53 protein-coding genes, 2 tRNA genes and 2 pseudogenes (2 of these 57 cut by a window edge) are annotated in these 56647 nt (G+C 64.5%); 20 read left to right on the top strand and 37 right to left on the bottom strand.

Translation table 11 applies throughout. The features are described from left to right. A protein-coding gene (locus GGD62_RS25295) for a sodium:proton antiporter (RefSeq protein WP_312014180.1) crosses the window boundary here: on the top strand, positions 1 to 651 show its 3' end. Its footprint begins 894 nt before the window's first position; the window shows 651 of its 1545 coding nt (coding positions 895-1545); the start codon falls outside the window, past its left edge; its stop codon occupies positions 649 to 651. Between the two features lie 112 nt (positions 652 to 763). Beyond that, the gene (locus GGD62_RS25290) at positions 764 to 1534 is read left to right on the top strand and encodes a hypothetical protein (protein WP_183710771.1); all 771 of its coding nucleotides are present in this window, start codon (positions 764 to 766) and stop codon (positions 1532 to 1534) included. 58 nt (positions 1535 to 1592) lie between these two features. Here GGD62_RS25290 and GGD62_RS25285 read toward each other — a convergent pair whose 3' ends face one another. From GGD62_RS25285 to GGD62_RS25265, 5 genes are all read right to left on the bottom strand, one after another. After that, positions 1593 to 2399: an SDR family NAD(P)-dependent oxidoreductase gene (locus GGD62_RS25285; protein ID WP_104464937.1), complete on the bottom strand. Its 807-nt coding sequence runs from the start codon at positions 2397 to 2399 to the stop codon at positions 1593 to 1595. A gap of 95 nt (positions 2400 to 2494) precedes the next feature. Then, positions 2495 to 2908 (bottom strand): DUF1850 domain-containing protein, encoded by a 414-nt coding sequence (locus GGD62_RS25280; RefSeq protein WP_183710769.1) that lies wholly within the window; start codon positions 2906 to 2908, stop codon positions 2495 to 2497. Further along, a complete protein-coding gene (locus tag GGD62_RS25275) occupies positions 2869 to 4983 on the bottom strand; it encodes a TRAP transporter permease (RefSeq protein ID WP_183710767.1) in 2115 nt (704 codons plus the stop codon). The genes GGD62_RS25280 and GGD62_RS25275 overlap by 40 nt, the downstream gene beginning before the upstream one ends. A gap of 159 nt (positions 4984 to 5142) precedes the next feature. Beyond that, entirely contained in the window at positions 5143 to 6090 is a 948-nt protein-coding gene (locus GGD62_RS25270) for a TAXI family TRAP transporter solute-binding subunit (RefSeq protein ID WP_183710765.1), read from the bottom strand. A 178-nt stretch (positions 6091 to 6268) separates the two neighbouring features. Beyond that, positions 6269 to 6748 carry a hypothetical protein gene (locus GGD62_RS25265; protein ID WP_177237020.1) on the bottom strand — a complete coding sequence of 160 codons (480 nt, stop codon included), beginning with the start codon at positions 6746 to 6748 and terminating at the stop codon, positions 6269 to 6271. A gap of 194 nt (positions 6749 to 6942) precedes the next feature. Between GGD62_RS25265 and GGD62_RS25260 the strand changes: the two genes are divergently transcribed. Beyond that, positions 6943 to 7260, top strand: a complete 318-nt coding sequence (locus GGD62_RS25260; protein ID WP_183710798.1) for a hypothetical protein — start codon at positions 6943 to 6945, stop codon at positions 7258 to 7260. A 159-nt stretch (positions 7261 to 7419) separates the two neighbouring features. Here the strand turns inward: GGD62_RS25260 and GGD62_RS25255 are convergent, their stop codons facing one another. Both GGD62_RS25255 and GGD62_RS25250 read right to left on the bottom strand, forming a co-directional pair. Further along, positions 7420 to 8649 carry a hypothetical protein gene (locus tag GGD62_RS25255; RefSeq protein ID WP_018321297.1) on the bottom strand — a complete coding sequence of 410 codons (1230 nt, stop codon included), beginning with the start codon at positions 8647 to 8649 and terminating at the stop codon, positions 7420 to 7422. A gap of 56 nt (positions 8650 to 8705) precedes the next feature. After that, positions 8706 to 9332 (bottom strand): NUDIX hydrolase, encoded by a 627-nt coding sequence (locus GGD62_RS25250; protein ID WP_409333965.1) that lies wholly within the window; start codon positions 9330 to 9332, stop codon positions 8706 to 8708. 68 nt (positions 9333 to 9400) lie between these two features. On the opposite strand from GGD62_RS25250, the gene GGD62_RS25245 reads away from it, so the two are divergent. The 5 genes from GGD62_RS25245 (at position 9401) to GGD62_RS25225 (ending at position 15256) form a co-directional block, all read left to right on the top strand. Next, on the top strand, positions 9401 to 9826 hold the full coding sequence (locus GGD62_RS25245; protein WP_063986737.1) for a PaaI family thioesterase: 426 nt from the start codon (positions 9401 to 9403) through the stop codon (positions 9824 to 9826). Positions 9827 to 10136: 310 nt separating this feature from the next. Further along, entirely contained in the window at positions 10137 to 11147 is a 1011-nt protein-coding gene (locus GGD62_RS25240) for an aldo/keto reductase (protein WP_183710763.1), read from the top strand. Between the two features lie 15 nt (positions 11148 to 11162). Then, complete coding sequence (locus GGD62_RS25235) at positions 11163 to 12476, top strand: tetratricopeptide repeat protein (RefSeq protein ID WP_183710761.1); 1314 nt, start codon at positions 11163 to 11165, stop codon at positions 12474 to 12476. 196 nt (positions 12477 to 12672) lie between these two features. Then, positions 12673 to 13257 carry a hypothetical protein gene (locus GGD62_RS25230; RefSeq protein WP_183710759.1) on the top strand — a complete coding sequence of 195 codons (585 nt, stop codon included), beginning with the start codon at positions 12673 to 12675 and terminating at the stop codon, positions 13255 to 13257. Between the two features lie 142 nt (positions 13258 to 13399). Next, entirely contained in the window at positions 13400 to 15256 is a 1857-nt protein-coding gene (locus tag GGD62_RS25225) for an ATP-binding protein (protein ID WP_183710757.1), read from the top strand. A 35-nt stretch (positions 15257 to 15291) separates the two neighbouring features. Here the strand turns inward: GGD62_RS25225 and GGD62_RS25220 are convergent. Together GGD62_RS25220 and GGD62_RS25215 are read right to left on the bottom strand one after the other, a co-directional pair. Continuing rightward, positions 15292 to 16881, bottom strand: a pseudogene (locus GGD62_RS25220) (oleate hydratase); the annotation flags it as partial. Positions 16882 to 16945: 64 nt separating this feature from the next. Next, entirely contained in the window at positions 16946 to 18772 is a 1827-nt protein-coding gene (locus tag GGD62_RS25215; protein WP_183710753.1) for a long-chain fatty acid--CoA ligase, read from the bottom strand. A gap of 247 nt (positions 18773 to 19019) precedes the next feature. On the opposite strand from GGD62_RS25215, the gene GGD62_RS25210 reads away from it, so the two are divergent. Further along, positions 19020 to 19589, top strand: coding sequence for a cysteine hydrolase family protein (locus GGD62_RS25210; protein ID WP_183710751.1), 570 nt, complete (start codon positions 19020 to 19022; stop codon positions 19587 to 19589). A 167-nt stretch (positions 19590 to 19756) separates the two neighbouring features. Next, positions 19757 to 20080: a hypothetical protein gene (locus GGD62_RS25205; protein ID WP_018321286.1), complete on the top strand. Its 324-nt coding sequence runs from the start codon at positions 19757 to 19759 to the stop codon at positions 20078 to 20080. A gap of 30 nt (positions 20081 to 20110) precedes the next feature. On the opposite strand, the gene GGD62_RS25200 is transcribed toward GGD62_RS25205, so the two are convergent. From GGD62_RS25200 to GGD62_RS25180, 5 genes are all read right to left on the bottom strand, one after another. Continuing rightward, positions 20111 to 21382 (bottom strand): NAD(P)/FAD-dependent oxidoreductase, encoded by a 1272-nt coding sequence (locus GGD62_RS25200; RefSeq protein WP_183710749.1) that lies wholly within the window; start codon positions 21380 to 21382, stop codon positions 20111 to 20113. A 9-nt stretch (positions 21383 to 21391) separates the two neighbouring features. After that, complete coding sequence (locus tag GGD62_RS25195) at positions 21392 to 22102, bottom strand: dihydrofolate reductase family protein (protein ID WP_183710748.1); 711 nt, start codon at positions 22100 to 22102, stop codon at positions 21392 to 21394. 21 nt (positions 22103 to 22123) lie between these two features. Next, the gene (locus tag GGD62_RS25190; protein ID WP_183710747.1) at positions 22124 to 22798 is read right to left on the bottom strand and encodes an FABP family protein; all 675 of its coding nucleotides are present in this window, start codon (positions 22796 to 22798) and stop codon (positions 22124 to 22126) included. Between the two features lie 173 nt (positions 22799 to 22971). Continuing rightward, entirely contained in the window at positions 22972 to 23151 is a 180-nt protein-coding gene (locus GGD62_RS25185) for a hypothetical protein (protein ID WP_018321282.1), read from the bottom strand. A 381-nt stretch (positions 23152 to 23532) separates the two neighbouring features. Next, the gene (locus GGD62_RS25180) at positions 23533 to 24036 is read right to left on the bottom strand and encodes a TetR/AcrR family transcriptional regulator (RefSeq protein WP_018321281.1); all 504 of its coding nucleotides are present in this window, start codon (positions 24034 to 24036) and stop codon (positions 23533 to 23535) included. A gap of 143 nt (positions 24037 to 24179) precedes the next feature. Here GGD62_RS25180 and GGD62_RS25175 point away from each other — a divergent pair, with 143 nt between their 5' ends. The 4 genes and pseudogenes from GGD62_RS25175 (at position 24180) to GGD62_RS25160 (ending at position 27497) form a co-directional block, all read left to right on the top strand. Next, a complete protein-coding gene (locus GGD62_RS25175; protein WP_018321280.1) occupies positions 24180 to 24878 on the top strand; it encodes a type 1 glutamine amidotransferase domain-containing protein in 699 nt (232 codons plus the stop codon). Positions 24879 to 24965: 87 nt separating this feature from the next. Then, positions 24966 to 26084, top strand: coding sequence for an FAD-dependent oxidoreductase (locus tag GGD62_RS25170; protein WP_183710797.1), 1119 nt, complete (start codon positions 24966 to 24968; stop codon positions 26082 to 26084). Then, entirely contained in the window at positions 26078 to 26821 is a 744-nt protein-coding gene (locus tag GGD62_RS25165; protein ID WP_092254092.1) for an SDR family oxidoreductase, read from the top strand. The genes GGD62_RS25170 and GGD62_RS25165 overlap by 7 nt, the downstream gene beginning before the upstream one ends. Positions 26822 to 26823: 2 nt before the next feature. Further along, positions 26824 to 27497 (top strand): annotated as a pseudogene (locus GGD62_RS25160) (cupin domain-containing protein). A gap of 233 nt (positions 27498 to 27730) precedes the next feature. On the opposite strand, the gene GGD62_RS25155 reads toward GGD62_RS25160, so the two are convergent. From GGD62_RS25155 to GGD62_RS25140, 4 genes are all read right to left on the bottom strand, one after another. After that, the gene (locus GGD62_RS25155) at positions 27731 to 27979 is read right to left on the bottom strand and encodes a hypothetical protein (RefSeq protein WP_026202521.1); all 249 of its coding nucleotides are present in this window, start codon (positions 27977 to 27979) and stop codon (positions 27731 to 27733) included. Between the two features lie 265 nt (positions 27980 to 28244). Further along, positions 28245 to 30800 (bottom strand): EAL domain-containing protein, encoded by a 2556-nt coding sequence (locus GGD62_RS25150; protein WP_183235549.1) that lies wholly within the window; start codon positions 30798 to 30800, stop codon positions 28245 to 28247. A gap of 356 nt (positions 30801 to 31156) precedes the next feature. Then, positions 31157 to 31936, bottom strand: a complete 780-nt coding sequence (locus tag GGD62_RS25145) for a DUF2182 domain-containing protein (RefSeq protein ID WP_246800281.1) — start codon at positions 31934 to 31936, stop codon at positions 31157 to 31159. A gap of 60 nt (positions 31937 to 31996) precedes the next feature. Continuing rightward, the gene (locus GGD62_RS25140; RefSeq protein ID WP_092254084.1) at positions 31997 to 32629 is read right to left on the bottom strand and encodes a DUF1326 domain-containing protein; all 633 of its coding nucleotides are present in this window, start codon (positions 32627 to 32629) and stop codon (positions 31997 to 31999) included. A gap of 491 nt (positions 32630 to 33120) precedes the next feature. Between GGD62_RS25140 and GGD62_RS25135 the strand changes: the two genes are divergently transcribed. Beyond that, the gene (locus tag GGD62_RS25135) at positions 33121 to 37950 is read left to right on the top strand and encodes an NAD-glutamate dehydrogenase (RefSeq protein ID WP_183710745.1); all 4830 of its coding nucleotides are present in this window, start codon (positions 33121 to 33123) and stop codon (positions 37948 to 37950) included. Between the two features lie 109 nt (positions 37951 to 38059). Here the strand turns inward: GGD62_RS25135 and GGD62_RS25130 are convergent, their stop codons facing one another. The 10 genes from GGD62_RS25130 to GGD62_RS25085 form a co-directional block, all read right to left on the bottom strand. After that, complete coding sequence (locus GGD62_RS25130; RefSeq protein ID WP_246800280.1) at positions 38060 to 38752, bottom strand: hypothetical protein; 693 nt, start codon at positions 38750 to 38752, stop codon at positions 38060 to 38062. Between the two features lie 184 nt (positions 38753 to 38936). Beyond that, positions 38937 to 39012 (bottom strand) — tRNA-Phe (locus GGD62_RS25125). Between the two features lie 175 nt (positions 39013 to 39187). Then, positions 39188 to 39370 (bottom strand): DNA gyrase inhibitor YacG, encoded by a 183-nt coding sequence (yacG, locus tag GGD62_RS25120; protein WP_183710796.1) that lies wholly within the window; start codon positions 39368 to 39370, stop codon positions 39188 to 39190. A gap of 145 nt (positions 39371 to 39515) precedes the next feature. Continuing rightward, positions 39516 to 40145, bottom strand: coding sequence for a Maf-like protein (locus GGD62_RS25115; protein ID WP_018321268.1), 630 nt, complete (start codon positions 40143 to 40145; stop codon positions 39516 to 39518). A gap of 153 nt (positions 40146 to 40298) precedes the next feature. Further along, complete coding sequence (locus tag GGD62_RS25110) at positions 40299 to 40766, bottom strand: low molecular weight phosphatase family protein (protein WP_018321267.1); 468 nt, start codon at positions 40764 to 40766, stop codon at positions 40299 to 40301. A 5-nt stretch (positions 40767 to 40771) separates the two neighbouring features. Then, a complete protein-coding gene (locus GGD62_RS25105; RefSeq protein WP_018321266.1) occupies positions 40772 to 41269 on the bottom strand; it encodes a UPF0262 family protein in 498 nt (165 codons plus the stop codon). Continuing rightward, positions 41266 to 42561, bottom strand: coding sequence for a histidinol dehydrogenase (hisD, locus tag GGD62_RS25100; RefSeq protein WP_183710744.1), 1296 nt, complete (start codon positions 42559 to 42561; stop codon positions 41266 to 41268). Before hisD ends, GGD62_RS25105 begins: the two co-directional genes overlap by 4 nt. A gap of 145 nt (positions 42562 to 42706) precedes the next feature. Further along, positions 42707 to 43156 carry a DUF2948 family protein gene (locus tag GGD62_RS25095; RefSeq protein ID WP_104463564.1) on the bottom strand — a complete coding sequence of 150 codons (450 nt, stop codon included), beginning with the start codon at positions 43154 to 43156 and terminating at the stop codon, positions 42707 to 42709. 82 nt (positions 43157 to 43238) lie between these two features. Then, the gene (locus tag GGD62_RS25090) at positions 43239 to 43898 is read right to left on the bottom strand and encodes an epimerase (RefSeq protein WP_026202519.1); all 660 of its coding nucleotides are present in this window, start codon (positions 43896 to 43898) and stop codon (positions 43239 to 43241) included. Positions 43899 to 43924: 26 nt separating this feature from the next. After that, positions 43925 to 44863: an SDR family oxidoreductase gene (locus GGD62_RS25085; RefSeq protein WP_183235555.1), complete on the bottom strand. Its 939-nt coding sequence runs from the start codon at positions 44861 to 44863 to the stop codon at positions 43925 to 43927. Between the two features lie 84 nt (positions 44864 to 44947). On the opposite strand from GGD62_RS25085, the gene GGD62_RS25080 reads away from it, so the two are divergent. Beyond that, entirely contained in the window at positions 44948 to 45589 is a 642-nt protein-coding gene (locus tag GGD62_RS25080; protein WP_183710743.1) for a TetR/AcrR family transcriptional regulator, read from the top strand. Positions 45590 to 45805: 216 nt separating this feature from the next. Here the strand turns inward: GGD62_RS25080 and GGD62_RS25075 are convergent, their stop codons facing one another. From GGD62_RS25075 to GGD62_RS25055, 5 genes are all read right to left on the bottom strand, one after another. Then, a complete protein-coding gene (locus GGD62_RS25075; protein ID WP_183710741.1) occupies positions 45806 to 46630 on the bottom strand; it encodes an alpha/beta fold hydrolase in 825 nt (274 codons plus the stop codon). Positions 46631 to 46760: 130 nt separating this feature from the next. Beyond that, positions 46761 to 47270: a hypothetical protein gene (locus tag GGD62_RS25070; RefSeq protein WP_179738358.1), complete on the bottom strand. Its 510-nt coding sequence runs from the start codon at positions 47268 to 47270 to the stop codon at positions 46761 to 46763. 306 nt (positions 47271 to 47576) lie between these two features. Further along, positions 47577 to 47885, bottom strand: a complete 309-nt coding sequence (locus GGD62_RS25065; protein WP_026202518.1) for an EthD family reductase — start codon at positions 47883 to 47885, stop codon at positions 47577 to 47579. Between the two features lie 127 nt (positions 47886 to 48012). Beyond that, the gene (locus GGD62_RS25060) at positions 48013 to 49725 is read right to left on the bottom strand and encodes a cyclic nucleotide-binding domain-containing thioredoxin-disulfide reductase (RefSeq protein WP_183710739.1); all 1713 of its coding nucleotides are present in this window, start codon (positions 49723 to 49725) and stop codon (positions 48013 to 48015) included. Positions 49726 to 49744: 19 nt separating this feature from the next. Continuing rightward, positions 49745 to 49933 carry a hypothetical protein gene (locus GGD62_RS25055; protein WP_183710736.1) on the bottom strand — a complete coding sequence of 63 codons (189 nt, stop codon included), beginning with the start codon at positions 49931 to 49933 and terminating at the stop codon, positions 49745 to 49747. Between the two features lie 316 nt (positions 49934 to 50249). On the opposite strand from GGD62_RS25055, the gene GGD62_RS25050 reads away from it, so the two are divergent. The 3 genes from GGD62_RS25050 to GGD62_RS25040 all read left to right on the top strand — a co-directional run bounded on the left by GGD62_RS25050 (position 50250) and on the right by GGD62_RS25040 (position 52019). After that, positions 50250 to 50324, top strand: a tRNA-Thr gene (locus GGD62_RS25050). A 77-nt stretch (positions 50325 to 50401) separates the two neighbouring features. After that, a complete protein-coding gene (locus GGD62_RS25045; RefSeq protein ID WP_183710734.1) occupies positions 50402 to 50752 on the top strand; it encodes a RidA family protein in 351 nt (116 codons plus the stop codon). Positions 50753 to 51551: 799 nt separating this feature from the next. Further along, positions 51552 to 52019 (top strand): DUF4440 domain-containing protein, encoded by a 468-nt coding sequence (locus tag GGD62_RS25040; protein ID WP_183710732.1) that lies wholly within the window; start codon positions 51552 to 51554, stop codon positions 52017 to 52019. An 846-nt stretch (positions 52020 to 52865) separates the two neighbouring features. Here the strand turns inward: GGD62_RS25040 and GGD62_RS25035 are convergent. The 3 genes from GGD62_RS25035 to GGD62_RS25025 all read right to left on the bottom strand — a co-directional run bounded on the left by GGD62_RS25035 (position 52866) and on the right by GGD62_RS25025 (position 54567). Beyond that, positions 52866 to 53342: a cyclic nucleotide-binding domain-containing protein gene (locus GGD62_RS25035; protein ID WP_018321249.1), complete on the bottom strand. Its 477-nt coding sequence runs from the start codon at positions 53340 to 53342 to the stop codon at positions 52866 to 52868. Between the two features lie 61 nt (positions 53343 to 53403). Next, a complete protein-coding gene (locus tag GGD62_RS25030) occupies positions 53404 to 54066 on the bottom strand; it encodes a ferric reductase-like transmembrane domain-containing protein (protein ID WP_183710730.1) in 663 nt (220 codons plus the stop codon). Positions 54067 to 54078: 12 nt separating this feature from the next. Next, on the bottom strand, positions 54079 to 54567 hold the full coding sequence (locus tag GGD62_RS25025; protein WP_018321247.1) for a twin-arginine translocation pathway signal: 489 nt from the start codon (positions 54565 to 54567) through the stop codon (positions 54079 to 54081). Between the two features lie 423 nt (positions 54568 to 54990). Here GGD62_RS25025 and GGD62_RS25020 point away from each other — a divergent pair, with 423 nt between their 5' ends. Further along, positions 54991 to 55998: an LLM class flavin-dependent oxidoreductase gene (locus tag GGD62_RS25020; RefSeq protein ID WP_183710728.1), complete on the top strand. Its 1008-nt coding sequence runs from the start codon at positions 54991 to 54993 to the stop codon at positions 55996 to 55998. A gap of 29 nt (positions 55999 to 56027) precedes the next feature. Here GGD62_RS25020 and GGD62_RS25015 read toward each other — a convergent pair whose 3' ends face one another. Beyond that, positions 56028 to 56647: the end of a tannase/feruloyl esterase family alpha/beta hydrolase gene (locus GGD62_RS25015; RefSeq protein ID WP_246800279.1), read on the bottom strand. It continues 904 nt past the right edge of the window; 620 of the gene's 1524 nt are visible here — the last part of the coding sequence; the start codon falls outside the window, past its right edge; its stop codon occupies positions 56028 to 56030.

The following is a 56647-nucleotide window of genomic DNA, read 5'->3' as shown; positions in this document are numbered from 1 at the left end:
GAATATTGCGTGGCCGCGGCCTGGATCCTGCTGACGGTGATCCTGGTGCGCCTCGCCTGGGTGACGTTCTATCGCACGACCCTGCGAGTGCTGGTCGCGCAGGGGATCTATCATCCGAACGACCCCAGGGCCGTCGCTTCGCCCAAAGGCGGTCTCATCATCTCCTGGTGCGGCATGCGCGGCCTCGTCACGCTCGCCACCGCTTTCGCCTTGCCGGAGAACTTCCCGTATCGCGACTTCATCGTCTTCATCGCCTTTGCGGTGGTGCTGGGATCGCTGGTGATCCAGGGCCTGACGCTGCGGCCGCTGATCCTGGCGTTCGGCCTCAGGGACGACGATCCCGTCGGCACCGAGGTCGCGCGCGCTCGCGCCGTCGCCTATCGCGCCGCGCTCGATGCGATCGAGAGCGATCCGTCGGAGGAGGCGGAGATCCTGCGGCTCGAATATCGCGCCATCCTGATGCAGGCCGGGAGCGATCCCAACGGCGGCATCGCCAATGGCGAGCTGCCCGCCGACCCCCTGCGCCGCCGCGCCATCGCGGCCGCGCGCAAATCGATCTTCGACCTTCGCGCCACCGAAGTGATCGGCGACGATGCCTTCCACCGGCTCGAAGAGGAGCTCGATCGCGCAGAATTGAGCGCGGGGGGATGAGGCTAGCGGAAGCTACAAACTCCAGTGTCGTCCCGGACAAGCACGCCTAGATCGAGCTTGTCCGGGACGACGACGGTTTGAACCAAACCCCACCTTCCCAGACTCATTCCTGATGACGACTCTGACCGACGACCGTCGTGTACGCGCGCGAGATGCGTCGCCTGCGCGATATTTCTATCTGCATATGGCCCTGGCCTGCGCGGCCACCGCATTTCTCGGCTTCGCACCGACCTATTGGGTTCCGCTCGCCAACCGGACGCTGTCCGCAAGCCCCGTGATTCACTTTCACGGACTCTTGTTCTTCACCTGGTCTGTCTATTTCGTGCTTCAGACCTGGCTCGCGGCCTCGGGGCGCGTGGTCAATCACCGTTCGCTCGGCATCGCCGGCGTGTCGCTCGCCACCGCGATGACGATCTTCGGCTTCCTCGCTTCCGTGCACGTGATGCAGCACTCCGCCGCGCTCGGGCAGAAAGAGGCCGGCATCGGCTTCTCGATCGTGCCGATGAGCGGGATTGCATTCTTCGCCATCGTGTTCGTGCTGGGGATCGTGAACACGCGCAGACCCGAGATTCACAAGCGCCTGATGCTGCTCGCCGCGGTCTCGATCCTCGATGCCGCGATCGCGCGCTGGTTCCTGACCTTCCTGGCGCCTCCGGGACCGCCCGGCCCGCCGCCGGTGCCGGTGACGATCGCGCCGGCCGTCGTCGCATCGCTTCTGCTCGTCGTCGCCATGGTGCGCGACTGGCGCAGCGAAGGCCGCGTGCATCCGGTCTACATCTACGGCACACTGGCCCTGCTGGCGATGAAGATCCTGAACTGGCCGATCAGCGAGAGCGCCGCGTGGCATTCGTTCGCCGGCGGAATTCTGGCACTGGCGCAGTAATCACCGCTGTCGTCCCGGACAAGCGAAGCGCAGATCCGGGACGACAGCGGAGATGGAGCTACGCCCCCGCCTTGCACGTGATCCCGCCATCGACCACGAGCTCGATCCCCGTCACATATTTCGACTCGTCGGACGCCAGGAACAGCGCGGCGTTGGCGACGTCGAAGGCATCGCCCATGTGACCCATCGGCACCTGCGCATCGCGCGCGCGCCACATCGCCTCGACATCGCCCTTGGCGTAGCTGGCGGCAAGGCCGGCGGAATGTTCGACCATCGGCGTCTTCATCAGGCCGGGCAGGATCGCGTTGACGCGGACATGGTGGCGCGCGAACTCGATCGCGGTGGTGCGCGTCATCTGGTTCATCGCCGCCTTCGAGGTGCCGTAGGTGACGTAGGAGATGCCCATGTGGCGGATCGAGGCGATCGAGGAGATGTTGATTATGGAGCCGCCGCCCTGCTTCACCATGACAGGGATGACATGCTTCATGGCGAAATAGGCGCTCTTGAGGTTGACGCTGAAGACGCGGTCCCAGCTCTCTTCGGTCACCTCGACCACGCTGCCCATCTCGGCGATGCCGACATTGTTGTCGAGCACGTCGATGCGGCCATAGGCCTTCAGGCACGCCGCCACCATCGCCTCGATCTCGGCAGACCGGGACACGTCGGCCGTGAACGCCGTCGCCTTGCCGCCTTCGCCGGTGATGATCTTCGCGGTCTCCTCCGCGGCAGCACCGTTGCGGTCGACGCAGAACACCTGCGCGCCCTCGCGCGCAAAGGTCACGGCGGTCGCCTTGCCGTTGCCCCAGCCGGGTCCGATCGAGCCGGCGCCCACCACCATCGCAACCTTGCCCTTGAGCCGATCCATCGTGTGTCTCCTTGTTGTTGTTCTTGTTGTAGCCCGGATGGAGCGTAAGCGTAATCCGGGGCCACCGTCCCGGATTGCGCTGCGCTCCATCCGGGCTACGGATCGTTGCAAATCTTCATCGTGGTGACGTTAGCACCAATGGGATGCCCGACAATCTCCGACAGCGTCTGGCATTGCCCATCATGGCACAGCCGCCATTCGCCGGCCTCGCCCGAATTGCCGAGCACGACCTCCTGCATCGGCGTCCGCTTCGGCTGCCACTGAAACCAGCCGTCGACCAGCCGCGCCTCGGGCGGTGGCTCCATGCCGGGGCCGGTGCCCTTGACGCGGGCCTGCACCAGTTCGAGACCGGCGGGAGTGACGCGCCAATCCTCCTGCCAGTCGACTTTCGCGATCGAATGCGTCCATGCAAGCGTGAACGCGGACAGCGCCAGCGCCTTCCCGCCGAAAGCCGTTGCGAAGCAGAGGCTCACGCCGCCTCGACCGTTACAGGCGGGCGCTGCCGCCATTGCCACAGCACGATCGCCGCGGCGAGCACGAAGCCGGCGGTGTCGCTGAACGCGAATTCGCCGAGCAGGCAGAATGCAGCGCCGAGTGCGACCAGGCGCTCGATCAACGTCAGCCGCGTGAACAGGAAGCCGATCGCCACCATGCCGAACAGGCCGATCGCCACCAATGCCTTCAGGCTCGCCAGCGCCACCGCGCCGTAGAAGCCGAGCCTCGCCGCCATGGGGTCGCCGGCCTGGAGCATCAGGGCTGGTGAGTAGACGAAGATGAACGGAATGACATAGCCGGCGAGCGCGATGCGCATCGCCTCCCAGCCGATCTTGTCCGGGTTCTCCTTGGCGATCGGCGCCGCCGCGAGCGCGGCGAGCGCCACCGGCGGCGAGAGGTCGGCCATGATGCCGTAGTAGAACGCGAACATGTGGCTCGCGATCAGCGGCACCCCTAGCTTGGCCAGCGCCGGCGCGGCGAGCGCGGCGGTGATGATGTAGGTCGGGATGGTCGGGATGCCGGTGCCGAGCAGGATCGACAGCAGCATGGTCATGATCAGCGCCAGGAACAGGCTCTTCTCGCCGAGACCGATCACCCAGCCGCCGAAGATGGTGCCGACGCCGGTCTGCGACATCATGCCGATGATGACGCCGACGATGGCGCAGGCCATGCCGACGGTGATCGCGGATTTGGCGCTCTCGGCCAGCGCATCGCGGCAGGCGCGCAACGCCGCAAAGCCGCCGCGCACGAAGGCGGTGATCACGATCAATCCGACCACGACGCTGGCGACCGGCACGATCTTGAGGCCGTCACGCGAGAGCGCGGCGACGACGAGCGCAAGGCCGATCCAGAAGATGGTGCGGATCACATTCGAGGAGGCGCCGGTGGTGATGGCGGTGCCGAGGATCAACGCCACCGTCAGCGCGAGGCCCATGCTGCCGGCATAGAGCGGCGTAAAACCCTCGAACAGCATGTAGACGAGCGCGGCGAGCGGCAGCACGAGGTACCAGCGCGTCACCAGCGCCCTCCAGGCGCTCGGGATCTCCGAGCGCTTCATGCCGACGAGGCCGTGCTTGCCGGCCTCCAGATGCACCATCCAGAACGCGGAAGCGAAATAGAGGATGGCGGGAATCGCCGCCGCCTTGACGATCTCGGAGTATTGCACGCCGAGCGTCTCGGCCATGATGAAGGCGACCGCGCCCATCACCGGCGGCATGATCTGCCCGCCCATCGAGGCCGTGGCCTCGACGCCGGCGGCGAAGGCGCGGCGATAGCCGAACCGGATCATCAAGGGAATCGTGAACTGGCCGACGGTCACGACATTGGCGACGCCCGAGCCGGAGATCGTGCCCATCATGCCCGAGGCGAACACCGCGACTTTCGCAGGTCCCCCGCGGGTGCGGCCGAACAGGCCGAGCGAAACGTCGGTGAACAGCTGGATCATGCCGGCGCGCTCCAGGAACGAGCCGAACAATATGAACAGGAAGATGTAGGTCGCCGACACGTAGATCGGCACGCCGTAGAAGCCTTCGGTGCCGAACGACAGATGCGTGATGATCTGGTCGAAGTCGTAGCCGCGATGGTTGAGCGGCGACGGCAGGTACTGGCCGAAGAACCAGTAGACAAGGCACGCGCCGCACATCAGCGGCAGCGCCGCGCCCATCAGGCGCCGCGTGCCTTCGAAGATCAGCACCGCCAGCACCGTGCCGACCACGAGATCAAGCCGCGTCGGATCGCCGTCGCGCGCGATCAGGTCGGCGTAGAAGATCCACTGGTAGAGCCCGCACAGGAAGCCGGCGCCGCCGATCACCCAGCCGAGCGCGCGGCCGGCATTGTTCTTCGCGGTGAAATTGGCGATCAGGCCGAAGGTGAGCAGCACGAGGAAGCCGACATGGACGCCGCGCACCACCTGGCTCGGCAGATAGTTGAAGGCGGCGACATAGAGCTGGAAGGTGGCGAAAGCGATGCCGATCCAGTAGGCGAGTTGTCCCCACCAGCGAGGGCCAAAGCCCTCCGGAAAACCGTGCTCGAAATTGTCGAACTCGACCTTGATGGGGGCCGCTTCGGTGCCCTCTGCCTTTTCCAGCATCTAATTCGTCCTCAGCCGTCCAGCACTTATTAGCGTGGCACGGTGCACCCGCGCCGTCATGCCCGGGCTTGTCCCGGGCATCCATGATCTTTCTCGCCTGCCCTTAGAACGTGGATGGCCGGGACAAGCCCGGCCATGACGCCGCTGCGAGAGCCGACCTTACTTGATCAGCTCTTTTTCCTTGTAGTAGCGGATCGCGCCGGGATGCAGCGGGACCGGGCTGCCATTGGCGGCGGTCTCGAGCTTGATCTCCTTGCCCGCGGCATGGGCATTCTGCAATTCCGGCAGCGACTCGTAGATCAGCTTGGTCATCTGGTAGGCGAGATCGTCCGATACGGCCGAGCTGGTGACGAGGTAGTTCACGACGGCAGCGGTCGGAACGTCCTTGTCCTGGCCGGTATAGGTATTGGCCGGAATGATCGCGGAGACGAAGGGCGGGCCGATCTTGTCGACGGTTTCCTTCGGCACCGAAACCACCGTGATGGGGCTCGAGGTCGACAGATCCTTCAGCGAGGCGACGCCGAGGCCGGCCGATTGCAGCGTGGCGTTGAGCTGGCGGTTCTTCATGAGGTCGACGGATTCGGCGAACGGCAGATATTCGACCTTGCCGAGATCCTTGTAGCTCATGCCGGCGGCGGCCAGGATCGCACGCGAATTCAGCTCGGTGCCCGACTTAGGCGCACCGACAGAGAGGCTCTTGCCCTTGAGGTCGGCCAGCGTCTTGATGCCGGACTCGGTGGTCGCGACGATCTGGATGTAGTTCGGATAGATCGCGCCGATGGTCCTGAGCTTGTCGAGCTTGGTCTTGAAGCCCGCCTCTTCCTCGCCGTCCCAGGCGGCCTTGAGCGAATCGCCGAGCGTGAACGCCAGCTCGCCGCGGCCCTGCTGCAGCAGGATCAAATTCTCGACCGACGCCTTGGTGGCCTGCACCTGCGTCTTCACGTTCGGAATCTTGTCGCCGTAGATCTTCCCGATCGCGACCCCGAGCGGATAATAGACGCCGGAGGTGCCGCCGGTCAGCACGTTGATGAAGGATTGCGCCTGCGCGCAAGGTGCCGACGCCGCCAGAGCAAGAGCCGCGGCCGCGCCGAAAATGGTCCGTTTCATGGTTGTTGTTCTCCCCAAACCGGCGGCGAAATTGGCCGGATGAGGGATGCGGGTCAACCCATCCAAAAGACAAAACAGGACTGCGGTAAACGGCCGATCCGGCTGGGTTTTTGGGAACCTGTGGGTGCGGCGAGGTGGCGCAGCCGTAGTCCGGAGCGGCGCCATCGCCATCGACGTTTCACTGGAACGTCATGTCCAAGCACTTGGAGATGTCGGAACCGAGGCCGGAGGAGATGATGATGCAGCCGCGCACCTTCTGCGCGCTGACATCGGCCGCCCACACCGAATAGCCGCCGGGGCCGAAGAACGAGTTGGTGTTCGGCGGCTCGGTCTCGGTCGCGTCGAAATCATACTTGCCGTCGGTCTCGAAGATGCGCGGCTTCTTGATGCAGCCGCCGTCGGTCTGGACGTTGATGACTTCCTTGTTGTCGCGGGTCAGCGCCAGCGAGACCTGGCAGCGGAAATATTCCGAGGTCTTGGTGTTGAACAGATAGGTGTAGGACTTGCAGGTCGCCGTGTTCAGCTTGCCCGGGGCAAGGCCGCGGCTGCACGAAATGCGCTGGTTGTGGCTGAGCTGGTAATCATCGGCCCGGGCGGCCGGCGCCAACGCCGTCAACGACAATACAGCAGCCCAGCAAAGTTTAATCACATGGCGCATCCGAATCATCCCCACCAATAATTTTGTCGAGTTGCGTTCTAGACGGAAAGCGGAACATAGTCGCGAGGGGACGAAGGGAAAATCACAAACTGCTGGGCAAGACGTAATGCGCTGCGGCGCTTTCGCAAATTGACCCGGATACGCCGTTCGTGATTTGTTCAAGCCGGGTACCCCAGCGACGGGGAGGATGGATGATGGCATTTTCAACCAAGACATTTGCACTTGTTTCGGCTGCACTCGTAACGGTGCTCGGCGCATTCGCCGCGCCCGGATGCGCACAAACCCCGGCAACGCCGTGGGAGCTCAAGCCCGACACCGGCTACGCCTATGACAGGGAAGGCAAGACCTTTTCCTACAAGATGGGCACCAGCAACGCCGGCGAACTCTTGAAGGGCGCCAAGAAAGTCCCGAAGGGCACGCTGTTCTTCATCGGCCATAACGGCCAGCTCTACATGCGCAGCGGCCCCTATCTGGAAGGCGACGGCAAGTTCAAGTTCGGCCCGGATCAGTAGGAGCGGCGGGCGACGGTGCCGTAGGGTGGGCAAAGGCGCGTAGCGCCGTGCCCACCATCTCTCCCTATCGCAAAAGGTGCGTGGGCACGCTTGCGCCGCCGCTCTTCGAGCTATGGCGGACAAGTCGCTTTGCCCACCCTGCGGCAGCTCGCCAGCTCCCTAAAACGCGCCCGCCAATTCCCTTGCGCCGGGTTTGCTGCTGTTCGAATCCATCCGATCGTCCGTCACCGCCAGCAGCTTGGCCACCGTGTTGTGGCGGATCGCGACCGGGTTGCGCTCGTAGCCGCCGCGCTGGAAGAAGTTCGAGGTCGGCACCTGCTCGCGCATCGCCTGCGGCATCGTCACCATGTCGAGGCCGGTGCCGTCGCCGGTGAGGTTCATCATCTCGAGCTCGGCCGCGGTCAGCGGACGGGTGTAGCCCTTGGCGCGGGCGAACAGCACCGAGGTCAGCAGCTTGTGGGTCTGCAGCATCGGACCGACGTCGATGTCGAGCACCATCGCGTGCATGGCCCAGCCCTGCGCGGTGTTGCCGATCTTCTCGTGCTCCGACCAGGTGTCGGGCACCGACTTTGCATGCGCCACCATTTTCTTCAGCACGACAAGCTTGTGCTCGAGCGACTGGCGCGCCGGTCCCGACGTGCGCGCCACCTTCTCGGAGAGCGCGCGAATGAGTTCGTGGCCCTGCTCGGCGAGCAGCTCGACGCTGTTGGTGGTCAGGAGCTGGTTGTAGCCCATCGCGGTCGAGATCGCGCGCTTGCCGCCATGCTCGATTCCCGCCTGCACGTCGTGGCTGCCGGTGCCGCCGGTCTCGAACGAATAGACCCGCACGGCCTGCTCGCGCGTCAGCCCGGAAGCGAGCGCATAGCGCGCATAGGCGCGCTTGAATTCGATCTCGCTCGCCGGGCGCTGCGGCGTGAACTGGTAGAGCTCCTGCGCCGCGCGCAGGAAATCGGCAACCACGGGAATCGGTTTTCTGGGAGGGCGGTCCGGCGTTTCCTCCGGCTCCGGATTCACCGGCTTCTTCGGCCCGTTATAGAGCGGCGGATGCTCCAGCACGTAGTCGTCGAGCGTCACCTGCTGCCCGCTGCGCCGCTTGGCATTGCGGCCTTTCCGCTTCTCGGAGATCTGGCTCCAATAGGCGCCGGCCTCGGCGTCGAAGGCCGCGCGCGCCGCCTGATATTCTGCGAGCTTGCGGCGATATTCGAGCACCGCCGGGGAGGCGCCGCCTTGCGCGAAGAATTGCGACAGCAACTGGGCGTTGGCATCGCGGACGGCAGGCGGCAGCGCGTCGATCTCGCCGCCACGCGCGGCGGGCGCGAGCAGGACGAGTGCGAGTGGAACCAGCGCAAGGCAATTTCGAGAGAGGCTGTTTCGAATCGAATGATGCATGCTGCCCTCTTAGCAGGCATCCGGTAACCGTCACGTTAACGCGCCGTTTACCATCGTCACTTCCAGGCGAACACCGGTTGTTCCAGCTCCGCCACGCGGGTATGCCGGCCCGCAAGCACCTCGCGGAACTGGTAGATCAGGGCCGCGGTCGGCGCGTGGATCAGGCTTTCCTGATGATGGAAACGGATCACGCGACGCGCGCTTTCGGGGATGGCGACGAAATCGAAGGCGTCGTCGCGCTCGATGGTGTCGAGCGCAATGCGATGGACCGAAGCCACCTCGTCGGGGTTCGGCCTGATTGCGGCACTGTCGGCGGCCCAGACCACGACGGGCGTGATCAGATAGCCGGAGCGGGTCGGGTAATCGTCGAGCGTACCGAGCACCTGCGCGCCGGTGAGGCGAAGGCCAAGCTCCTCGTCGAGCTCGCGCAGCGCCGCCTCGACCGGCGTCTCGCCGGCATCGCAGCGGCCGCCCGGCAGCGCCCATTGGCCGCGATGGGCGCGCAGATGCGATGCGCGCAGCGTGAGCAGGAATGCGGTGTCATCGCCCTCGCTCGCGGTCAGCACAACTGACACCGCGGCACGCTTCAGCGTCGTCGGCACTTCACCCGCCGGCAGCCGCATGAAGGCCGCGCAGGCATTCGCGATATTCCGCCGTGTGGCATCATCGAACGGTCTCATGATGCTTGACTACACCACGTCCGGCCCCGATGAAACGAGATCGCAAGGCCCGCACCGGAATGGACGACGACATGACCAACAAGGCCGCCGCAAGGCTCAAATCAGACGGCTGGAGCATCCTGGAGACCACGGGCTTCCTGCATCTGATCGGCCCCTTGTGGGAGCGCAAGGTCGACGGCCACTACGAGTTCGCGCTTGCCACCGAAGACAAGCACCACAACCGCCGCGGCATGGTCCAGGGCGGCGTGATGATGACCTTTGCCGACCGCACCTGCGGCATGACCGCCCGCTATGTCTCAGGCAAGGAGTTCATGGCGACGGTGCAGCTCGACACCCACTTCGTCGAGGCCGGCCAGATCGGCGACATCCTGATCTCCCGCCCGCGGGTCGTGCGCTCGACGCGCAGCCTGATCTTCATGAGCACGGAAGTGACGGTGGATGGTCGCTGCATCGTGATGGCGAATGGCGTGTTCAAAATCTTGAAGGGGCCGGGGTAGCGCGCCGTCGGGCTGCCCCGCAGCCCTCCACACACTCCGCCGTCGTCGCCCGGCTTGACCGGGCGACCCAGTGCGCCGCAGCCTCTCGGCTCAACCATAGCCGTCTCTGGAATGCTGGATCGCCCGATCAAGTCGGGCGATGACACCGAGTATGATGCGCGAGCGCACCCGCACCGTCATTGCGAGGGGCTCTTGCGACGAAGCAATCCAGCATCTATCCGCGGACGCATCTCTGGATTGCTTCGCTGCGCTCGCAATGACGACTGTAGCTGGCTATGCTGATCTCCATAAAGATATCGAGGACCCGCCCATGCAATACCGTCAGCTCGGCCGCAGCGGCCTGAAAGTGTCGCCGATCTGTCTGGGCACCATGATGTTCGGTGGCCCCACCGATGAAGCCACGTCAAAGCGGATCGTCGACAAAGCGCATGGCGCCGGCATCAACTTCATCGACACCGCCGACGCTTACTCGAAGGGCGGCTCCGAGGAGGTCGTCGGCCGTGCGATCGCGGGCAACCGTCACGCCTGGGTGCTCGCCACCAAACTCGCCAACCCCATGGGCGACGATCCCAATCGCGGCGGCCTGTCACGGCGCTGGGTGCTGCAGGCCGCCGACGAAAGCTTAGCGCGGCTCGGCACCGACCACATCGACATCTACTATCTGCACAAGGAAGACCATTCGACACCGCTGGAGGAGACGGTGCGCGCGATGGGCGATTTGATCCGCGCCGGCAAGGTGCGCTATTTCGGCGTCTCGAACTACCGCGCCTGGCGCGTTGCCGAGATCTGCAACATCTGCGACCGGCTCGGCATCGACCGTCCCGTGGTGAGCCAGCCCTATTACAATGCGATGAACCGCATGCCCGAGGTCGAGCACTTTCCGGCCTGCTCCTATTACGGTCTCGGCATCGTGCCCTACAGCCCGCTGGCGCGCGGCGTGCTCACCGGCAAATACAAGCCGGATGCCGCGCCCGACAAGGAGACGCGCGCGGGCCGCAACGACACCCGCATGATGCAGACCGAATGGCGGCCGGAATCGCTCCAGCTTGCGCAGGAGATCAAGACTCACGCCGAGAAAAAGGGCATCACCGCCGGCCAGTTCGCGGTTGCCTGGGTGCTCAACTCCGCCTTCGTCTCCTCGATCGTCGCAGGTCCCCGCACCGAGGAGCAATGGGACGGCTACATCAGCGCGCTCGACTACCGCTTCACTGGGGATGACGAGGCGCTGATCGACCGGCTGGTCGTGCCGGGCCACCCCTCGACGCCGGGCTACAACGATCCCGCCTACCCGATCGAAGGCCGCCGCGCGCGGACGGCGTGAAACCGGGAGACGACGATGCCGCACGAAGACCGCTACGGCCTGCCGCTCTCCACCACATCCGATGCGGCTGCATCCGCCTATCGCGAAGGTGTCGACCTCATGCTCGCGGGCTGGACCGGCATGGCGGAGATGCTGGAGCGCGCGATTGCGACTGATCCGGATTTCGCGCTTCCCCATATCGCCCGCGCCCGCGTACACGCCTTCTACCAGCAGGGCGATCTGGCACGGCAAAAAGCGGCGCTCGCGCGCGAGCTGGTCGCAAAGCGCGGCACCGAGCGCGAGCGCTCGCATGTCGAAACGCTGGCGCTTGCGATCGAGGGCCGGCTGGCCGAGGCGATCGCATCGACGCTGAGACATATCGAGAGCTGGCCGCGCGATGCATTGGTGCTGTCGCTGCCGCTCGGTGCGTTCGGCCTGTTCGCCTTCTCCGGCATGGCCGACCACGACCGCGCACGGCATGAGCTGTGCGAGCGGCTCGCGCAGCATTATGGCGAGGACTGGTGGTTCCTCACCATGGCCGGCTGGGCGATGACCGAGAATGGCGACGTCGCGCGCGGTCGCGCCGTGACCGAGCGCGGCTTCAATTTGCGCCGTCAGAATGCCCACGCCGCACACGCCGTGCTGCATGCGATGTTCGAGGACGGCTCGATCGAGGCGGCCGACCGCCTCGTCGACGACTGGATTCCGACTTACGACCGCGCCGGAATCCTGCATGGCCATATCAGCTGGCACCAGGCGCTCGGCGCGCTCGAGCATGGCGATGCGGCCCGCGCGCTGTCGATCTATGCCGACGTGCTCCAGCCGTCGGTCACGCAGGCGCCGCCGCTCAACATCATCACCGACGCCGCCTCGCTGCTCTGGCGCCTGTCGGCTTACGGCCATTCCGTGCCGAGGCAACTGTGGCTCGACGCCGACGCCACCGCGAAAAAACTGTTTCCGAAATCGAGCCTGTCCTTTGCCGATGTCCACATGGCGCTGTTCGCGGCAGCGACGCAGAATCACGCGGCGCTCACCACACGCCTTGCGGCCATCGAGCAGCGCCTCGCCGAGGGCAAGCTACCGGCCGGCCTCGTGGTGCCGGCGATCTTCCGCGCGCTGGCGGCCTTTGCGGATGAGGATTACGCCTCATGCGTGCAAACGCTGGCGCCGGTCCTCGGCGAGGTCGTACGGATCGGCGGCAGCCATGCCCAGCGCGAGCTGGTCGAGGACACCTACATCGTCGCCCTGATGCGCAGCGGCGAGCTGGCCCGCGCCCGCGCCGTGCTGGACGCCCGCCTGCACCGCCGACCCTCACTTCGCGATGCGCGCTGGCAGGCGGCAATGGGCTAGACTTCGCCACGAAAAAAACACCGGCCTGACGGCAAGTGCCGGCGGGACGGTTTGGGCGATGTAGGCGAATCGTCGTCGGGGTGGCGCGGTGGTATTCCAGGCGGGACTTGCAGGACAAACGCGGTCGCAACCAATTTGCGGTTCGATCGTTATGGTGCGGAACCCGACCGTGGTTCCCTGGCACGTGAGCCTTCCGATGCGCCTCTGCCAACCGCTTCTAGTCTTCGCCGCGACCCTTGCCGCGTTGGCAAGTCCTTGTTTTGCCGAAACTTCCAAGCCGATCCCGGTCAACAACCCGCCGGCGCCGCAGAATGCCTTCATCGACCTGCTGGCGCTGATGTCCGGCCACTGCAAGACCTTCAAGGTTGCCGGGCGCACCTTCGCCTGCAAGACGGTGGCCTACGCCCACGGCGACAAGGGCCGGGTCAATTTCGCGGTCGCGGTCGACGATCCCTCCGACGACAGCCACGTCGTGTCGTTCTCCGGCGAGAACGGCAAGCGCGCCGACGACAATTCCTACGAGCTGCCGATCGACCGCATGCTGCTCAACTCCAAGGACCGGCCCAGGGTCGACGGCCTGCCGGTGCCGGCCGAGCAGACCTCCACCGGCCTCTGCCGCCAGACCGGCAATTTCGCCGCCAGGAAGGTGACCGACGTCACTTGCTCCGCCACCGACAGTGAGGGCCGGCAATATGAACTGCTGTTCGTCTCCGACGGTACGCCGGTGAGCGTGCGCCGCATCCGGCAATCGCTGCCCTCGATCCAGGATCCGTTCAAGTAGCGGCACTTCGTCTCGCCTGCCGTGTCAGCGAAGTGAAAGCGCATCCTTCCGTTTGAAACTCCAGGTCCGGCTTGTATGCTCTCGCGCGCGTCCTCACCGAGGAGGCCCGATTGCAACTGGAGGCGGGGCCAAGAGCCCGGCAATGCGTATGATCACCGGGCTCATGCGCATCCTGTTCATCTTCCTCCTCGCAAGCCTGTCGCGTGAATGCATCGCGGCCGACGGCAAGCGGCAGCGTTCGATCCTGGTTCTGGAAGAGGCTGATTTTCGCTCGCCCTTCTATTCCGAGATATTTGCCGGCATCCGCGCCGTCGCGAAGCCGAACGGGACGAGTCACACGGTGACCTACGGCGAGAGCCTCGATCTCGCCCGCTTCCCGGGACCGGACTACGAAGAGAGCCTGGTCGGTCACTTCAAGACCAAATATGCGCAGCAGCCGATCGACGTCATCGTTTCGATCGGAGTTTCATCGGCGAAATTCCTTCGGAAGCGCAAGCAGGAGATCTGGCCAGATGCACCGGTCGTCTACGGCTTCGTGCCCGATCTGCCCGAGACGCGCGCGCTGTTCCTGCCCAACACGACGACCGTCTTCACACGGGTGAGACCGGCGCAGCTGCTGACCGCAGCCCGCGCTGTCGTTCCCGACCTCAACCGGGTCGTTCTCGTCGGCGAGGCCTGGAAGAATCCGCTGACATACGGACACTGGAAGCAGGACTTCGCGGCGGCAATGCCCGACCTCGAAGTCACCGATCTGTCGGGCGCGGTGCTGCGCGAGGTCCGCGCTCACGTCGCGTCCCTGCCCGCCCGCTCCGCGATCTTGACCTCGGCGATGTATTCCGACGGCGAAGGCACCTATTATTCCCCGGCCGCCGCGCTCGCACGCATCGCCGAGAGCGCCAACCGCCCGATCATCATCACGTCCGATACGTTCCTCGGGCGCTCGGGCGTGGGCGGCTTCCTGCTGCTGCCCGAAATGATCGGACGGGAAGCCGGCGAGGTCGCCATGCGGATTCTCGGCGGCGAGGCCCCGTCGAGCATCGTCCCCCTCGGCGGGAATAACGTGAAGCCGATCTTCGACTGGCGGGAGCTGAAACGCTGGAACGTGGACGAGGCCCATCTGCCTCCCGGCAGCGAGGTGCGTTTCCGTGAACCAACCTTCTGGGAGAGGTATCACTGGCACGCCACCATCGTCGCCAGTGTCGTTCTGGTGCAGGCGCTGATGATCGCCATTCTGCTGCGCGAGCGCCGCTTGCGCTTCGTGGCCGAGGTCGAGGCGCGGCAACGCATGTCGGAACTCGCCCACATGAATCGCCGCGCCACCGCGGGTGAGATGTCCGCCTCGCTCGCCCACGAGCTGAACCAGCCGCTCGCCGCCATCCTGATCAATGCCGAGACGGCCCAGCAGATCTTGCGGAATCCGGCGCCCGACCTCGGCGAGATCGGGGACTTATTGGACCACATTCGCCGGGACGATCAGCGGGCCGCCGACGTCATCAGCCGGCTGCGCTCGTTTCTGAAGCGAGACCCGACCGAACGGCGCGAGCTCGATCTCAATGCGATGGTTGGCGAGGTGTTTCGATTCCTCTCCGTGCAGGCCCTGACCCACGACGTCGAACTCATGACCGAACCCTCATCCGCGGATATCCGCGTTAAGGGCGATAAGGTTCAGCTCCAGCAGGCCATCCTGAATCTCGTCGTGAACGGCATCGATGCCGTGGCGCATCTCCCGGACAAGCGGCGCCGCGTCATCGGCCGAACCAGTCTTGCCGACGGTAATGTGGCCCTCGTCTCGGTCGCCGATGCCGGCGACGGGATCCTTGCGGAGAAGATGACGGAGATCTTCGAGCCGTTCTTCACGACCAAGACCCAAGGCATGGGCATCGGCCTCTCGATCGCCCATACCATCGTCGAGGCGCATGGCGGGCGCATCTGGGCAGAGAACGCGCCGTCAGGGGGCGCCGTCTTTCACGTTAGCCTGCCGCTGGCAGCGTTGCGATAGCTCCTATCGCAGGCGCCAGCGACGCTGGCCAGCCGTCACGCGAACGCCTTTTCCAGCGTTGCGAAGATCACCGCGAGCGATTTGTCGTGACGCGTGACCGGCGGTACCGGGCGATCGATCTTCATGAGCTGATAGACCGCCATCTGCGCCGCGCGCACCGAATATTCGACCGTGAACACGACGTCGTCGGGGATTTCGACGAACTGGCTGACGAAAGCGAGGTTGACCGAATTCTTCGGCACCGGCAGCGGCCGGTCGGCCAGATTGCGCGGCATGAACATGCTGGTGATGTAAGGCATGCGGCAGGGAACGCAGATCGCATCCGCGAACACGCTCGAATCGAAATTCAAATGGCCGCACAGCTCCTTCAGGATCTCCGCGCCGCCGCAATCGGACATCGGCTTGGCAACGAAATTGCCGACGCGGTCGGGATGTAGCGCATAGCCCCAGAACACCTGCACATTCTTCGGCTGTCCGGCGAAATGCGGCTGGTGATAGAGCACGACCGACATCAGCCAGTTGGAATCCCTGAACGTGACGAGGCCGCCGGTGCCCGCCCGGTTGCCGGAGAACGCCTCCATCTTCTCGAAGAAGAGTGGATCGCGGCAGGTGACGGTGAAGGACAGCCAATAGGATTCAGGGATCGAGGTGTTGAACGCGGCGGGATTGCCGAATTCGGGACGCTCCTTCGCGATCGTCTCCCACAGCGCCCAGCCCTGGCTGTCTTTCTTGGTCAGATGCGGCGGCGGCTCGGTCATGGTGCCGAGGCTCGAGGCGTCCGTCATCGAGCCGTTCTGGAAGAATACGAGATCGCCGTCCTCGAGCCGGACATTGGCGATGCGGCCGTCGCGATCGAGCACGAGCTGGCGCACCCGCAACCGTCCGTCCTCGCTCTCGATCGCCATGTCGGTGACGCGGGTGCCGCGCACGAATTGCACGCCCTGCCGCTTCAGCCAGTCAGCAAGCGGCCGCACGATCGCATCATACTGATTGTAGACGGTGCGCTTGACGCCGGCGAGCGTCTCGATGCGCGGAAACTCGTTCATGAAGCGGTGCAGATAGCGCTTCAGCTCGACCGCGCTGTGCCAGGGCTGGAACGCGAAGGTGGTCTGCCACATGTACCAGAAATTGGAATCGAAGAATTTTGGCGAGAGCCAGTCGGTGATGCGGCTGTTGCCGAGCGTCTCCTCCGAAGCCTCGGTGAGCCGCAACAGCTCGAGCCGGTCGCGCGCGGAAAAGCCCATATGCGAGACGTCGACCTTGAAACGGTTGCGATCGACCAGCCGCGCCTGCGAGTGCGCCGGGTTCTCCAGGTTGAACGCGATGGTCTCGTCGCGCACGCTGCGACCGGGATGCTCGAGCGAATGGATGCTGGAGAGCAGATCCCAGGTGCATTCGTAATGGTCGGTGGTCAGCATGCGTCCGCCGCGCAGCGAATAGGCGCCGTTCGCGAGCAGCGCGCCGTCGAGGCTGCCGCCGACCAGCGGCTGCGCCTCGTAGATCACGATGTCACGCCCCGGCTGCCGCGCGTCGCGAATCAGGAACGCCGCGCCCGCGAGCGAACCAATGCCACCGCCGATGAAATACGCCTTCATGACTTGCCTCGACTGCCGTTCGAATTCACGAGCAACATTGCATCGCGAGGCAGCGGCCGAAGTTGCGCTGGATCAAGCGGGGGAGGAGACGAAATCACGTCGGCGTTATCGCCGCGGGCTTCTTCGCATAGACGTGCTCGATCTCGTCCGCGAAGCGGCGTTCGAGCGCGGGCCGCTTGTTCTTCAGCGTCGGCGTGAGCAGGCCGCTCGCGATGGTCCACGGATCCAACGTCCACCACACCGCGCGCGGCGTCGCGTAGGACGGATAGGCCTTCACGGCCGCGGCGATCCTGGCCAGCAGAGCGGCCCGTTCCGCCGCGCCGCCTTGCTTGCCGCTGGCAGCTAACCGTTCCTTCTCCTGCACCCAGGCCTTGGCATTCAGCACGACCAGCGCGGTAAGGAACGGCCGCTGCTCGCCGACCACCAGCGCCTGCTCGAACAGGGGATCGGCGAGGATCGCGGTCTCCAGATCCACCGGCGCGATCTTCTCGCCGGTCGACGTGACCAGGATGTCCTTGATGCGGCCGGTGATGGTGATACGCCCGTTCTCGATGCGGGCCTGGTCGCCGGTGTGCAGCCAGCCGTCGGCGTCCTTGACGCGGCGCGTCTCGTCCGGCTTGTGCCAATAGCCGAGCATCACACTGGGGCCGCGCACCAGCAATTCGTCGTTCTCGCCTAGCCTCACCTCGACGCCGTCGAGGACGTGGCCGACCGAGTGCGGATCATTGTCATCGATGGTGTTGACGGACACCACCGGCGAGGTCTCCGTCATGCCGTAGCCCTGGAGGACGTCGAGCCCGAGCGCGAGAAACAGGCGAATGACGGGCTGCGCGATCGGCGCCCCGCCCGAGACCGCGACGCGCAGGCGGCCGCCGAGCCGCGCCAGCACCTTATCGGCGACGAGCCGCTTGAGCAGCGGCCAGGCCAGCCGGTCCAGCAGCGACGGCACGCCATGCCGCTGCCGTGCATCGAAACGGCGCCCGCCGACGGCTATGGTGAGGTCGAGCAGCGCGCGTTCGATACTTCCAGCTGATGCGCGATGCTGCATGATCAGCGCGTAGATGCGCTCGTAGATCCGCGGCACCGAGACCAGCACCGTCGGCCGCACACGCTTCAGATCCTCCGAGAGTTGCGGCACCGAGCGGGCATAGGCGACGCAGGCGCCGGCCGCGATCGGATAGTAATAGCCGCCGGTGCGCTCGAAGGTGTGCGAGAGCGGCAGGAAGGACAGGAAGACGTCGTGCGGTTCGGCTTTGATGCGGCGCGCGATCGCCTTCACATTGGCGACGACATTGCCGTGCGACAGCATCACGCCCTTTGGCCGCCCGGTCGTGCCCGAGGTGTAGACGATGGCGGCGAGATCGTCCGGCTGGATCACGACATCGGGCAGCGGCGCGGTCGCGCCGGCTGCTTGTGCGAGCCAGTGGTCGAGCCCGACGATGCGCGCGTCCGGCGTGATGAGCCCGCCTGCGTCCGCACAGACGACGCGCTTGAGATGGTCGAGCGGCTGGCCGGTCGCCACGATCGCCTGCCAGCGCTCCAGTGTATCGACGAACAGGAGCAGCGCACCGGAATCGACGAGGACGTAGGCGATGCTGTCGGGGTTGTCGACGGCATGCATCGGCACCGGCACGAGGCCGCGCGACAGCGCCGCCTGATCCATGGCGATATGCGCAATGCCGTTCGGCATCAGGATGGCGACGCGTTCGCCCGGCGCGAACTCCTCCGCGGCGAGCGCGCGCCGCCACAGCTCGAATCCCGCATCGATCTCGCGCCAGGACTGGCTGACCCAGCGCTGCGCGGTCGCATCGAAATGGCGGTAAGCCTCCGCCGCCGGCGTCGCCTTGACGCGCCAGCGCAGCAGCTGCGGCAGCGTCCTGATCCCGGCAAGTCCGTCCGGTTGACTCGTCGGCCCCGGCATGGCGTCCTCTCGCATCTCATCGATTCCCAACCATTTGGTGCCTCGACACTAGGCCGGCCAGCCCTTGCCGCTTTGATCCTCAGCAAGGCGGCCATGCAAGGACGCGTTCCTCGCGGCGCTCTCCGAACGCCACGGCTTTCCCAATCCGCATCCGGGCTACGGGGCTCGAAACGAGGGAAGATTGACATTGCCCGTCGTCGTCTTCGCCTCGCATAATTGACTCAGCAATAGAACCGAAAGCACCTCCATGCCTCGCTCCCTCCCCGCTCTCATCGTCGTCGACGTCCAGCGCGCGTTCGACGAATGGGAGGCGGCGGGACAGCGGCGCAACAATCCGGATGCGGTGGCGCGGATCGCCGGTCTGTTGCAGGCATTCAGAGCGCGCGGCGCGCCGATCTTTCATATCCGCCATGAAGGCACCAAGCCGAATTCATCGTTTCTGCCATCGCGTTCCGGCTACGCCGTCAAGGACGAGGCGCGCGAGCAGCCGGGAGAGACTGTCATCGTCAAACGCGTCAACAGCGCCTTCATCGGCACCGACCTGGAAAAGCGCCTGCGCGCGGCCGGCATCGGCACGCTCGTGATCTGCGGCGCCACCACCAATCATTGCGTGGAGACGACGACGCGGATGGCCGGCAATCTCGGGTTCGATGCGCATCTCGTGCGCGATGCGACATGGACATTCGACCGCGTCGGGCCCGACGGCGACAAGCATTCCGCCGAGCAAATCCATGCTATGACGTTGTCGAACCTCAACGGCGAGTTCGCGCGCATCGTCACCAGCGACGACGTGCTCGCCTCGTTCGCGGCCAAGTGATGGCAGCAATGCGATCAATGCCGATGATGCGACAATAAATCTCACGATGTGCGTTAACGCGCGCGAATCGGACGTCGCGATACTGCGTCGTTTCGACGCCCGCACTGGCCGGAACGCAGCCGACGCCCATCTGTTGTCACACGACATTCAACCGGAGTGATGACACCATGAAGTATCTCATTGTCGCGATGGCGGTCGGTGCTGCGGCGCTTGCCGGCGGATCGGCGGCGAACGCGGCCAATAATTCAGGCGCGAAGCAGAACGCGCCAGCCGGCCAGTCGACCGACATCAGCGCGCAGCACCGGCACCATGGCCACCGCCATCACCATCACTGGCGCCATCATCACCACCATCACGGCTACTATCGTCCGCACTACCGGAGCTACGGTTATTACCCGCGGCACCACGGCTATTACGGCGGCGGGCCGTACGGATATTACGGCGGCGGCGGTCCGGGCGTGACGTTCAGCTTCGGCGGCGGACGCTGGTAAAAGGAAAGGCCCGCGATGCGGGCCTTTTTCTTACCCCCGCAAAATCATCTCTGCCGTCTCCTGACCGCTCGCCAGTGCCGCTTCCACCGTGCCCATGTCACGGCCGCGATAGAGAGCTTCGCCGGAGAACAGCACCAGGCCATCGGCACGCGCGAGGACCGCTTGTGCCGCGCGCGTCCGCGGCGTCGCCCAGGAATAGGCGCCGCGGGCAAAGGGATCATGCGCCCAGTTGGTCGCCGTGGCCGCCACAAGCTCGCGCGCGACGTCCTCGCGCGGCAACTTGAAGATGGCAGCGAGCGAATCGAGCCCGGCGGCGATCAGTCCTTGTGGATCGAGGCTTTCCAGCTCCGCCGTGCGCGGGCCGCCCAACCAGCCGGTGAGCACGGCCTGCCCGCTCGGATATTGCGTCCACCACACCGGGATGGTCCGGTCGGACAACAGAAAGGTCATGGCTGCGAGATCCTGGTCCCGCTCGCGCCACCACGGCCGCGCAAACCGCAGCAGGATCTTGATGACGTTGCCGAAGCCGATGTCATCAGCAGCAGCAAGCTTCGCGCGCGCGCTCGCCGGCAGAGCCATCTCGCGCAGCAGCGGCAGCGGCACGGTCAGGATCACGCGATCGCAGGCGTGGACATCGCTGCCGCCGCAGCGAACCGCCGCCGTGTCACCGTCCTCCTCGATCGCCGACATTACGGCGCCGAGATGGATGGTCACGCCAAACTTGCGGCAATCGGCGGCCAGAAAGTCGATCAGTGCGCCATAGCCGCCATCGATGCGCGCCTGCGGCGCGTGTCCGCCATCCATCCATTCCTCGCGCAGCGCCAGCGTCGAGGCGCGCTCGGGGTCGGCCGCGTCATAGCCCTCGACCATCCGTTCGATCGATTGGCGCATCGGCGCATAGTCGTCCCCGGCGAAATGCCGACGCAGGAATTCGGCGACCGATAGATCGTCCTTCAAGTCCTTCAGCACGGCCTGAAGCTCCGCCTCGTGCGGATCGTCGCGCTCCTCGCGCAAGAGCGCCGTGCCGTAAAAGCTCCACTGCTCGCCTGCGATCTCGTGAAGGGACAGTCCGGCCTCGCGCAGCAATCCGCGCGTGACCGGCGCCTCGCCATGGACAAATTCGGCGCCGCCCGCGGCGGGGTAGCCGAACTCCGAGACCGGCAGCGGAAGGATGCGGCCGCCGCAGCGCTCGCGCGCCTCCAGCACCGTCACCCTGCGGCCGGCCCGCGCCAGCTCGCGCGCCGCCATCAGGCCGGCCGCGCCGGCGCCGACGATGACGATATGTTCTGTTGTCTCGGGCATGGCCGCGCGTTACCGGCTCGCGGCTTGCGGATCGTTCGTGATCAGATAGCGCAGCAGCAGAACACCGCCGCCGAGCTGGCGCGTACTCTCCAGCGTCATCGCCGTGATCGGCGCGCGCTTGTCGCTGTCCGCCTCCGTCGAAGAGAACACGAAGGGCGCGCCCTCTGCGCCATCGATCGCTGGGCTGAGAATCAGGTTGAACTCGTCGATCAGACCGGCACGCAGGAACGCGCCATTGGCGACGCCGCCGCCCTCCACCAGCAGCCGCTTCACCCCCAAGTCACGGCTGAGAACGTCCAGCGCCAGCGCCAGATCGAGCTCGGACTTGCCGGCGAAAATGTAGGACACGCCCTCGCCGCGCAGGCCGGCGAGATGCGAGTCCGGCACGCTCTCGGTCAGCACGACGACGATCGGATCACCGCCGATGTCCGAGCGCCCCCAGCCGATCTTGCCCTGCGCATCGAGAACGACGCCATAGGTTTTCGCATCACGCCGCGCGAACCAGTTTTCACGCGGCAGCTTCGCATTCGTCGTCGCGGGATAGGGCTGGCCCTTGGCGAACTCCGACCCGGTAACGCGGCCAATCACCCAGGCATCGCCGCCGAGCTCGTCATGGATCTTCTCAAACCAGTCCGTGCCCGCCCCCTTCGGGCGCCAGCGGCTGGGATGCGTGCGGCCGTCGAGGCTGGAGTGCATCAGACAGATGACATAGGGCTTCATGCGATTCTCCGACGCCGCGCTTCACACTGCCGACCCATCGCCCTTCTCATCGCTCCTAGCGCGATCGTTCACGATCACCGCGAGCGGATTGAGCTTCGGCGGCGCGACGAGCTGCAGCGTGTTGGTGTCGCGATGGTCGAACGGCGCGCCGCGGACGAACAACTCGGTCTGGATCAGATAGGTCCAGCTGCCGTCGTCGTTGAAGGTGATGTCGCAGCGATAGGAGTCGGTGCGGAAGGCCTGTTCCAGAAAGTCGGTCGAGCAGATCCCGTAGGCGGTGTCGCCCCGCTTTGCGGTGACCGAGATCGTCTTGCCGTCGGGCCCGGCCTTGCCCGAGGCCAGCAGCACCTGCCCGCGCGGAATCGCCAGCGTCTGCATGATCAGGCCGGTCGCGGGCACCCACAGCCAATAGCCGACCTGATCGTGGAAGGTGATGTCTTCCTCAGGCGTGTTGATGTGGATGTGATAGCGCAGCCCGTACAACAGCTGCGGCCCGTTGGCCTGCGGATCGATCGGATCCATGCGGATGCGCTCGATGAAGGTCCGCCGCTCCGGCCCCTCCGCCTTCGGATTGATGTCGATGCCCTTGTCCGCTTGCCAATGCCCTGCGAGACGGCGGAGCGGGCCGAGATTGGCGAGGCCGTCGGGCGAGACGTCCTCGGGCTCGGTGAAGATATCGGCGGGAATGGGGAGCATGGCGGCCTCGCGGGAAGTTGCGGAGGCAGCAATAGCATGGCAGCGGGAAGCTGGCGCGTGCTCAGGCCTCACAATCGCGAATGGACACCGGCGTTGTGCGCGGGACGATTGTCGGGCTTTTCGACAAGACGACGAAGCCGAACCCGATCGGTTCGGCTCCGCCGCCGGGACGTTTAGTGGCGATGATCGCGGACCTCGGGCTGCGTGCGGTGGTCCCTGACGATGGTCTGATTGCGATGGTCGCGCACAATGGGCGGGTCGCGATGATCGCGGACGATGGTCAGCGCGCTCGCGGGTGTCACCACGCTTGCCAAGGTGATCGCTGCGAAGGCCACAAGGATGGTATTGCGCATAAGTCTTGTCCTCTTCCCGGTGGATCACTGCGAACCACCTGACCGCAAGCTAGATCGACCCGCGAGGAAGATATGTGTCAGCGGTCACGCGATGATCATCGCTCCTGCTGGTGACCGTGCGTCGTTCGATCGGAGGAAGAGGCACGAGAGAGCCGCCGCGACTTCAACGCCAGCCCGCAGCGAGTGCCACGCTGCTGCAATACGCTGGGCGTGTCCGTCAGCAACGTGAAGAGCCACCTTTTCATTTCTTCAAAGAGACCGGCTGCCGGCGCTCGGTCGACCGGGTGAGGCTGGCGAAGTCGCTGACGTTTCCGGTGAAGCGCGAATCCTTGTCGGAGGCCGCTATGGAGCTCCTCTCCTCGATGTCGGCGCGACTCCCCCTCAACCGAGCGCTTCGGTTGCGCGATCGAAGAGGGTCGGATCGCCCTGTGCGCTGGCCATCAGGATCGCGCCTTCGAGCGTCGCGAGCACCTGGGTCGCACGCTGTTCGGTGAGGCCGCCGGCGACGAGGCTGGCGATGCCCGCCTGGAAAAACTGCCGCACCTCATGGGCCACGTCCGGCGCCAGGTCGGGGACGGTAGCGCCGAGCGATCCGCAGAGGCACATCTTGGCGCCATCATCGAGGGCGCTGCGAAACACTGCCCGCCAGGCCTGGACCACATTCTGTCCGGCGGCGACCCCGGCATCGGCGGCCGCGACCACGCGTTGGTTGTAACGTCGAGCCACAGCGGCCGCGAGCGCGCTCTTGGTCGGGAAATGATAGTAGATGCTCGCGCTCTTCACCCCGACGTCGGCGGCGACCTCTCGAAAACTGAAGCCGCTATAGCCAGCCTCCCGGATTCGACGCTCCGTCGCGTCCATGATCGCTTCCACCGTGTCGGTCATAGCCTTCCAGTCTGCCAAGTCGTTCACCTACCTGTTAACAGGTAGATCTTGCTATCGCGCCTGACAAGCTGTATGTGCGTCATCATTATCTACCTGCCGACAGGTAGATATCCGCAAAGCTCTGATCACCTGAAGGAAAATTTATGGGCACTGGCAACCGACAAAAGCGCATCCTCCTCATCATGTCGTCGGTCGACGAGATGGGGATCAGCGGCAAGCAGACGGGCACCTGGTTCCACGAACTGGCGGCCCCCTATTACATCCTCACCAAGGCCGGCTTTGAGGTCGTGTTTGCTTCCCCACGGGGCGGCGAAGCGCCGATCGACCTCCTCAGCATGAAGTCGCCGTTCACCACCGAATATACCGAGCGCTTCCTCGCTGATCCGGTCGCAATGTTCGCTGCCCGCAACACCCGGAAGCTGCGCAATATCGACTACCGCACGTACGATGCCGTGTTCTTCCCCGGTGGCTATGGCCTGCTCTGGGATCTCGCGTCGGATTCCTACGCGATCAAGCTGATCCGTGACTTCCACAATGCGCAGCGTCCCATCGCGATGGTCTGCCACGCGCCCGCTATCCTGCGCGACGTCAAGAAGGACGACGGCCAATATCTCGTCAACGGCCTGAACCTGACCGGCTTCAAGAACGCGGAAGACACCGAAATCGAGCTGTTGCACCATCTTCTGTTCTCGCTCGAGGACGAGCTCAGGAATCGCGGAGCCAAATATCAGAGCAAGGCCAATTGGGAGCCGAACGTGGTCGTCGATGGCGTGCTGATGACAGGTCAGAGCCCCGCCTCCGCCGTGCCGCTTGCGGAAGCTCTCGCGAACCGCCTCGCCTGAATCATCGAAGGGTGCTCTCGGGAGCACCCTTCAACATGATCGTCACAGCGACACACGTGGACCGCACACGAGTTGCGAAAAATGAGCATGCGAACCAAGGTAGCCATTGTGGGCGGCGGTCTTGCCGGCCTTTACGCCGCGCGTCTGCTCGATGCGGCCGGCATCGACTTCCATCTGCTGGAGGCGAGAGATCGCTTTGGCGGGCGCATCCTCTCCGTCGACAGTGCGGGAGCGATCTCTGACGATGGCTTCGATCTCGGCCCGTCCTGGTTCTGGCCCGGCTTGCAGCCGGCGATGGGAGAGCTGATCCATGAGCTTGGACTGAGCGCTTTTCCGCAAAACGGCGACGGCGACGCTCTGTTCGAACGCATGTCGAAGGAGACAGTCCAGCGCTTCAGCGCGATGAGACAGGAGCCGCAATCGATGCGGCTGACTGGCGGCACCGGAGCGCTGATCCGTGCGCTGGTCGCGGCCCTGCCGCCGCAGCGCCTCCAGCTTCGATCGGCAGTGACCAGTATCGCGCTGACGCGCGACGGGGTGACCTTGGCGATGAAAGCGGCGGATGCGTCTTCTGCCATACTGGTTGCCGATCAGGTGATCCTCGCGCTGCCGCCCCGTCTCCTGGCACGGACGGTTTCGTTTCAGCCAGGCCTCGAGCCTGCGACCGCATTCCTTTGGCGGAGTACCGCGACCTGGATGGCGCCGCACGCCAAATTCTTCGCGCTGTACGATCGACCATTCTGGCGAGAGAGGAGTCTCTCCGGCACCGTGCAGAGCATGGTCGGCCCGATGGCGGAGATCCATGATGCGACGACCGCGTTCGGATCGGCCGCGCTGTTCGGCTTTCTCGGTGTCGCCGCGGATCAGCGCCTCGCCGTTGGCGAGGATGTGCTGGTGCAGGCCTGCATTACCCAGCTCGAGCGTCTGTTTGGACCTGAAGCGGCCCAGCCTCGTGCCACCTTGTTCAAGGATTGGGCCACCGATCCGCTGACCGCAACCGACGCCGACCGCATCGGCGGAGCGCATTTGCCTCCCGGCCGAGCGTCCTGGGTGAGCGGCGCCTGGGCCGACCGGATCTCGCTCGGCGGTAGCGAGACCAGTGCGACCGAACCCGGCTATCTCGCCGGCGCGATCGATGCTGCGGCTCGCGCCGTCGCCGAGGTCCTCGCCCGATTGATCGATGCACAGGAGACCATCACATGCTGAACGGAAAGACCGCGCTCATCACCGGCGGCAATAGTGGCATCGGCCTTGCCACGGCCAAGCGGCTTCGCGCTGAGGGCGTCCGCATCGCCATCACCGGCACTGATGCGGCCAAGCTGGAGGCCGCGCGTCAGGAAGTCGGCGGCGATACGCTCACGATCAGCGCCGACGTGCGCTCCCTTGCCGATCTGAAGGCGATGGTGCAGATCGTCGGCCACGCCTTCGGCAAGCTCGACATCCTCTTCGCCAATGCCGGCGTCGCCTATGGAACGCCGATTGAAACGACCGACGAAGAGAGCTTCGACCGCCTGATGGACATCAATGTGAAGGGCGTATTCTTCACGGTCCAGGCAGTGCTTCCGATCATGGCCGATGGCGGCTCGATCATTCTCAACACCTCATGGCTGGGTCAGGTCGGCACGCCGGGCCGGGCGGTCTTGTCTGCCTCTAAAGCGGCCGTACGGTCCTTCACACGCGTGTTGGCGGCGGAGCTTGTCGCTCGAAAAATCCGCGTCAATGCAGTCAGCCCAGGTCCGATCGACACGCCGATCCATCGCGCACCCGGGCAGACCGAAGAGGAGTTCAGGGCTTATGCTGATAAGGTCGGCTCCAAGGTTCCAGCCGGCCGCATGGGTAAACCGGAGGAGATCGCGGCGGCGGTGACATTCCTGGCCGGCGACGATTCGCGCTACCTGCTTGGAGCCGAGATCAATGTCGACGGCGGATTTGCGGAGATCTGATCATGCGCATCAATGACGACCTTTCTCGCCCTGTCATCGCCCACGCCTCGCAGGAGGACTGGATCCCGAGTCCGGCGCCCGGCGTCGACCGCCGCATGCTGTTTCGGATCGGCGAGGAGAAGGCGCGCGCCACCTCGATCGTCCGCTATGCGCCGGGCAGCGCCTTTGCGCGCCATGTGCATAGCGGCGGGGAGGAGTTTCTGGTGCTGGAAGGCGTCTTCCAGGACGACGAGGGCGATTATCCAACCGGGACCTATGTGCGCAATCCGCCGGGCACCTCGCATGCACCCGCATCACAGGGCGGCTGCACGATCTTCGTGCGGCTATGGCAGTTCCGCGCTGACGACAGGGCGCAGACCGTCGCCTGCCGGGCGAAGGTCAGCCCGCGGAGCCGCGCCCCGGCGCAAGCGCCGCAACAGTGTTGTTCGATGATGGCCATGAGACGGTTTTGCTGGAGGACTGGCGGGCGACCGCGACCGTCATAGTGGAGAATTCGGGCGGCTTGGAGTTTCTGTTGGTGTCGGGCGGCCTCACGGTCGACGGCGAGGCGATGAGCCCGCAGGATTGGGGGCGTCTGCCGGCGGGCGTCAATCTGCATGCGCAGGTTGGCGCTGAGGGCGCCCGCGTTTGGATCAAGCGGGGACCGCTATTGCATCCTGACGTGTGCGAATTCTAGAGCATGATCCGGAAAAATGTGCAGCGGTTTTCCAAAAAGATCATGCTCAAACAATAAACTGAAGCGCGATGATGTTTCATCCTAATCTCATCGCGCTTTAGCACGGCCGTCGCGATGAGCTTGCGGCGGAGAACGGCGGAAGCGCCTCGCCCTATCATTACGATGGCGAGGAGGTGTCGATCGCCCGGCTGATGCCGTCGCGATCGATCGCCGCCATCAATTTGCGGCCGCTCTCAAGCCGCTTCCGACACCGACTTCGCGCGCTGCTCGAGCACGCCGATCGTCGAGACCAGATTGTCGCGCCGCGCTCGAAGGTTGAGTGCAAGCAGCGGATAGGTCGGCTGCTGCACGTCAAACACCCCGGCTTTGGCTTCCTCCTCGAGAATGTCGGTATTCAACAGCCGAACGCGCCACCACAAATCGGCGATCAGCGCATCGAGCCGGAGTTCTCCGGCAGTACCAGAACGGGACATTTCTTGCATCGCATGCCTCAACCTGAAACGGGCCTCCCTGCCGAGGCCCGGCTTTGGTCATGACTCAGCAAGTGGAGTGCCAGGATCGGCGGGTGCGATTTGGCTCGGGAATTGGCTCCGCGCGGTGCGGTCCTTCGGCTCTCAGCGGAAGCTTAACGTGCCAGCGAACCACCAAATCTTCCCCCTTCCAAGCTATTCAAAGGGAGCCTTCACCTGCTCAGCTTTCCTGCTCTTGGGCGGCGGGCGATGATGACAAACGCCGGAGGCATTCAGCTCACGCCGCTCGCCGTTTCCGTCGCGCCGGGGGGCTTTGCCACGAGAGGCCGGCGAACGGCACGGGCTTGCTGAAGTGAAATCCCTGGCCGAGCGGGATGCCGAGTGACTGGAGCCGTTTGACCTGCTCGAAGGACTCGACCCCCTCGGCGACGATCGAGAGCTTCAACGTCTTCGCGAGCTGCACGATGGACTTCAGCACGGCGACGGTCTCGCAGCGATCGATCCTGTCGATGAACGATTTGTCGATCTTGACCTTGTCGAAAGGAAAGGCCGTCAAATAGGACAAAGACGAGTATCCGACACCGAAATCGTCGAGGGCAATGGAGACGCCGAGCGCCTTGAGGCGCTGGAGCGTCTTGAGGTTCTCCTCGGTGTCGGCGAGAAATACGCTCTCGGTGATCTCGAGCTCGAGCCGGGTTTGCGGAAGGCCGCTTTGCGCCAACGCAAACGTCACGGTGTCGACGAGATTGGTGCCGGCAAATTGCAGGGCAGAGAGATTGACAGCGACCTTGACGTCGGCCGGCATGCTCATCGCATCGCGACAGGCCCGGGCCAGCACCTGATTGCCGAGCTCGACGATCAAGCCCCCCGCCTCCGCAACCGCAATGAACTCAGCCGGAGGAATGTAGCCCCTGGTGCCGTGATGCCAGCGCGCCAGGGCTTCGACCGATTTTACCCGGCCGGTGCCGAGCTCGATCACGGGCTGATAAAACACCTCCAGCTCCTCGCGCCAGATCGCTTCGCGCAGCTCGATCTCGAGCACGTTGCGCTGATCCGCTTCCGCCTTGAGCTCCGCTGAATAAAGGTGGAAGCAGCTTCGGCCGGCATTCTTCGACCTGTAGAGCGCAAGATCGGCGTTGCGAAGGATCTCATCGACCCGCGTGCCGTGCTCGGGCACGAGCGCGAGGCCAATGCTACAGCCGATCACGACGGGATGGCCATCGATGTGATAGGGCTCGGCAATGGCCTGGACCAGCCGCTCGGCCAGGCTTGCAGCGCCGTCGCGCATCGCGGCCACGATCACGGCAAACTCGTCGCCGCCAATTCGCGCCGCCGTATCGGCATCACGAATCTGCGCCTTGATCCGGTCGGCGACCTGCTTCAGCAACGCGTCGCCGCATTGATGGCCGAGCGCATCATTGACGGACTTGAACTTGTCGAGATCGAGCAGGAGTACGGCGAACCCAGGCTCCAGCCGGCGCGAGCTGGCCAGCGCCTCGTCGATGCGCTCCTTGAACAGGTTGCGGTTGGCAAGGCCGGTCAGGCTGTCGTAATGCGCCAGCCGCTCGATGCGGTCCGCCGACGCCTTGCGCTCGGTGATGTCCTCATGAGTAGCGACCCAGCCGCCACCCTCGCGCCGGCCGTAGGAGATGTAGACGACCCGTCCATCGGGAAACTGCACGGTGTTCGAGATCTGCTCCGACCGGGCGAGCCGGTTCTTCAAATCGACGAGATAGGTCTCGACGTCGAGCACGGCGGTCTGTTTTGCGAATATATCCCGGAAATGCATGCCGATCCGAATGTCTTCCGGCAGGAGGCCATAGAGTTCGAGCCATTGCGGGTTGAATGCGATCAGGCGGTCGCGGCCATCGAACATGCTCAAGCCCTGGGGAAGGTTCCGGAGCGCATCCTCAAACTTGCTGGCAAAATCGCGCCGCTCGCGGTGAGCGCGATCCAGCGCCTGCTGCCGTCGCCAATGGAATGTCGTCGCGGCGAGGATAATGAACGTAAGCAGCAGCGCGCCGCCGAGATAAACCTTCTGCCTGACGGCGGAGCGGGAATAAATCTCCTGCCCCGAAATGCCGACGGTGAAGATGAGCGGAAACGCACGCGACCTGCGCGCCGTGGTCAACCGGTCGCTGCGGTTTGGTCGGTTCTCGTTCCAATATTGCACATAGAAGCCGTCACCCAGCTCGCCCTCGACGCGGCTGGGTGCGTGTTGTCCCAGCACGGAGCCCTGGTCCACGCCCCGGGCGGCGAGCACGACGTAATTGGCATTTCTGAGCACCAGCGTTCCGCCGACGCCGAGCTTTGCCGTGTCGTAGAACCTGCCGACCACGTCGACGCTGATCGAGCCGACGACCACTCCGGCCGGATTCCGCGCGAGGTCGAACACCTTTCTTGCGAGCTGGATCGTCCATTTGTTCGAGGCCCTTCCCAGCACCGGCTTGGCGACGTAGAGGCGATCGTCGGCTTGCGCCATGACATTGATGAAGTGCTCGCGATCGCCAAGATAAAGCGGCGGGCCGGAATAGCCCGCGGTCGTCTCGGTCATGTATCCGTTCGATCCGATCAGTGCGAACTGAACCACGTCGCCGGTCGCAATGCGGGCTTTGTCCGACCATGACTTCAAGCTGAAGGTGAGCGGATCCTGGGCGTAGAGCGCTCGCACCACCAGCAATGACTGATCGACGCGCTCGAAGATGCGTTCGGTGTTTTCCTCGAACAGTTCGGCGACGCTGTTGCCGTGCGACCGCGCCTGCTCGACCGCGTCCATCCGCTCCGACGCGGTGATTGCGAAATAGCCGATCCAGACCAGGGGCAGAAAGAACAACGCGATCTGCAGCGGACCATTCCGCAGGATCGTTCTTCCGGCTTTGCGGACTGCCCCTGCGGGAATCACGACGCGCCCCCCCGCTCCGGCCGCCAGGGCAGAACTGCGCTCGCCCGCAGTATTGGCATCGCCTTGTCTCCGCCTCGACTGCACAGGGACACCCGCGGCCGAAAGCGGCGCGCGGGTGCTGTTCATAGCGCAAAGGTAGCTGAAACAGCCTTAAGTTTGTGTTTGGGTAAAGCTCAATTCTTCAGATTAAAACATCCGTATCATCACGGAGGTCGGCTGGCCTTGAGCAATCAGGTACATGGGCATGTCGAAAGCCGCACATTTTTGGCCGCCTTCGGGCCGGCTTTTCAGATTGCGCGCGCAAGAACGATCGCGCCGGACAGGATGAAGACCCCGCCTGCCGCATAGCTCAATCTTCGGCCGAACGGCAGCAGCTTCTCGCCGGCGACATAGAGCGCGATGCCGATGATCCAGGCCGGGTTCATCACGCCGCCGACGAACAGCAATACCATCAGAAACCAGCAGCAGCCGACGCAGTAGCTGCCGTGGCGAAGTCCCATTCGCAATGCGCCGCGCGTGCCGGGCCGCCAATGTCGGCTGAGAAACAACAGCGGGCTCTCGCAGTAGCGCAGGCACGCCTGTTTGAGAGGTGTGAACTGATATACCCCTGCTGCAATCAGAATGCTGCCACCCAGAATCGCGCTGGTGCTTGCCATCGCCATCGACAGCAATCCGAAGCGTTCGAACGCTCCCTGCACCACCACCGCCGCGAGACTGAACCCCGCCCACGTCACGAGATAGCCGGCGAGAAAGATCCAGGTATCGATTGCGGCGCGGGAGGCAGTCTCCTGCTTGCGCTTGACGGTCGCATACAGGAGAACGGTGGGCACCGCGCTCGGCGCCATCATCGCGATCATCATCACCCACCACATCACGAACAGCAGCACGCCATAGAATGGCGTCCACGGCATCGGCGCCATGTCCGGCATGTCGGCCATCATCTCGGTGTCCATGCCGGCGCCCGCGGCGAGATAGGCCCAGGCGAGCGCCACCACTGCGGCGGTCCCGATCGCGACGATCAGCCGGTCGCGGTGGAGCAAATGTTCCAGTATCGAGCGCCCCTGCATCGACTTGTCCATAGCGATGAGGAGCTGACACCGAGGTTTTGTCTCGATGTCAGCGCCGCATCATGCCGCTACGCCCTCGGGCGTCTGCACGACATTGGCGAGCGAGCTATGCGTACCGCGGGTCTCGAACGGGATCGCGCCGGTCGAGCGGATGTTGGCGGATGCGACCTCGGCCGCCCGATGTTCGAACCCCTCGGGCATGACCACCTGGATGCGGTGCGGATCACCGGTCACCGGATTCTTGATCGGCTCGACATCAGTCTCGAGCACGCCCCTGGCGACGAGTTTTGCGACGCGTCCTTCCTTGTCGAAGGAAAACTCGAACGGCGCAAACACCGGATCGTGGATCTTGGTCACGATCATGCTAACGATCTGAAAAAGCGTACCTTCGGCCGAATGCTTGCCGGAAAAGATATCGAACAACGCCTGACGCTGCTCCGCCGTGGCGCGTTCGTCGATGATGGGCTGGATTGTCCCGTTGCCCTCATGAAGCGGCCCAGGGAAATCGACCGTGATGGCAAAGCAGAGACCATCGAGCCTGGTCCCTTCGAAATGTCCCTTGGCGATCCGCATGGCGACCATTCCCTTGCAATAGCCTTGGGTCGGCCGTGCGTTGAAATCGCAGGGGCAGCCAAACGCGCAGGTGCAGTTCTTCATCCATTCGCCTTCGAGACGCCAGTCCGATGCAGCCATGGCACATCTCCCAATGTGAGCGGGGACGCGGCAGCCGTTGACGAATTTGTTCAGCGTTATGTCGAAGCGAAACGTAGAGCCGCGAGCGGGATCGAAATCCGATCAGAAGGCCGGCCTCGCAAAAAAGTCGGCTGGCGAGCTGCCGTTCACCCAATGGCGAAAAGCATATCAGCTGTGGCCCTACGCGTACAGCGAACGCATGCGGCGAAGCTAGGGGTCGTCCGAAACTGAGAGGGGATGGTGCGCCACTCCGAACAAAACTTAGAACTCGTATGCCATTGAATACACTTATGATTTCTCGTGGCATCTGCGACCCGGCCGTGTCGTAGGCCTTTTTGCCGCGGTTCCGCGCGCCTTGGCCGCCGGAGTGGTAAGATCAGGGGCCGAGGGCAGATTTCGCGGCGCCGGATCTCGGTCAAGATAACGGCGCTCGAAGCGATGAACTCCAGAAGCAAACTGATGATCGCGGTTGCGGTCGGACGATGCGAGAGATGGAGGACGTTATGGAAGCGTGGCGTGACGACAAGGCCCGGTCGACCCTGATTCGCAATGCTGCGGCCAACGTGCAGCTAGGCAACGCGCCCCGGACTTTTGCCGAACTCCTGTTCGGCCACACCAATAGCGAGGATCTCGCCAACCACGACGCCGCTTCGCTGGCCTTCCTGGCCGAGCAGGCCTGGGAACATGTACAGCGGCGCACGGCGGGGCACGCCGATATCCGCATCGTCAATCCGACGATGCCGGATGGCCGCGAGATCTCCGTGCTCGAAATTCTCAACGACAACATGCCCTTCCTGTTCGACTCCACTTTGGCCGAGCTAGCCGAGCAGGGCATCGAGGTCGCCCTGGTCGCCCATCCGATCATCGCCGTGGAGCGCGACGAGCAAGGCAAGCTGATGCGCTTCCATGGCGAAACCCTGCCGGCGGGAGCAAGGGGCACGCGCGAAAGCCTCATCCATCTCCACATCGCCCGCATGGACGTCGACGCCGACCGCCAAAAGCTGGTCGATGGGTTGACCATGACGTTGAACGACGCGCGTGCCTGCGTCACCGACTGGAAGCCCATGCGCGCCCGCATCGAGGAGGCGATCAAGATCTTCTCCACCAATCCGCCGCCGCTGCCGATCGACGAGATCGCCGAAGCCAGCCAGTTCCTGCATTGGCTATGCCTGGACAATTTCACCTTCCTGGGCGTGCGCGAATATCGCTTCTCCCCCGACGGCGATGCGTCGGATGACATCACGACCGGCGAGGGCCTCGGCATCCTGCGCGATCCCGAGGTGAAGGTCCTGCGCCGCGGTCGCGAAATGGTGGTGATGACGTCGGAAATTCGCGAGTTCATGCGGGAGCCGAGCCTTCTCATCGTGATCAAGGCCAACGTGTCCAGCCGCGTTCATCGCCGCATCCGGATGGATTATGTGGGCATCAAGCTCTATAGCCCCGACGGCCGGCTCGAAGGAGAATTGCGCCTCGTCGGTCTGTTCACGTCCGGCGCCTATACCCGATCGGTCAAGCAAATCCCTTACGCCCGCCACAAGGTGGCGCAGGTGCTACAGCGCGCCGGCTTCGACCCGAACAGCCATTCGGGCAAGGCGCTGACGCATATTCTCGAAGATTATCCGCGCGACGATCTGTTCCAGATCGACGTCGACACGCTCTACAATTTCGTCATGGAGATCCTGATCCTCTATGAGCGCCCCCGGGTCCGGGCGCTGGCACGCGTGGACAAGTTCGATCGCTTCGTCTCCATCCTCTGCTTCATTCCGCGCGACAAATACGATACCGACGTGCGCACGCGCGTCGGCGCCTTCCTCTCGCAGGTCTACAAGGGGACCCTGTCGGCCTCCTACGTGTCCTTCCCCGAAGGATCACTGGCGCGCGTCCACTACATCATCGGGCGATATGAAGGTAAGACCCCGGTCGTCGAGCGCGAGACACTCGAAGCCGGGATCAGCGCCATTGCCGAGACCTGGGCCGACAAGTTGAAGGTCGCGCTCGCAGCGTCTGCCGACGGCATGCGGGCGCGCATGCTCGCAAGCCGCTATGCCCAGGCCTTTTCCGGCGGCTACACCGAGATATTCAGCGCCGAACAGGCGATCGCCGACATCACCACCATCGAAAAGCTCACCTCAGCCCGACCGGTGACGATTTCGGTTTACCGCCTCGCGGGGGACGACGATCCCAGACGATTCGGCCTGAAGGTCTTCTCGGATGCCGCACCGCTGTCGCTATCCTATCGCGTGCCGGTGATTGAAAATCACGGCTTGAACGTGGTCAACGAACGCACCTATCAGATCGTGCCGCGCACCAGGCAGGCGCCGGTATGGCTGCACGATATGACAATCGAGACCAGCGACGGCAAGCCGATCGCAATCAGCCGTGAATTCAACCACCGTCTGGAAGCCTCGATCATGGCGGTGGTCCGCGATCGCGCCGAATCCGACGGGTTCAACGCACTGATCCTGCGCACAGCCCTGAGTTGGCGGGAAGTATCGACGATCCGCGCGCTGTCGCGCTACCTCCATCAGATCCGCGCTCCGTTCACCCAGGACTATATGTGGGAGACCCTGCGCAGGAACGCCGCGATTACCGCCAACGTCGTCGCCCTGTTCCAGGGCCGCCTCGATCCGCGCCTTGGACTCACGATTGCGGAGCGCTCGGCGCGCGAGATGGCTCTCGTCGCCGAGATCGAGGAGCAGCTCAAATCCGTCGCCTCGCTCGATGAAGATCGCATCCTACGCCGCTTCACCAATCTCGTGCAGGCAACCATCCGCACCAATTTGTGGCAGGTCGGTCAGGATGGACATCCGCATCCGGTGATCTCCTTCAAGTTCGACGCCCGCAAGATCGAGGCCCTGCCGGCACCGCGACCACTGTACGAGATTTTCGTCTACTCGCCCCGCGTCGAAGGCATTCATCTGCGCTTTGGCAAGGTCGCGCGCGGCGGTCTGCGCTGGTCCGACCGGCCGCAGGATTTCCGTACCGAGATCCTGGGCCTCGTGAAGGCACAACAGGTGAAGAATGCCGTGATCGTGCCGGTTGGCGCGAAGGGCGGCTTCGTGCCCAAGCGCCTGCCGTCACCCTCGGGTCGCGACCACTTCATGGCGGAAGGCACCGAAGCCTATCGTATCTTCGTTCGCACGCTGCTCGAACTCACCGACAATCTCGACGGCGACACCATCGTGCCGCCCGACTCGACTGTGCGGCATGACGGCGACGACCCCTACCTGGTCGTCGCCGCCGACAAGGGCACCGCCACCTTCTCCGACATCGCTAATGCGATCTCGGCCGAGAAGCACCATTGGCTCGCCGATGCCTTCGCCTCCGGCGGCAGTCAGGGCTATGACCACAAGAAGATGGGGATCACGGCGCGAGGCGCCTGGGAGGCGGTCAAGCGTCACTTCCGCGAGCTTGGCGCCGACATCCAGACCAAGCCGTTCACGGTTGCCGGCGTAGGCGATATGTCGGGCGATGTCTTCGGCAACGGCATGCTGCTATCGCCGGCGACGAAGCTCGTCGCGGCGTTCGATCACCGCGACATCTTCATCGATCCCTCGCCTGATCCGGCGGTCAGCCTCGCCGAACGCAAGCGCCTGTTCAGCCTGTCGCGATCGAGCTGGCAGGACTACGACAAGTCCCTGATCTCGCAAGGCGGCGGCGTGTTCTCGCGCTCGCTCAAGGCGATCCCGCTTGCGCCGGAAGTGCGCACACTGCTTGATCTCGACAAGCCGCAGGCCACGCCTTTCGAGGTGATGACAGCGATCCTCAAGGCCCGCGTGGACCTCCTGTGGTTTGGCGGCATCGGCACGTATATCCGCTCGTCCTCGGAAAGCGATGATCAGGCCGGCGATCGCGCCAACGATCCGATCCGCATCACAGGCGCCGATGTCCGCGCCCGGGTGATCGGCGAAGGCGCCAATCTCGGCGTCACCCAGCGCGGCCGTATCGAGGCGGCACAGAAGGGCGTGAAGCTCAACACCGACGCCATCGACAATTCGGCCGGCGTGAACACGTCCGACGTCGAGGTCAATATCAAGATCGCGCTGGCGCGCCCCGAGCGCGAGGGGCGCCTCAGTCCAGGCGACCGCAACAGCCTGCTCGCCGCGATGACCGAGGAGGTCGGCGCGCTGGTGCTGCGCAACAATTATCTTCAGACGCTGGCGCTTTCGCTGGCCGAACGGAAAGGGGTGGCCGAGATCAGCTTCCTCACCCGACTGATGCAGTCGCTAGAGCAGCGCGGCCTGCTCAGCCGCGCCGTGGAGTTCTTGCCCGACGATGCGGCGATCACTGAGCGTACGAGACGCAGCCAGCTCCTGACGCGGCCCGAGCTTGCCGTGTTGCTCGCTTACGCCAAGCTGACGCTGTACGACGACCTGCTTGCAACTGGCGTACCCGACGATCCCTATCTCGCCCGCGAACTATCCCAATATTTTCCGCGCCAGGTGCAGGAGCAATTCCCGACAGCGGTACAATTGCATCGGCTCCGGCGGGAGATCATCGCCACCAGTCTCGCCAATGCCGTGATCAACCGGGGCGGCCCGGCCTGTGTCGTGCGCCTGACCGACGAGACCGACGCCGATATCGCCACCATCGTCATGGCCTTCGTGGCGGTGGACGAATCCTACGGCCTCAAGCGGCTCAATGCCGGGATCGATGCACTCGACACCCGCATCGACGGGCAATTGCAACTCGGCCTCTACGCAGCGATCCAGGATCTCCTGCTCTCACGCATGGTCTGGTATGTGCGCAATGCTGATTTCAAGGCCGGTCTGGACGCCGTGATCGCACGCTTCGGCCCCGGAATCCAAGAGATCGCCGCCGGGCTCGACAAGACCCTGCCGCAGGATTCGCAGGCTGGGCGCACCAGGCGGCGGCAGGATCTGATCGATGCCGGTGTCCCGGCGGGCCTTGCCGCAGAACTCGCCGATCTCGATGCGCTCCTCTCCGCACCGGATATCGTCACCGTCGCGGAGCGCACCAACCGGGCCATCGGTGACGCCGCCACGACCTTCTTCGCCGCCGAGGCCGAATTCAGACTCGATCGGATCATCGCCGCCGCGCGCAGCGTGCCGGCCAACGATAATTACGAACGTCTCGCCATCGATCGCGCCGTTGGCCAGATCGCGGCCGCGGAAAGAGCACTGGTCGCCAACATGCTGGCAAACGGGGAATCCGGCCAGCAGGCCACCGGCGACTGGCTTGCGGCTCATCCTGAGGCGATGCGCGTTCGCCGCTTGGTCGAGGAGATCGCGGCCAGCGGCTTGACGCTCGCCAAGCTGACGGTGGCAGCCAATTTGCTGGGAGACCTCGTCCAGGCCTGAGTCCCGACGGCCGACCTCACTCGAAGCGATAGTCTGTGATGTCGACGCCAACGAGGCCGCCATGGGCCTCGATTGCCTGCTGCTGAAGATCACGCGTCTGTCCCCTCCCTCACTCGTCCAGGGTCGCGATCTCTGCCGGAAATCGCACCGCAAGGCGGCGCCAGTCGCCGCTATCGGTCGGCCAGGGCTCCAGTTCCTCGGTCTCAACTCTCGGCCAGGCGAGCAGGAACGGCATGTTCAGATAGGTCCACATGGCGCAGCCGGCGAAGTAGGCGAGTTGCAGTTCCGTCCACGGCGTTTGCAACTCATGGCCGGCAAAGCTCGCCCGCGGTTCAAGCAGCTCTTCGAGCACCGTTCCGTCGTCAGCTTCCAGAGCCACCCGGCTCGGCTCAAAGCGCGAGCGCCGATTGTCAGCGCCGAACGGAGCGTGTGACGCCCACTCCCTCTTCAGACCCGCGGTGACCTTGGTCCGCTCGAGGGTGACAGCCTGTCCCTTCAAGGACAGGACGCCGCCCTGCACGAGATCCGCCGACACCTGCTCGAACTGCCGCCACCGATCGAGGCCTCCATGAGCTTCGATGGCAATATCCTTGAGTTGCTTCATTATCGGGCTCCTGCGGAAGCCGCGCAGGATCGCGCGGCCTTTGTGGCGGGAGCCTAGGCGGTCGGCCAAGCCTGCCGAACGACTTAGATGCCTTGATTCCAGACACCGCCGCGAGCCGCGGTTTTCCAAATGCCTCTTCCACGCGTCGCTGCTTTGAAGGCGCCGGTAGGATGCCGTTTCGAGCTGGTCGACGGTCAACAGATAGTGTCGATCGCGGAGGCCGGCGTGGAAGGGCGTGCGGAAGCGTGGTTCTGAACGCTGGATTTGACGTACATAGACTTAGCGAGCCCTAGGAAGAGAAATACGCGAGCGCGCTTCGCGCCGATCATCTGGCGAGGCGCAATCGTACAAGATCGTGCTCCAGCGTGGAAAAGCGTAGAAATGGTGCCCAGGGGCGGAATCGAACCACCGACACTGCGATTTTCAGTCGCATGCTCTACCAACTGAGCTACCTGGGCGTGCTCCAAGAGAGGGGCCAAAGCCCATCGAGCGGGCGGTTTATAGTGGGCCGGAAGCGGCCTGTCCACCCGGCTTCGCCAAGAGGCTTCGCCGGGCGCGGCCCGGCTGTGCACAAGCTGCCGCCGCTGGCGCGCGGCGCGTCGACCGGCCAAATAAGCCCATGAAATTATTTACTTATTCTACGTCATTCACGTCGTCGTCGCGGCCGGGGATGACGTAGGAGCCTTTCAGCCAGCGGTTCAGGTCGACGTCGCGGCATCGCGAGGAGCAGAACGGACGGGTGGTCTCGGACTGCGGCTTGCCGCAGATCGGGCAGGTTTTGAGCGGGCTGGCGGGCTTTTTGACGTGGTCGTCCATGATGTCGGCGGCTTGCACGGGGTGAAGGGGTTCAAGAGCCTGTCGGCAAACAGGTTCCTCGTACCGGCGGCGCGTGCGCCCCGTCAGGCTATTCTACTGTGCATGGCGTTGTTTTCGCGATTCTGTTGGGCCGCGGCTGGCCGGCTCACACCGCGGTGGCGTTGAGCCAGCCGAAGCGGATCGGAAAGCCCTCGCCGCCGAGCAGCGTGGTGGTCTCGTAGAGCGGCAGGCCGACGACGTTGCTGTAGGACCCCACCATCTTCACCACGAAGGAGCCGGCGATGCCCTGCACGGCGTAGCCGCCGGCTTTGCCGCGCCATTCGCCGGAGCCGATATAGGCCTGGATGTCGTCTTCCGAGAGGCGCTTGAAGCGGACGCGGGTCTCGACCAGCCGCTGGCGGAACGCCTCGCGCGGCGTCACCAGGGTGATCGCGGTGTAGACGCGGTGGTTGCGGCCCGACAGCAGCCGCAGGCACTGCGCCGCCTCGTCCACGAGATTCGCCTTGGGCAGGATGCGGCGGCCGACCGCCACCACCGTGTCGGCGGAGAGGATGAAGGCGCCGCGCAGCTCGTCATCCAGCTGCACCGATTTGAGCGCCGCGTCCGCCTTGGCCCTTGCGAGGCGATTGGCACAGGCGCGCGGCAGCTCGCCCCGCTTCGGCGTCTCGTCGACGTCGGCCGGCCGGAGCGCGTCCGGCTCGATGCCGGCCTGGTTGAGCAGCGACAGGCGCCGCGGCGAACCGGAGGCAAGTACGAATTTGGGGCGGCCAAGCATCAGTGATTTGGGGGATGAGCAGGGGGTGAATTGCGCGCGGAACCTATCGGAAGGGGGCTGATTTCACAACCCGGGAACCCGAGCTTTGGTGATTCGAGGCTTCCGACAGCATGTGCCCACGGTGTGTGACGGCGGTGTTACGGGTGCCGAATGCTACCCGCTCGCCGCGCCCACCTTGGCAAAACGCCGGCGGATGCGCATCAACAGCTGGTCGCAGACGTCGCGATAGGCTGCCAGCTTCTGGTCGCGGCTGCCCTCGATGGTGGTGGGATCCTGCGTCGGCCAATATTCGACGTCGGCCGCCAGCGTCCGCGTCAGCTCCAGCGCCTTGTGGTGCGCCTCGGGCGAGAGCGTGATGATGAGATCGAAATTCAGCCCCTCCCAATCCTCCAGCTCCTCGAAGGTCTGCGGCTTGTGGGCGGAGATGTCCTGGCCGAGCTCGGCCATCACGGACACCGCGAACGGATCGAGCTCGCCGCGCCTCGCGCCGGCCGATTTCACGTAGAGGCCCTGCGGAAACATATGCTGCAACAGGCTCTCGGCCATCGGCGAGCGCACGCTGTTCATCGCGCAGGCGAACAGCACCGATTGCGGATCGCGTGCGCGTGGCGGACCCGCCATCGCGCTTACCCCTTCCAATGAAGGACAGTAATGAGCGTGAACAGCCGGCGCGAGGTCTCGAAGTCGACCCGCACCTTGCCCTTCAGCCGCTCCTGCAGCGTACGCGATCCCTCGTCATGGATGCCGCGCCGACCCATGTCGATGGCCTCGATCTTGTCGGGGGTCGCGGTGCGGATCGCCTGGTAGTAGCTGTCGCAGATCATGAAATAGTCCTTCACGATCCGCCGGAACGGCGTCAGCGACAACAGATGCGCGACGACAGGCGTGCCGTCGTCACGGCGGATGTCGAACATCAGGCGGTTGCCGGTGATGCCGATATGCAGCGTGAACGGGCCCTTCCCGTCGGCGCCATCGGGCGCGAACAGGTTCTGCTCGATCAGATCGTAGATCGCGATCGCGCGCTCATGCTCGATATCAGGCCCGGAACGGCCGATCGATTCCTCGTCGAGCGTGACGCCGACGATGCGATTGGTCGAGTCGTCCTGTTCGGGCAGCACTGTCATGACAGATTGAGACGCAATCCAATCGAACGCGAATGGGCGTCCAGCCCCTCCGCTTGTCCGAGCGTCATCGCGGCAGGTCCGAGCGCGCGCAGCTGATCCGGGCCGCACTTCAGGATCGAGGTGCGCTTCATGAAGTCGTGCACCGACAGCCCTGAGGAGAATCGCGCCGAGCGCGCCGTCGGCAGCACATGATTGGAGCCGCCGACATAGTCGCCGATCGCCTCCGGCGTGTGGGGCCCGAGGAACACCGCGCCGGCATTGCGGATCTTCGCAGCGAGCGCCTCGGGATCCGCGGTCATGATCTCGAGATGCTCCGCGGCAATCGCGTCCGCGAGCGGAATACTGTCGCTTAAGTTCTTCACCATGATGATGGCGCCGAAATCGGCCCAGGACGCGCCGGCGATCGCGGCGCGCGGCAGCGTCTTCAACTGCGCCTCGACCGCCTTTTCGACGTCGGCGGCAAGGCGCGCCGAATCGGTGATCAGGATCGACTGCGCGCTGGCATCGTGCTCGGCCTGCGCCAGGAGATCGGCGGCGATCCAGTCGGCATTGCCGGTGTCGTCGGCGATCACCAGCACCTCGGAGGGGCCGGCGATCATGTCGATGCCGACCTTGCCGAACACCAGCCGCTTGGCGGCGGCGACATAGGCATTGCCGGGGCCGACGATCTTTGCGACCGGCGCGATCGTCGCGGTGCCGTGCGCCAGCGCCGCCACGGCCTGCGCGCCGCCGACGCGGTAGATCTCGGTGACGCCGCCCAGCGAGGCCGCCGCCAGCACCAGCGGATTGAGCTTGCCGTCCGGCGACGGCACCACCATCACCAGGCGCGAGACGCCGGCGACTTTTGCAGGCACCGCGTTCATCAGCACCGAGGACGGATAGGCCGCGGTGCCGCCGGGCACGTAGAGGCCGGCGGATTCGATCGCGGTATAGCGCCAGCCGAGCTCGACGCCGAGCGGGTCGGTGAAGCGCTCGTCCTTCGGCAACTGCCGGCGGTGATAGATTTCGATGCGGTCCCGCGCGAGCTTGAGCGCATCCAGTGTCGCGGCATCGCACGCCTTGTTCGCGGCCTCGATTTCGGCGGCCGAGACGCGCAAGGAGGCCGCATCCAGCGTCAAGCGGTCGAACTTTGCGGTGGCCTCGAGCAGCGCGGCATCGCCCCGCTTTGCCACGTCGTCGACAATGGCGCGCGCGGCGGCTTCGACGTCGGCCGAGACCTCGCGTTTGGCGGCGAGGAAGGCCGCGAATCGCTGGTCAAAATCGGCGCTGCTGCGGTCGAGGCGAACGGGCATATCTGGCTTGGCTTCTGGCTGGTCTTTGGGACGGATTGGCGCACCAGGTCCCCTGCTCAATGGCGCGGCGGGGAAGCGGCGTCAACCCTCGCAAGCCGCCGTTCTGGCGCAGGCCTGAGCCGGCGCGGCTGGTATACAGGTCACCTCATCCCTCCCCTTCGATCTCCAACCCCGTTCCCAGCGTATCGGCGCCGAGGTCGGTCAGCTCACATTCCAGGCATTCGACGTCGAGCCGGATGGCACCGCCCTCGGCGAACAAGAGCAGGGCGCTGCCGCCGGGCTCCTCGTCGCGCCCGTCCCGGGGATGAAATTCGATGCCGACGAGGTCCAGGACCTTGTCGGGAGCGGCGAGCTCGATATTGCGCGACTTGCAGGCGAGCACGCGGTCGAAGCGGAGCGCGGCGACCAGCCGGCGCGGCTCGGCCTCGCCCTCCAGCGTCTGCTCCCAGTCCAGCCGGCTCATCCCGACCACAAGCCGCTTCTCGCTCTGCCGCCAGATGATGTCGGAGGCCTGGACACGGGCGTCCTGGACATGGGTCGAGATCACGGCGAGATCGTCGGCGTCGAGGGCGATCAGTTTGAGCTGGGGCGACATCGCCGACGCTTCTCCTTCGAACTGGACAGGGTTCAACGCGCACAGGCCCCGAAATTTCCGCTCAAACTAACGGGCCGGCAGGCTAGAGGCTATTGATATCCTCCATCTCGAGCACCTTCCGCGGATACCCCTCCCGGGCGACGCGGATCATGGCGCGGCCGATCTGCTCGGTCGAGGTGACGAGCCGCGGCGAGAGCCGGCGCAGCACCGACCAGAGCGGCCAAGTTGCGGTATAGACCGCCTGCACCCAGGCGGTCTTGGAACGGGCGCCGTGCAGCGGCTGGATCGCGCCGGGCCGGAACATGTAGGCGGCCCGGAACGGCAGCTTCAAGAGATCGTTCTCGGTCTTGCCCTTGATCCGTGCCCACATCCGCGAGCCCTGCTCGGTGGAATCGGTGCCGGCGCCGGTGACGTAGGTGAAGACCATCTGCGGATTGAGGCGCGCCAGCGTCGTCGCAGCCGCAAGCGTGAGGTCATAGGTGAGATGGCGGTAGCGATCTTCGCTCATGCCGATCGAGGACACGCCGAGGCAGAAAAAGCAGGCATCGAAGCCGGTGAGCTGGGCCTCGATCGTCGAATAGTCCAGAAAATTGTCGTGGATGATCTCGGTGAGCTTGGCGTTGCGCACGCCGGTTGGGCTGCGGCCGACCACGAGCACGCGGTCGATGCCGGTGTCGACCAGGCATTCGCGCAGAACGCCCTGCCCGACCATGCCGGTCGCACCGAAGATGATGACTTGCATCGGGATGTTCCTGGCGGGCTCGCGGCTCATGCCGCGGCCGCGATCTCGTCGAAGGATACACCGGTCAACGTCGCCGAGACATCCCACAGCATGGCAGCGGTGGCGAAATCCTTCGCGTGTGGCATGATCCGCGCTGGCGCTGGCGCCCCCTTCATTTCGTAGAATCCGTTCGGGCCGTAATAGCCGCCAGGCTCTGCCGTGGGCGAAGTCGCGGCGAGCAGCGTCGGCAGCGCGCCCTCGGCGGCGGACTGGCTGAACAGCGGCTGGAGCAGCCGGCCGATCCGCCACTGGAACGTGTTGGCGCCCGGCCCGTTCGCAATGAGGTCGGTGCGCGCAAAGCCGGGATGCGCGGCAATGCTGCTCACACCCCAGCCGGCCGCGTCGCTGCGACGTTGCAATTCGAGCGAAAACATCAGCATCGCCAGCTTGGACTGGCAATAGGCGCGCCACGGACGATAGGAATGCTTGCTCTGCAGATCGTCGAAATTGATCGCGCCGGAGCGGTGCGCAAGGCTCGAGAGATTGACGACACGAGGCGCCTTCGCGCGGCGAAGCTGCGGCAACAGTTGCGCCGTCAACGCGTAGTGACCGAGATAATTGGTGCCGAGCTGCATCTCGAAACCATCCTCGGTCTGCTGCCGCTTCGGCAGCGCCATCACGCCGGCATTGTTGACGAGGAGGTCGAGCTGCTCGTTGCCGGCGGCAAAGCGCCTGGCGAAATCGGCGACGGAGGCGAGGCTGGCGAGATCGAGAGGCTCAAAGGCGATCAGCGCATTGGGAAACCGCTCGCAGATGCCTTCGATCGCCCGCAGGCCCTTTGCGTCGTTGCGTCCGGTGAGTATGACAATGGCACCGGCGCCTGCCAGCGCCATCGCCGTCTCGTAACCGAGGCCACCCGTCGCCCCCGTCACGACGGCCGTCTTGCCGGCGAGAGAGGGGATGTCTGCCGTGGTCCAGTCGGTCATGCCATGTCTCCGTTCGGGGCTGGAACGAAGCCCGCGACCGGTCTAAATGTGCACTTAGTGCAATTTTGCAAGAGGTGAACCAATTTGAAGGCTTCGAAGGTGGTCCGGAAACGCGTCAAGTCATTGTCCGGGGACGGAAAATCCCCGGCCGCGCCCGGCCTGCGCCAGCGCAAGCGGCAACAGACCCGCGAGCGGTTGACCCGGGCGGCGATGGCGCTGTTCCTGGAGCGCGGCTTCGAGGCCACGACCATCGACGATATCGCGGCGGCGGCGGACGTGTCGCGCCGGAGCTTCTTCCACTATTTCGCGTCCAAGGAGGACGTGGTGGCCGCCTGGCAGGAGAATGCCGCCAGCGCGCTGGTCGCCGAGGTCGTCGCACGGCCCGCGGACGAATCCATGCTGACTGCGGCGGAGAATGCGATCGCGGCGGCGGTCAAGCGGCTCGATCCGGCGGAAGCAGCTGCGATGTCGCGACTCAAGCGCGACAATCCGGCACTGCAGGCGCGCGATCAGCTCAAATACGAGAAGCTCGAGCGCGCGCTGGCCGAGGGCCTTGCCCAGCGCGGGCGAACCAAATCCGACCGGCTGCAGGCGCGGCTCGTCGCCATGATCGCCACCGGCGCGATGCGCGTCGGCGGCGAGAGCTGGATCGGCGAAGGCGCGCGGGAGAAGCCGGAGGCTTTCGTCAAGCGCACCTTCGATGCGATCAGGGCGATCCTGAAGTGAGTGATGCGTTCACCCTTCAGTATCGTAGCATGGGCAAAGCGACTTGTCCGCCGTAGCTCGTAGAGCGAAGGCGGAAGCGTGCCCACGTCTTCTTCGTAATCGATGGCGGGTGGTGGGCACGGCGCAATTGCGCCTTTGCCCACCCTACGATTTCGGACTTGCGAAGAGAGACCCCTCACCCGTCTCCGCAAGGAGAGGGGGTAGGAGTCATCCTGCTCACTCCCTGAAAAACGCCAGCAGGTCCGCGTTGATGGTTTCGGCGTGCGTGGTCGGCATGCCGTGCGGGAAACCCTTGTAGGTCTTCAGGATGCCCTTCTTGAGCAGCTTGGCCGACAGCGGCGCAGAATCGGCATAGGGCACGATCTGGTCATCGTCGCCGTGCATCACCAGCACGGGCACGTTGATCTTCTTGAGATCCTCGGTGAAGTCGGTCTGCGAGAACGCGACGATGCCGTCGTAGTGGGCCTTGGCGCCGCCCATCATGCCCTGGCGCCACCAGTTCTGGATCACCGCTTCCGAGGGTTTTGCGCCGGGACGGTTGTAGCCGTAGAACGGGCCGGCGGGGAGGTCGCGATAGAATTGCGTGCGGCTGGCCGCGAGCTGCTTCTGGAGATCGTCGAACACGCTCTTGGGCAGGCCGCCGGGATTGGCCGCGGTCTGCACCATCAGCGGCGGCACCGCGGACAGGATCGCAGCCTTCGCCACCCGGCTCTCGCCATGGCGCGCGATGTAGTGCACGACTTCGCCGCCGCCGGTGGAATGGCCGACATGGATGGCGTTCTTGAGGTCGAGATGCGCGGTGACGGCCGCGAGATCGCCGGCATAGTGATCCATGTCGTGGCCGTCGGAAACCTGCGACGAGCGGCCATGGCCGCGGCGGTCATGGGCGATGACGCGATAACCGTTGTTGACGAAAAAAATCATCTGCGCGTCCCAGTCGTCCGCCGACAACGGCCAACCATGGCTGAACACGATCGGCTGGCCACTTCCCCAATCCTTGTAGAAGATCTCGACGCCGTCTTTGGTGGTGATGGTGGGCATGGATTGCTCTCTTTCGGTGAGGATCAGCGACGCTGCACGTGCGCAAGCACGCGCCGGTGATACGCAGATAGTCGCGCGAGACCGCGAATGCGATGCCGGGCATCAACAGGGAATGTTGAGAATCGTGTGATCAGGCAAACGCCATCGGCTTGAAGCGGCGCCAGGCTCCGATGGTGAGCACGATGAAGAACACCAGCACGATGCCCTGCACCGCCGCGAACACGGGACCCGACGGCGGCGCCGGCGCCACGGCCGGAGCGAGCGCGGCAAGGGCCGGGACCTTGAGGAACGACTGGATGACCAGCACGAAAACGTTGAAGTAGAGCGAGATCATCGCGGTCACGACATAGACCGGACGCCAGACGCCGGCGAGCTTCATGCCGTACAGCGCGATGCAGGCGATGGCGAGCAGCACCAGCGAGATGATGCCGATGATGTGCGAGGGCAGCAGCTTCTCGAACGGAAACAGGAAGCCGGTGGCGCTGGTCAGGATCGTGAACAACAGGAAGATCGCGGTGAGGCCCGGCATCGACTTCGACCCGAGCAGGCCGAACATCACGACGAGGCCGGCGGCGATGGCGATCAGGCTGATGACGACATGGACCAACGTGAGGGCGGGCAAGCTCAAGCCGAGGACCATGACATCTCTCCTACTCGTCTGGCGTCAAGATTCAGGAGAGTAGTATTACGACCCTCATGGGATTGCCACATGCGTTGTCGTCACATGCATGTGCGAAGCCATGCGTCATCGTGCGAATCGACAAACGCATGGCTGAATTTTTTGCACCGCTGTCACAAACGACGGCAGTTTGTGGTTCGTAGCGCGAATTTTGTAGCCCGGATGGAGCGCAGCGTAATCCGGGAATCGTGCCACAGGAAAGCAGGTCCCGGATTACGCTTCGCTCCATCCGGGCTACGAGATCTTCAACGAAAGTCGAATCGAGTCTCACACTTCCTTGGTGTCGAAGATCAGCAAATCGGCACCGCCGCTGGCGAATTTCGGCACGTCGGCGCCGGTGGCCTTGCCTTCCGGACTGCCGAAGGCTGCCTGGATGTCGCCCACGCTGTCGAAGGTGAGAATGGCAACGAGATGGATTCCGGAAGGACCTGCGGGAGATGCGACCGGTCCCTTGCTGACGGCGTATTTCTTCAGGCCGGGAAGTTTCTTGGCGAGCGGAATGTGCGTCTCGGCGTAGTACTTGTCGAAGGCAGCAGCATCCTTGGGTGTCTTATAGAGCACGACGACTTCAGCCATTTAGTCCTCCCGATTGATCTCTTGTTCGTTCCGCGGGCGATACGCCTCGCGGGTGCCGCGATAGTCCGCAGGACGCGGCACGATGGCAAGCCTCATTCGACTTGCCATTCGCTTGTCTTGTCCTTGACTAAAGCGCCGGTTTTGCGGCGTCGCCGAGATAGCCGTGCAGGGAGGCCACCACCTGGGCGCCCTCGCCGATCGCGCCGCCGACGCGCTTGACCGAGCCGGAGCGGACGTCACCGACGGCATAGACGCCGGGCACGGAGGTCTCCAGCGGCGCCACCAGCTTGCCCTGGTTCTGCTCGGACTGCGCGCCCGTGACGACGAAGCCGCCGCGATCGAGCGTCACGCCGCAGCCGTCGAGCCAGGCGGTGGCGGGATCGGCGCCGACGAACAGAAACAGATTGCGGATGTCAGCAGAATCCTCGTCATCGGACAGCCGGCTCTTCCAGCGGATGCGCCGCAGCAGCGCGGCCTCGTCGCCCTCGAGCGCGGTGATCTCGGTGTTGAACATCAATTCGATGTTCGGCGTCGCTTCGATGCGCTCGATGAGATAGCGCGACATGCTGGCCCCTAAGCCACCGCCGCGGATGATCATCAAGACTTTCTTGGCGTGCCCCGACAGGAACACGGCCGCCTGGCCTGCCGAATTGCCGGCGCCGACCAGCGCCACCTCCTCGCCGGCGCAGAGCCGCGCCTCGACCGGTGAGGCCCAGTACCAGACGCCGCGTCCCTCGAACTTGTCGAGGTTTGCGATCTCCGGCCGGCGATAGCGCGCGCCGCTCGCGACCACCACCGCGCGCGAGCGCAAGGGATCGCAGCCGTCGAGCGCCACCGCGAATGCGCCGTCCTTGCGCGTGCAGTCGAGCGACTTCACCGTCACGGGAATCATGATGTCGGCGCCGAACTTCTGCGCCTGGGTGAAGGCGCGCGCTGTCAGGGCCTGGCCCGAGATGCCGGTCGGAAAGCCCAGATAATTTTCGATGCGCGCGCTGGCACCGGCCTGGCCGCCGAAGGCGCGGATGTCGAGCACCGCGACGGACAACCCTTCGGACGCCGCATACACTGCGGTGGCAAGCCCGGCCGGTCCGCAGCCGACGACCGCGACGTCGTAGATGCGGCCGTCCTTGGCGCCGCCGATCATGCCGATGGCGCGGGCAAGCTCGGTTTCGCTGGGGTTGCGCAGCACCGCACCGCTTGCGGCGACGACCAGCGGCCAGTCTTCGGGTTTGGGCGAATAGCGCGCGATCAATTCGGCCGCGTCGGAATCACGATCGGGATCGAGCAGATGATGCGGCTGACCGTTGCGAGTGAGAAAGCCCTGCAACCGCACCACGCCGGCGGAGTTCGACGGCCCGATCAGCACGGGGCCGCCGATGCCGCCCTGGATCAGATTGACCCGGCGCAGGATCAGCGCACGCATGATGCGCTCGCCGAGATCAGCCTCGGCGACCAGCAGCGCGCGCAGCCGGTCCGGCGGCAACAGCAGCGTCTCGACATCACCCTCGGCGCGGCCGTCGACCAGCGCCGGCTGGCCCGAGAGCTGGCTGAGCTCGGCCAGAAATTGCCCCGGCCCCTGGTCGATGACAGGGGTGACGTGGCCGAGGCCATCGCGCTGGGTGATGGCGACATGGCCCTTCAGCACGACGAACATGCCGGGCCCGGGCTTGCCGGTCTCGAACAGGAACTCACCGTCCGCGTAGCTGCGGACCTCGCCGAAATGCCTGATCCGCTCGATCTCGGCCGGCGTCAGCGTCGGAAAGGTCTGCTCGGGGCGGGTAAAGCGCGACATCAGCGCCTCGCCACCGGTTGGTTGCTGTCCGTTCTGCCCCATCGTCATTCTCACTCATTCCAAATTCTTAAGTGCCGGCTTTCCCGGCGGCCCCCTCATTTAGGGAACCATCGTCATTCTGCGAGGGGTCCGTGCTTGCGGCGCGTTCGCGCGCCTGCAGCTTCCGCCGCTTCAGGTTTTCGCGCAGCGCCGATTTCAGGCGGTCATCCCGAGACGTCCTCGCCTGGTTCGTGCTCTTGTCGGTCTCGTTAGCCATCACGGGTCCATCACATCGATCGGCGGCAGGATGCCACCGAATGGCGACAGCTCAAGTGGCGAGCGCGATCCATTCGTGCGAAACGCGAAATGGATCGAATCCGAGGCCTGGGGCAACTGGCCAGTTGGCGGGGGATATCGGGGCCCGATTCGGCGGGAAGTCGGTGATTTTGCGTCAAAATGGGCATTTTGGCCGCGATATCGGCCCGATTTTCTCGGTTTGACGGGCCTAGCAAGCTTGCACAGGAGGGGGGCTTGTGGCAGATATCGGCCCGCTTGGTAGCGCCCCTCGGGCGCCCGATTCTTCACCAGCACATGCTGCCGTAGCTCAGTGGTAGAGCACTCCATTGGTAATGGAGAGGTCGACAGTTCAATCCTGTCTGGCAGCACCATTTTCCCCATTGCAGCGAGCCCTGTTGAACAAGCCTTGCGCCTGGCCAGCGAGCCCGCAACACCCACGGATGCGATCGTGATCACACGTTCCCTGCCCTATGAAGGACTGCTCCACGAGCTCGTCGAGCATAATGGCGTGCTTTATCTCGGCGGCATCGTCCCCGAGGATGCGGGGCTCGATATGACGGGCCAGGCCGACGATGTGCTGCGCCAGATGAAGACCCTGCTCGAGGGGGCCGGCTCCGATCTCTCCCGCGTTCTGCAGGTGACGATCTTTGTGGCTGATCTCGCCGACAAGGCGGCGTTCAACCAGGTGTGGAAGCGCTATTTCCCCGCGGACCATCTGCCGGCGCGTGCGGCCGTTGGCGTTGCGGATCTCGGCCCGGGCATCAAGCTGGAGCTGACGGCGATCGCCGCCCGCCGCTGACTGGAGCGACACGGGCGAGGCGAGATCCCTCGGTCATTCCAGTGTTCACACATCAAGCAACGTTCTCGCGGCGCGAAGCGTCCGAGTTTTGCTGTTTTCCTTGACCCTCTTCCTTTGAAGAGGGCGCAGGGAAGACCGGGTGCCGGCTGGCACCCATGACCCGCTGCGCGAAGAATTTGCACACGCAAATGCGCAGGCGGACAACAGGTGGGCCGGAAAACACCCGGCCTTCCCTGCGCGATGGGTTGACGGCCTATGCCTGCTCTCCCCGGAGCCGAATTCCTTCTGGCCTCCGTCACCTCGCGAAAACCGATGCACCGCGTCCGGTCGGCCGATGCATCTTCGCGAAAGCTTGGCTGTAGCAACGACAGCCAGGACCACATGGTTTAGCCGTACGCGACTGCTTCGTTCGTCACACGGAGAAGGACCTCACGAGGTTCACCCGCCCTGGTCCCGCCTTCCCGTGCCCGACGCAGCCGCGTCCATCGCACCCCGGCCCACGTTCGTTGCGACGTACGATCGCCCCTCTCCTCGGGCCAGGATGGCGGGAATATGCCGCAATTCCGAATTTCGGTAAAGTGGAATATTTTCACGGGAAGGGGTTGACGGGCTTTGGGGTGTTTTGCCCGACGGGTCAGAAGCGTTGCGGTCAATATCGGGTTTTGACCCGATGCAGGACTCCTACCCACCGGCCATGGCGTCCTAAATCACGTGGTATTTGGACCATCGTTGGGGTAATTTTCTGTTGCGACTGACAACCGCGAGCGGTTCTTCGCCGCGACATCGAGGGAGGACGATCATGACCTTCCGCGCACGAAGCCATCTGGCTCTCTTCGCTTCATTCCTGCTCCTGACTTCGGCTGACGCGGTTCGCGCGGGCAGCGAGGACGAGGTGAAGGCTCTTTTCGCAAGATTTGTTGCCGCACAAAACGCTCATGACCTCAAGGAGGTTGGTGAGCTTTTGCAAGATTCAGCTCAGTTCTTGTGGATCACGCGTGGCGCCCCTGTCTGGGGTCACGCCGCAGCCATCAAGCGCTTTGAGACCCTGTATCAAGGCACTTGGTCCCTCGACCCGAAAATGGACGAACTGAAGGTCATCGAATTGCAGACGGGGGTGGCGCAACTCTATGTGCCAATAACCTTTATGATTTCACCGCCTGGGCAGACTGCGCAGCCGACACGGTTCCTGATGAATCAAGTGCTGGTGAATACGGGCGACGGTTGGAAGATAACAAGCATCCTTCCAATTCCTGCGCCTCAGCCATAGACCAAATTCATTTGCCGAATGCTTCGGAACAATGGCGCCAGTTGGTTCGCATCTCATCAAGCGAGCCACAAGAACTGATGGCTCTGCGTCCGATTGGGCGCGGCCGCTCGGGGTGAACCGGGCGGCTTATAAGATGCCGTTGCACTGCACGTTGACCCCTCGTTTCATGGTGATAATCTTTGGCTCGCAGCCTGTCCGGGAGGACACAATGGGATGGTTCGACCGCCTGTTTGTAAGGATGTCGGAGCCGACGACCCCTCTCTTTGCGAGATTTCGGCGGAAATCGAAGGCACCGACCGACCCTGATCTTTTGAAAATCGCCAAGGACCGGAAGGGACATATTTCCCGCAGAGCCGTCAGGGACGAGTATAATCGGCTGGTCTTGGAGAAGTACGCGCACGACAAGTCGTGACTGCCAAGATCCGTCGAGGCCGATCTCAGCGGCGAAACATGATGGTTTCGCAACGGCTCTGTCCCCTGCGCACCATCAATTTTCGGCCATTCATCTGCAGTGCCGCGAACCGCTCATCCGCCCGCGCAGCCGTTTGTTCAGGCCAAGGCACGATCGCTGCGCTCCGCCCATCCTGCGCGCTGATACCGAGCTCCGGCCGGTTTGGCTGCGCAGGTAAGGTTAATTCTTCCTTTCGATTGTCGGTAAAATTTTATCTATTATCGTCTTTGTCGTGGATGATGAACCAGGGGCTCCGATAGTGTTTGCGTGTTGCCTGATCGTGACCGGGATTGCGTTGCTTCTCTCCGGCATCGTTGCCTTCGGCTTTCATAGAAACTCGCTGCACGCGATGGCGTTGCTGTAACCGTATCAGGGCATACCCATCCGACGCACCATCAATTGTCGTTACCCGCCGCACGTCGGGCAAACCGCTCATCCGCCCGGCGCAGCCGCCGGCATAGCTCGCGATTGATGTTCTGCAGGACGATCACATAGGCGTGGATGTCGGCCTTGTAGCAGGCGTAGAGATTTTGGGCGGTCAGCTCGTACAGCACCGTCGGCACCTCCGCGACCACCGTTGCCGAGCGGTTTTGCATTTCGATCAGCGTCATCTCACCGAAGAAGTCGCCGCGCTCCAGTATCGAAATCGGGATGACGCTGCCCGCATTCGCCCGCTTGCTCACCGCGAGCCGGCCGGATTTGACGATGAACATCGAGCGCCCCGGCTCGCCTTCCGCCACGACGGTTGCGCCGGCGTCGAAGCTGCGCTCGACCAGCATGGACATCAGGAGGTCGAGACCTGGCTCCGGAAGACCGCCGAAGAACGGCGTCGCGAGCAGGAACGCTTCCAGATCGGGAGCACTGACAGCCATTGCGCAAGGATACGCCCCGTCGCCATCAGCGGCAAGCAGAGCGCCGTAGCCGAATAGAGCGTTAGAGTAATCCGGGGCCCCCGGCCGCGGACCGCGCGCCACTCTCCCCGCGCAGCGTCCGTCGCTTTCGCCAGACCTGCAGGTCGATCATGACTTTCACCGTCACCGCAAGGACCAACATGCACAGCACGACCTTCGAGATCGTCTCCATCGTGCCCTCGATCAGGAGGCAATGGACCACGCTGCCCAAGACGATGACGATCGCCAGCGGAATATGAATGATGCGCCAGGTTCGCGGTCGCAGTTCCAACCGCCGGCGCAGGGACGCCAGCAGCGCAACAATGAAGATGGCCCACATGGCGACCACGCCGAAGGGGGAGAAAGGCGTCGGCGATGAGAAGGTGAGAGCGTCGATCATGTCGGGCGGGCTGGTGATCCAGAGGCCGGCAACGTGGATCACCACCGCGAAGGCGAGCGTGCCGCCGATCCAGTGATGGGCACGCCGCCCGCGATAGGCCGACAGCGGCGCCAGATATCCGCCGATCAGCAGCGGCTGAACCAGCACGAGACCGAGCGCGATAATCCCGGCGAATCCTGCGAGGATATAAACCGGTCCACGCCATGCGAGCTGCTCGCTCGTCGCAGCAGCTGCGATCGGAACGCCGATGGCCAGGGCGAGGGCAACCCAGATCAGGATCGCCCGGGCCAATCTCCACCCCGTCATTCGCTGGCCCGATCAGGCCGGCTGCAGGACGAAATGCGCTTCGAGGCTGGTTTCCTTGGCGCTCCGCATCACCGGCCGCAGGAAGACGGTTTTGAACTCGCCGCTGTCATAGGCGAGGTGTCCATGCGGCTGGCCGAAGATCGGAATGATCTGCGGCATCTCGAGCCGGAACTTGCCGTCCTTGTCGGTGAGCGTGGCGCCGTGGCTCTGCGGCTCATGCTCCTGGCCTTCGACCGTGTGCGCCCAGATCTGGATACGCTGCCCGGCGAGCGGCGCGCCGTCACCGGCGCGGCGGACGGTGCCGCTCATCCAGAATCCACCCTTGCCGATGCGATCCACGATCGCCGCGCCCTTGCGGTAGTTGTTCGCACCACCCGACATCGTTTCGGTCGGTGCGAGGCCTGCCGCACGGGCCGGCAGCAGGAGGCCGGACACGCCGGTTGCCAGAACGGCGCCGCCGGCGGCGAGAAGGTTGCGGCGGTTGAATACGACCGTGGTCATGTCAGTTCCTCCGGGCGGTCGGCGCGACGGCGCGCCGTACGATGATTTCTCGTGCCCCGGACGCGGTGCAGCACGCAGTGATGCGCTGCAGAGCCGGGGCCTAGCCTGATGGGTTCCGGCTCTGCGGAGCAGCGTTTCACGCTGCACCGCGTCCGGGACACGCGACTAACGGGCAATGGCTGCTTCAACAATACAACAACAGGCCTGAAACGCCCAGTTACGACGCAGGGCGCAACGGGTCGCAATAACAGTGTTGTGAACGGGTGCGCGGCCGCTCGAACAGCTTCGTAGCATGGGTCAAGCGGAGCGAAACTCATCTGGCTCGTTCGGCGGCGAAGGATGATGGGTTCGCAAGTGCTCTACCCTTCCTGCGCACGGACACTACATGTGGTGGCACAGCTCCTTCTCGCCGGTACCCTCCCCATGATCCCCTTCTCCGTGCTCGACCTCGCGCCGATTTGTCAGGGCGGCGACGCCGCGCAGGCGTTCCGCAACTCGCTGGATCTCGCCCGGCACGCGGAAGCCTGGGGCTTCAAGCGGTTCTGGCTGGCCGAGCATCACAACATGACGGGCATCGCGAGCGCGGCGACGTCGGTGGTGATCGGGCATATCGCGGGCGGAACGAAGACGATCCGCGTCGGCTCTGGCGGGATCATGCTGCCGAACCACTCGCCGCTGGTCATTGCCGAGCAGTTCGGCACGCTGGAATCGCTCTATCCCGGGCGGATCGATCTCGGGCTTGGGCGCGCGCCCGGCACCGACCAGTTCACCGCGCGGGCGCTGCGGCGCGACCTCGCCACCAGCTCCGAGAACTTTCCGCATGACGTGCTGGAGCTGCAGGCGCTGCTTGGCGACGCACAACCGAACCAGGCAATCCGCGCCGTGCCCGGCATGGGGACCAGGGTGCCGCTCTGGATTTTGGGATCGAGCACCTTTGGCGCGCAGCTTGCCGCGATGCTGGGGCTGCCGTTCGCGTTCGCCTCGCATTTCGCGCCGCAGATGATGATGCCGGCGCTGCGCGAATATCGCGCGCGCTTCGAGCCATCGGCGCAGCTCGACAAACCCTATGCGATGATCGGCGTCAATTTGTTCGCGGCCGATAGCGACGCCGAGGCGCAGCGGATGTTCTCCTCGCTGCAGCAGGCATTCATCAACTTACGCCGCGGCACGCCGGGGCCGCTGCCGCCGCCGGTGGACGACATGGACGCGCTGTGGTCGCCGGCGGAGAAGGCCATGGTCGGCCAGTCGCTGTCCTGCTCCGCGGTCGGCTCGCCCGAAGTGATTGAGGCGAAGCTGAAGGCGTTGATCACTGATACCGGCGCGGACGAGCTGATCACCACCGGGCAGATCTACGACCACACCGCGCGGCTGCGCTCGTTCGAGATCGCGGCCGAGGTGCGGGACCGGCTGGCAAAGCAGCCGGCGGCGTGAGCCATGCGCGCCGCGAGCGTCGCGGCGGCTTAAGGGACGGCGCAGGTGAAGTTCTCGGCCTGCTCGATGCTGCCAGTGCCGAGATAGCGCGCCTGGCGCGGATAGGGGCACAGCGGCCGGCTGCGCTCCGGCCAGGGCGTCTTCGCACCCGCACGAGCTTGGATGCGCTCCGGCGCGCGGCCCTGCTCGACCCAGTTCACCAGCGGGGTCAGCACGTCGAAGCTGTCGGTGGCAGGCCCTCCTGAACAATGGTTCATGCCGGGCACGAGGAAGAGGCGGGCGAAGTCGGCCGTTTCTTTTTCTCCGCCCACCGCATTCGTGAGGCGCTTGTACCAATCGAGCGTATCCAGCGCGGAGAACGTGGGATCGCTGACGCCGTGATAAAGCAGCAGCTTGCCGCGCCGCGCACGGAAGCCGGAGAGATCGACTGCGTTCGCCGAGATCGTCTGCACGGAGCTTTCCGGCATCGCCGCGCTCGTGCCGAAGATTTTCGCGTGGGCTTCCATCACATCCACGGAGCGATAGAAATCGTAGACGGCGTCCGCTTCGCTCGCCAAGGGCGCGTGGGGCGGGGTCATATAGAGATAGGCCAGCGTCGCGCCAAAGGAGACGTTGAAGGCGTTGACGCGGCTGTCGGGTGCGTTGCCGA

The sequence above is a fragment of the Bradyrhizobium sp. ERR14 genome (genome assembly GCF_014198235.1).
Taxonomy (GTDB): Bacteria; Pseudomonadota; Alphaproteobacteria; order Rhizobiales; family Xanthobacteraceae; genus Bradyrhizobium.
Note: the sequence above shows the minus strand (reverse complement) of the source record. Positions and strands in the feature narration are given on the sequence as shown.

Coding starts and splice junctions, on each gene's coding strand:
- GGD62_RS25290 (WP_183710771.1), top strand. CDS start 764: ATGACGACTCTGACCGACGACCGTCGTGTACGCGCGCGAGATGCGTCG.
- GGD62_RS25285 (WP_104464937.1), bottom strand. CDS start 2,399: ATGGATCGGCTCAAGGGCAAGGTTGCGATGGTGGTGGGCGCCGGCTCG.
- GGD62_RS25280 (WP_183710769.1), bottom strand. CDS start 2,908: ATGGCGGCAGCGCCCGCCTGTAACGGTCGAGGCGGCGTGAGCCTCTGC.
- GGD62_RS25275 (WP_183710767.1), bottom strand. CDS start 4,983: ATGCTGGAAAAGGCAGAGGGCACCGAAGCGGCCCCCATCAAGGTCGAG.
- GGD62_RS25270 (WP_183710765.1), bottom strand. CDS start 6,090: ATGAAACGGACCATTTTCGGCGCGGCCGCGGCTCTTGCTCTGGCGGCG.
- GGD62_RS25265 (WP_177237020.1), bottom strand. CDS start 6,748: ATGCGCCATGTGATTAAACTTTGCTGGGCTGCTGTATTGTCGTTGACG.
- GGD62_RS25260 (WP_183710798.1), top strand. CDS start 6,943: ATGGCATTTTCAACCAAGACATTTGCACTTGTTTCGGCTGCACTCGTA.
- GGD62_RS25255 (WP_018321297.1), bottom strand. CDS start 8,649: ATGCATCATTCGATTCGAAACAGCCTCTCTCGAAATTGCCTTGCGCTG.
- GGD62_RS25245 (WP_063986737.1), top strand. CDS start 9,401: ATGACCAACAAGGCCGCCGCAAGGCTCAAATCAGACGGCTGGAGCATC.
- GGD62_RS25240 (WP_183710763.1), top strand. CDS start 10,137: ATGCAATACCGTCAGCTCGGCCGCAGCGGCCTGAAAGTGTCGCCGATC.
- GGD62_RS25235 (WP_183710761.1), top strand. CDS start 11,163: ATGCCGCACGAAGACCGCTACGGCCTGCCGCTCTCCACCACATCCGAT.
- GGD62_RS25230 (WP_183710759.1), top strand. CDS start 12,673: ATGCGCCTCTGCCAACCGCTTCTAGTCTTCGCCGCGACCCTTGCCGCG.
- GGD62_RS25225 (WP_183710757.1), top strand. CDS start 13,400: ATGCGTATGATCACCGGGCTCATGCGCATCCTGTTCATCTTCCTCCTC.
- GGD62_RS25215 (WP_183710753.1), bottom strand. CDS start 18,772: ATGCCGGGGCCGACGAGTCAACCGGACGGACTTGCCGGGATCAGGACG.
- GGD62_RS25210 (WP_183710751.1), top strand. CDS start 19,020: ATGCCTCGCTCCCTCCCCGCTCTCATCGTCGTCGACGTCCAGCGCGCG.
- GGD62_RS25205 (WP_018321286.1), top strand. CDS start 19,757: ATGAAGTATCTCATTGTCGCGATGGCGGTCGGTGCTGCGGCGCTTGCC.
- GGD62_RS25200 (WP_183710749.1), bottom strand. CDS start 21,382: ATGCCCGAGACAACAGAACATATCGTCATCGTCGGCGCCGGCGCGGCC.
- GGD62_RS25195 (WP_183710748.1), bottom strand. CDS start 22,102: ATGAAGCCCTATGTCATCTGTCTGATGCACTCCAGCCTCGACGGCCGC.
- GGD62_RS25190 (WP_183710747.1), bottom strand. CDS start 22,798: ATGCTCCCCATTCCCGCCGATATCTTCACCGAGCCCGAGGACGTCTCG.
- GGD62_RS25185 (WP_018321282.1), bottom strand. CDS start 23,151: ATGCGCAATACCATCCTTGTGGCCTTCGCAGCGATCACCTTGGCAAGC.
- GGD62_RS25180 (WP_018321281.1), bottom strand. CDS start 24,036: ATGACCGACACGGTGGAAGCGATCATGGACGCGACGGAGCGTCGAATC.
- GGD62_RS25175 (WP_018321280.1), top strand. CDS start 24,180: ATGGGCACTGGCAACCGACAAAAGCGCATCCTCCTCATCATGTCGTCG.
- GGD62_RS25170 (WP_183710797.1), top strand. CDS start 24,966: ATGCGAACCAAGGTAGCCATTGTGGGCGGCGGTCTTGCCGGCCTTTAC.
- GGD62_RS25165 (WP_092254092.1), top strand. CDS start 26,078: ATGCTGAACGGAAAGACCGCGCTCATCACCGGCGGCAATAGTGGCATC.
- GGD62_RS25155 (WP_026202521.1), bottom strand. CDS start 27,979: ATGCAAGAAATGTCCCGTTCTGGTACTGCCGGAGAACTCCGGCTCGAT.
- GGD62_RS25145 (WP_246800281.1), bottom strand. CDS start 31,936: ATGCAGGGGCGCTCGATACTGGAACATTTGCTCCACCGCGACCGGCTG.
- GGD62_RS25140 (WP_092254084.1), bottom strand. CDS start 32,629: ATGGCTGCATCGGACTGGCGTCTCGAAGGCGAATGGATGAAGAACTGC.
- GGD62_RS25135 (WP_183710745.1), top strand. CDS start 33,121: ATGGAGGACGTTATGGAAGCGTGGCGTGACGACAAGGCCCGGTCGACC.
- yacG (WP_183710796.1), bottom strand. CDS start 39,370: ATGGACGACCACGTCAAAAAGCCCGCCAGCCCGCTCAAAACCTGCCCG.
- GGD62_RS25115 (WP_018321268.1), bottom strand. CDS start 40,145: ATGCTTGGCCGCCCCAAATTCGTACTTGCCTCCGGTTCGCCGCGGCGC.
- GGD62_RS25110 (WP_018321267.1), bottom strand. CDS start 40,766: ATGGCGGGTCCGCCACGCGCACGCGATCCGCAATCGGTGCTGTTCGCC.
- GGD62_RS25105 (WP_018321266.1), bottom strand. CDS start 41,269: ATGACAGTGCTGCCCGAACAGGACGACTCGACCAATCGCATCGTCGGC.
- hisD (WP_183710744.1), bottom strand. CDS start 42,561: ATGCCCGTTCGCCTCGACCGCAGCAGCGCCGATTTTGACCAGCGATTC.
- GGD62_RS25095 (WP_104463564.1), bottom strand. CDS start 43,156: ATGTCGCCCCAGCTCAAACTGATCGCCCTCGACGCCGACGATCTCGCC.
- GGD62_RS25090 (WP_026202519.1), bottom strand. CDS start 43,898: ATGCAAGTCATCATCTTCGGTGCGACCGGCATGGTCGGGCAGGGCGTT.
- GGD62_RS25085 (WP_183235555.1), bottom strand. CDS start 44,863: ATGACCGACTGGACCACGGCAGACATCCCCTCTCTCGCCGGCAAGACG.
- GGD62_RS25075 (WP_183710741.1), bottom strand. CDS start 46,630: ATGCCCACCATCACCACCAAAGACGGCGTCGAGATCTTCTACAAGGAT.
- GGD62_RS25070 (WP_179738358.1), bottom strand. CDS start 47,270: ATGGTCCTCGGCTTGAGCTTGCCCGCCCTCACGTTGGTCCATGTCGTC.
- GGD62_RS25065 (WP_026202518.1), bottom strand. CDS start 47,885: ATGGCTGAAGTCGTCGTGCTCTATAAGACACCCAAGGATGCTGCTGCC.
- GGD62_RS25060 (WP_183710739.1), bottom strand. CDS start 49,725: ATGACGATGGGGCAGAACGGACAGCAACCAACCGGTGGCGAGGCGCTG.
- GGD62_RS25055 (WP_183710736.1), bottom strand. CDS start 49,933: ATGGCTAACGAGACCGACAAGAGCACGAACCAGGCGAGGACGTCTCGG.
- GGD62_RS25040 (WP_183710732.1), top strand. CDS start 51,552: ATGACCTTCCGCGCACGAAGCCATCTGGCTCTCTTCGCTTCATTCCTG.
- GGD62_RS25035 (WP_018321249.1), bottom strand. CDS start 53,342: ATGGCTGTCAGTGCTCCCGATCTGGAAGCGTTCCTGCTCGCGACGCCG.
- GGD62_RS25030 (WP_183710730.1), bottom strand. CDS start 54,066: ATGACGGGGTGGAGATTGGCCCGGGCGATCCTGATCTGGGTTGCCCTC.
- GGD62_RS25025 (WP_018321247.1), bottom strand. CDS start 54,567: ATGACCACGGTCGTATTCAACCGCCGCAACCTTCTCGCCGCCGGCGGC.
- GGD62_RS25020 (WP_183710728.1), top strand. CDS start 54,991: ATGATCCCCTTCTCCGTGCTCGACCTCGCGCCGATTTGTCAGGGCGGC.